Genomic DNA, 52453 nt, shown 5'->3' with positions numbered 1-52453 from the left:
GGCCGGCTGACTCCGCCACCGGCGTCCCGGCCCGGGCGCCGTGCCCGGACGCCCCGGCCGTGACCACCGGGCCCGCGACCGGGCGGGCCAGGAGCACCCGGGGCGACGGGCCGCTGGCCGAGCTGGGCCGGTCGGCCGGCTGACTCCGCCACCGGCGTCCCGGCCCGGGCGCCGTGCCCGGACGCCCCGGCCGTGACCACCGGGCCCGCGACCGGGCGGGCCAGGAGCATCCGGGGCGTATCGCATCCCATGTGCAGGCTTGCCGTCCTTGCCGTCCTTGCCGCCGGACGAGTGCCTCATGGCTCCAGCACGACCTTTCCGATCGTGCCGCGGTTCTCCAGCGCCCGGTGCGCGGCGGCCGCCTCGGCGAGCGGGAAGCGGGTGACGGCCGGACGCAGGCGGCCCAGGCCGGCCTCGGCCAGGGCGCGCAGTTCGAGCGCGCGCAGGCCGCCCGCCTTCCGGAGCATCTCCGGGCCCAGCACCGACTCGGAGAGGCCGTCGACGACGTACCCCTGGTGTCCGTCCCCGATGCCCTGGGCCGACCAGCCGAAGACGAGATGCCGGCCGCCGGACCCGAGCAGCGCCACGGCCTCCCGGGCGACCGCGCCCCCGACGCCGTCGTAGACGATCGTGGCGGGCCGCCCGCCGAGATGGGCACGGACCTCGGCCGGCCAGCCGGGGTCGATGTAGTCGACGGCGAGATCGGCGCCACCGGCCCGCACCCGGGCGGTCTTCTCCGGCCCGCCCGCCAGACCGATCACCGTCGCTCCGGCGTTCTTGGCGTACTGCACCAGTAGTGTGCCGATGCCGCCCGCGGCCGCCGGTACGACGACCACGTCGTCCGGCCCCGGCTCGGCGAACCCCGCGATCCCCAGCGCCGTACGCCCCGTGCCGATCATGGCGACGGCCTCGGCGAAGCACAGCCCGTCCGGTATCTCGTGCAGGCGCTCGGCGCCGGTGACGGCGAGTTCGGCATAACCGCCGGGCGCGAACCCCAGGTGGGCGACCACCCGCTTGCCGTGCCAGGCCTCCGCCACGCCGTCGCCGAGAGTGTCCACCACCCCCGCCACCTCACGGCCCGGGACGGTCGGCAGGGCGGGCGGTCCGGGCAGCGGGCCCTGCCGGCCCTCGCGCAGGGCCGTGTCGAGGAGGTGCACCCCGGCCGCGGCGACGGCGATCCGCACCTCACCCGGTCCGGGGACCGGGTTCTCGGTCTCCTCGTAGGTCAGGTTCTCGGCCGGCCCGAAGGCGTGCAGGCGCACGGCGTGCATGGGATCCCCCAGTGATCGTGTCGCTGTCTCCGGAGCCCCACTGTTCAACCTCAAGCATGCTTGAGGTCAAGGGCGGTCCGGCCGAGGATCAGCGACACCGCGGTGACCGCGCTGTTGAACGACACCTCCGACAGCACGCCCGGCGCCGCCACCTGGTCGCCGGCGAGGTAGACGCCGTCGCCGCGGTCCACGGCGGGCCGGTCCCGCCAGCTGCTCCCCGGCAGGTCCACGGCCCCCGTACGGCCGTCCGCCACGGCCTCCCGCCGCCAGGTGACCCGCTCCCGCCACCCCTCGAAGGCCAGGTCGAGCAGCGTCTCGGCGCGGGCGAGGCCGTCGCCGCGCGCCTCGCCGGGCCCGATCGGGAACTGCCCCTGGACCAGCTGCTCGCCGGCCGGTGCGAGGGTCCGGTCCTGCGCGGTGAACCGTTCGATCCAGCCGGGTGCGTCGAGGTCGGAGACGGCGAAGGCGTCCCCGCGCCGGGTGCGCAGCGCGAGGTCGAGCAGGACGGTACGGCCACCGGGCCAGGTCAGTGAGTCGTCGCCGAGCAGCCGGCGGGCGGCGGGCAGGGAGGTGGCGACGATCACGGGCGTGTCCGTCGGCAGGGTGTCGACCCGCGACAGGGTCTCCATCCGCACCCCGAGGTTCCAGGCGCGTGCGGCCATCCGGTCGATGACACTCGCCCAGCCGCCGCGCGGATGGTGCGCCTCCGGCGGCAGCCTGGTGGCCCGGCGCAGGCGCTCCTGCACGAAGGCGGCGGACAGTGCGCCCGGGTCGTGGTGGAAGAGAGCGACGGCCGAGTAGCTGGCGGCCGCGCGGGCACCCTCCTCGCCGGCGATGGCGGTCGCCCAGCCGAGGAAGTCGGTGTCCACGGGGGCCCGGCGGATGCCGGGGCGCAGCAGTTTGAGCATCGCGAAGGGCGGGGTGCGGCGCAGGGCGCCGTGGTGGCGCAGCCGCAGCCGGGCCGCCTCCAGGGGCGGGATCGGGGCGAGCGGCCCGATCAGGTCCCGCTGGGTGAGCCAGGTCCAGTGCGGGCCGCCGCTGTAGAGGGCGTGCGGGCCCTCGTTCGTCCGGTACGGCCCCTCGGCGGTGCGGGCCCGGCCGCCCAGGGTGTGGTGGGCCTCGTACACGGTGACCTTGGCGCCTGCCTCGGCGGCGGTGATCGCGGCGGTGAGTCCGGCGAAGCCGCCGCCGACGACGGTGATGCGGTGCATGGGGTGCATGGGGCGCGGTCTCCCTAGGGTCGGTTCACCTTGTCCGTGAGTACGACCGCACAGACCCCCTGACATGTGACATCGGCCCGCTGCGGACCCGGTTTCCGCAGGTCGGGCCGATTGTCGGTGGCGGGGTGCAGCATGGGGGCATGGCGAGGAGAGCGACGGGTACGGGCCGGGCAGGGACGAAGGGCGCACAGCGGCCGGAGGTGCGGCTGCCGCCCCTGGTGCCCTGGACGGACGGGGAGTTGGCGCCGGACGGCGACTACGACGGGCTGGAGTTCCGGGATGCGGACCTGGCCCGGCAGGACGGCCAGGGCGCCCGCTTCATGGACTGCGCGCTGACGGGCTGCGCGGTGGACGAGACGGCCCTGGGCCGGGCCCGGGTGCTGGACTCGGTCCTCACCGGCCTGCGGGGCGTCGGCACCTATCTGGCCGAGTCCACGTTCCGTGACGTCGAGCTGATCGACCCCCGCCTCGGCGGCACCCAGCTCCACGGCGCCGTCCTGGAGCGGGTCGTGGTCCGCGGCGGCAAGATCGACTTTCTCAACCTCCGCGAGGCCCGCCTCAAGGACGTCGTCTTCGACTCCTGCGTCCTGGTCGAACCGGACTTCGCGGGTGCGCACCTGGAGCGGGTCGAGTTCGTCGACTGCGCCCTGAAGGAAGCCGACTTCAAGGGCGCGACCCTGAAGGACGTGGACCTGCGCGGTGCCGCTCCCCTGGAGATCGTGCGCGGCCTGGACCGGCTGTCGGGCGCGGTGATCAGCACGGGGCAACTGCTCGATCTGGCGCCGGTGCTGGCGGCGGAGCTGGGAATCCGGGTGCAGGACTGAGATCTCAGGCCATGCGGGGAAAGCGTGCCTGAAGCGTCCAGATCGCCGGGTTCTCCGCCAGGTCGTCGTGCAGGTCGGTCAGGTCGGCGATCAGGTCCTGCAGGAAGTCGCGGGCCTCACGGCGCAGTTCGGCGTGGGAGAAGGTGAGCGGCGACTCCTCGGCCGGCATCCAGTCGGCCTCGACGTCCACCCAGCCGAAGCGGCGCTCGAACAGCATCCGGTCGGTGGACTCGGTGAAGTCCAGCTCCGCCTGCTGCGGCCGGGAGGCGCGGGAGCCCAGGGGATCCCGGTCCAGCCGCTCCACGATGTCGCACAGCGCCCAGGCGAAGTCCAGCACCGGCACCCATCCCCAGGCTGTGGACAGCTCGCGGTCCGTCTCGGTGTCCGCGAGATAGACGTCTCCGCAGAACAGGTCGTGCCGCAGCGCGTGGACGTCCGCGCGGCGGTAGTCGGTCTGCGGCGGGTCCGGGAAGCGGTTGGAGAGGGCATAGCCGATGTCGAGCACGGGAGAGATGGTGTCACGCCCACCGTCCCGGCCCTGCTGCGGTGGCCTCCGCCCGCCTAAGATCACTGACATGTCCAGATCCGCGCGCCTTGTCCCGGCTGCTGCCGGCCTTCTCGCCCTCGCCCTGACCGGCACCGCGTGCGGCGGCGGCGTCCATGGCACCCCGGGCGGCTCCGGCGTGCGCGACCCGTACTTCCCGAAGGCGGGCAACGGCGGCTACGACGTCACCCACTACGCCCTGACCCTCGACTACACCCCCGGCAGCCGCCACCTCACCGGCAAGGCGGTCATCACCGCCCGCGCCACGAAGGATCTGACCGCCTTCGACCTCGACCTCGCCGGACTGGACGTCGACTCCGTCACCGTCGAGGGCAAGGACGCCCGCTGGAACCGCACCGGCCAGGAACTGACCGTCCGCCCCCACGACGACCTCGGCAAGGGCGAGACGTTCCGCACGACCGTGCGCTACTCGGGCACCCCGCAGACCCTCACCGACCCCGACGGCTCCGAGGAGGGCTGGCTGCGCACCGCCGACGGCGCACTCGGCCTCGGCGAGCCGGTCGGCTCCATGGCCTGGTTCCCGGGCAACCACCACCCCTCGGACAAGGCGACGTACGACATCACGGTCACCGTCCCGAAGGACCTCCAGGCCGTCTCCAACGGCGAGTTGACCAGCCGGCACACCCAGGGCGGCCGCACCTCCTACGCCTGGCACAGCGCCCAGCCCATGGCGAGCTACCTCGCCACCGTCGCCATCGGCCACTACGACATCACCTCCACCACGGGCCCGCACGGCCTGCCCGTCCTCACCGCCGTCGACCCCACCCAGGCCAAGGCGAGCGCGAAGGTGCTCGCGAAGATCCCCGGGATCCTCGCCTGGGAGGAGCTCAACTTCGGGCCGTACCCGTTCACCTCCAGCGGTGTGATCGTCGACCGCCCGGACGATGTCGACTACGCCCTGGAGACCCAGACCCGGCCCGTCTTCCCCGGCGCCCCCGAAACCGGCACCCTCGTGCACGAGCTCGCCCACCAGTGGTACGGCGACTCGGTCACCCCGAAGAGCTGGCAGGACATGTGGCTCAACGAGGGCTTCGCGACGTACGCGGAATGGCTGTACGAGGAGGACCACGGCGGCAAGAGCGCCCAGCAGACCTTCACGGACCTGTACGAGGACGACGACGAGGCCGTGTGGGCCTTCCCGCCGGCCAAGCCCTCCGGCGCCGCGCACATCTCCGACAGCCCGGTCTACGAGCGCGGCGCGATGGTCCTGCACAAGATCCGCCAGAAGGTCGGCGACGACACCTTCTACGACATCATCCAGGGCTGGGCCGCCGCCCACCGCCACGGCACCGCGAGCACCGCCGACTTCACCGCGTACGTCGAGAAGAAGGTCCCGGACAAGGACTTCGCCGGAATCTGGAAGGACTGGCTGTACGGGGACGGCAGGCCGGACCACCCCTGACAGCACCCCGCTTCCCGGCGCGCACCCGCCGGTGTCACGTCCCCCGGGCCGGCTCCGCCCGCATCGCCGCCCGCGCCGCCCACACGGCCCGCGCGTGCCAGAGCCGGCGCTCCTGGAACTCCTGGGTCCCCAGCGGCGGGTCACCCGCGGCGAACACCTCCAGCAGCTCGGGCAGGGAGGCGTAGACGTCCTCGATGACGGCCGCCATCTCCTCCGGGGCACAGATCAGCACGGTCTCCCGGACCTCGTCGCAGCCCGAGGCGCGGAACGCGTCCCGTACGGCCATCTCCCGCTGCGCCGGCCCGTCCCGGTGGGCGGTGGCGGCCGTGTGCATGTCCTCGTACGCCGGCCGGTACTTGGTCAGGCAGGTCACATGGGCGTCCCGGCGTTCGCGCCGGGCCCGCTCGTCCGTCTCGCGGCGCCGGCGCACCCGGTCGGCGAGCAGGGTCGAGCCGACCCCGACCACCGCGCCGAGTCCCGTGCCGGCCAGTGTCGTCCATTCCACCGCCGGCTCAGTCCTCCCATGCGTCCAGCAGCCGTGCCAGGTCCGGCGGCCACACCGGCTCGGCCTCCTCGGCCAGCTCCTGTCGGCTCCACCAGCGCCAGGTGAGGATGGAGTCGGCGGCATGCGCGGCGGCCAGACCGGGGCCGGCCGGTTCGCGGTGCGGGCCGTGAGTGACGTAGATGTGCTCGTGCTGGTGGACGGGGGTCCCGGTGTGCGTGAAGTCATGTTCCCAGGTGCACAGCAGGGGGCCCGGCTCCAGGTCGGTCCAGCCGGTCTCCTCGGCCAGCTCCCGCAGGGCGCCCTCGCGCGGGGTCTCGTCCGCTTCCAGGCCGCCGCCGGGCAGGGCCCAGTGGATGCCGACCTCGTCGTTGTCGTACCGGAAGAGGAGCACCGCGCCGTCGGGGTCGACGACGGCGACCCGGGCCGCCCGCCGGGGTGTCCGCAGCACCTTGCGCAGGACGGCGCAGGGCCGGCCGAGGGCGCGGTCGGGGCGGTGGTCGACGACCTCGTAGCCGAGGGCCGTCCAGAAGGCCAGTCCCGTGGGGTTGTTCGCGAGGACCGCGAGCCGTACGGCCCGTCGCCCGGCGGCGCGGAAGCGCTCCTCGACCAGCGTGGCGATCCGCCGGCCGTACCCCTTGCCCTGCTCGGCCGCGTCGACCATCAGCAGCCCGATCCATGGATCGGGGTCGGCCGGATCGGGGTGGCGGGCCAGCGTCGTCACGATCGCGACCAGCCGCCCCTCGGCACGGGCCAGCAGCACCTCGGCATCCGGGTGCGCCAGCTCGTCGGCCAGCGTGGCGGCCACCTGCTCGGGGCGGATGTCGTCCGGATCCGGGAAGTCGCCGCTGAGGGCGAAGAACTCACGGTTGGCGGCGTAGAGCGAGGTGAGTTCGGTGAGCAGCTCACCCGGGAGGGAGCCGTCCGCCACCGAGAGCTGTTCGAGAATCATGGCACGACAGTATTTCCCCAAGAGCCACACCACGATCGGGAGACGGAACGATGACGACTCAGCCACCGCCGTACGGCAACCAGCTCCCGCACGTCCAACAGCCACCACCTCCACCGACGACCGTCCCGACGGGCTTCGGCCCACCGCCACCCCACTACGCCGACGCCTACGCGCCGGTCCCGTCACAACCATCCTCCAGCGGACCCGAGTTCATGGCGGTCGACCGCCACAACTCGATCGTGGTCGACACCGCAGGCGTGGCCTTCGAGGACCGCGGTCTGTCCATCGACATGTCCTGGCAGGAGATCCGCAGCGTCCACTACAAGGCGGCCCCGTCCGGCAAGGACCTGATGGTGGCGGTGGTCCTCCTGGACGGCAGGGTCTACGAGTGTGTGGTCGAGGCGAAGCCGCGAGCGCGGCTGGGGGAGTGGTTCGCCCAACTGGCCGCTGTGCTGGGCTTTTACCGGCCGGCGGGCTGGTAGGGCTCGGGCTCGTCTCCTCGGGCGATGTGGGCTCGGCCCGAAGCGGCGTGGTTCAAGAGCAGCTACAGCGGCGGCAACGACGGCGACTCCTGCGTCGAAACAGCGGCAACCCCCGGCACTGTCCACGTCCGCGACGCCAAGAACACCACCGGCCCTCGCCCGGCCTTCGCCCCGGCCGCCCGGGCGGCCTTCGTGCCGTACGCGTCCGGGAACTGACCGAAAGGCCGGAGCCCCCGGCCACGGCGCACCGCAGCCAGGGGCTCCCGCACAGCGCAGAGCGTGTCAGACGTTCACACCGAAGTCCTGGGCGATGCCGACCAGGCCCGAGGCGTAGCCCTGGCCCACCGCGCGGAACTTCCACTCCGCGCCGTTGCGGTACAGCTCACCGAAGACCATGGCCGTCTCGGTGGCGGCGTCCTCGGAGAGGTCGTAGCGGGCGATCTCGGCGCCGCCGGCCTGGTTGACGATGCGGATGTAGGCGTTGCGGACCTGGCCGAAGTTCTGGCCGCGGTTCTCGGCGTCGTAGATGGAGACGGGGAAGACGATCTTGTCGATGTCGGCCGGGAGGGCCGCGAGGCTGACGTTGATCGCCTCGTCGTCGCCGGCACCCTCACCCGTGCGGTTGTCGCCCGTGTGGACGATGGTGCTGTCCGGGGTCTGCTTGTTGTTGAAGAACACGAAGTGGGCGTCGGAGTAGACCTTGCCCTGCGTGTTGACCGCGATGGCCGAGGCGTCCAGGTCGAAGTCCGTGCCGGTGGTGGTGCGGACGTCCCAGCCGAGGCCCACGGTGACGGCGGTCAGGCCCGGAGCCTCCTTGGTGAGCGAGACGTTGCCACCCTTGGACAGGCTTACAGCCATGATTGGGAGTCCCTTCCCTTTTAGGTTTCTGTGCCGACGAAGCTACCGTCACCCCGAAGAACGTCGAGGGGGGTCCCGGTGGTTCCGGATGCCTTTACCTTTTTTACCGACGGCGAAAACAGGGTGACGTGAGGCGGGCCGGGCGGGGAACATGGGACGCATGTCCGGGCCCTACATCATCCGTGGTTCGGTCTCGCTTCCCGAGGCCGAGCTGACGTGGCGTTTCTCCAGGTCCTCGGGGCCCGGCGGGCAGCACGTGAACACCAGTGACTCGCAGGTGGAGCTTCGTTTCGACCTCGCACGCACCGAGGCGCTCCCCCCGGTGTGGAAGGAGCGGGCGCTGGAGCGGCTGGCCGGGCGGCTGGTCGACGGGGTCGTCGTCGTACGGTCCTCCGAGCACCGCTCCCAGTGGCGCAACCGCGAGACCGCCGCCGTGCGCCTCGCGGCCCTCCTCGCCGAGGCCACCGCACCCCCGCCCAAGCCCCGCAGACCGACCCGCATCCCGCGCGGCATCAACGAGCGCCGGCTGCGGGAGAAGAAGGCACGCTCGGACACGAAGCGGGGCCGCACGGGCCGGGACTGGGGGTAGTCGCCCGGCTGTCACATTCCCGCCCTCCGATCCGTCATCCCCATGACCGCATACGGAACGGGACGGAGAGGGCTGCCCGCCCATGACTGACAACGACTTTCTCGCCGAGCGCTTCGAGGCGCACCGGGGCCGCCTGCGTGCCGTCGCCCACCGCATGCTCGGGTCCACCGCCGAGGCCGAGGACGCCGTGCAGGAGGCGTGGTTCCGGCTCAGCCGGTCCGACGACCGGCAGGTGGAGAACCTCGGGGGCTGGCTCACCACGGTGGTCGGCCGGGTCTGCCTGGACATGCTCCGCTCCCGCCGCTCCCGTGCCGAGCAGCCACTGGACACCTGGCATCCGGCGCCGTCCGCCGCACCCGACCCCGCGCAGGACGCCCTGCTCGCCGACTCGGTCGGGGCGGCCCTGCTGGTCGTCCTCGACACGCTCACGCCGGCCGAGCGGCTCGCGTTCGTGCTGCACGACCTGTTCGCGGTGCCGTTCGAGGAGGTGGCCGGCGTCCTCGGCCGCAGTCCGGCGGCCACCCGGCAGCTGGCCAGCCGGGCCCGGCGGCGGGTGCGCGGCGCCGAGGCACCGGACGCCGGCCTGACCCGCCGGCGGGATGTCGTCGACGCGTTCCTGGCCGCCGCGCGGGACGGCGACTTCGACGGGCTGCTGGCCGTGCTCGACCCGGATGTGGTGGCCCGCAGCGAGGCCGGTGTGACCACCGGCGCGGCGGCGGTCGCCGCCGGTGCGACGCACTTCGCCCACCTGGCCGGGGTCGCCCGCCCCGCGCTGATCGACGGCTCGACCGGCCTGGTGGTGCCGGACGCCGACGGACGCCCCGAGCGGGCACTGGCCTTCACCTTCGTACGCGACCGGATCGCCGTGATCGAGATCGTGGCCGATCCGGTGCGGCTGGCCGCGCTGGCCGTCGAGCCCCTCTAGGTCCCTCCAGGGCATGATCCGCCGGACATGCCGGGGCCCTGTGGTCGAACTCCCGCCCGCCCTGCGCTCGTCTCCCCGTTCGCGCGCGAGCCGTTCGTCTGCGAGCCCCGGCGGAGGCGGAACTTCTCGGGGGCCGTCCGGGCCGGGTGCCAGGTGACGTACATCTTCCTGGTGCCCGGCGGCGGATTTCCGCGGCGGCGGAGTGGACGACCGGCCTGGCCGCGTGTTCCCGGCCGGGGCGGATACGGATGGCGAGAGCGGCTTCCTGATTCCCGGGTTTTATCTCTTCCGGACGCGAAGTCATCCGCGTGCATTAAGTGCCGCGTTCACGGCACGGCCACGGAATTCCGGAGCGCCGATTACCCCAACTGCCGGTATCGGCCCTGGAAATGGAGCAGCGGCCCGCCCTCGGCGCTCGGCACCCGCGCGGTCAGCACCCGGCCGATGACGAGCGTGTGGTCTCCGGCCGTCACCCGCTGCTCGGTGCGGCACTCCAGGGTGGCCAGCGCACCGCCCATGAGCGGGGCGCCGGTGGCCTCACCGCGGACGTAGGGGAGGTCCTCGAAGAGCAGGCGGTCGCTGATGCGGCCCTTCATGGCGAAGCGGCCGGCGATGTGACGCTGGCTCTCGGTGAGCACCGAGACGGCCCACAGCGGCTGCTCGTCGAGCAGGTCGTCCATGCGGGAGCCCTCGCGCAGGCTGACCAGGACCAGCGGCGGGTCCAGCGAGACGGACATGAAGGCGGTGGCGGTCATGCCGACGTCCTCGACGCCCGGCGCTGTCGGGTCGTCCGGGTCCAGCGGCGGCTCCTGCGCGGTCACCAGGACCACGCCCGCGGCCAGCCGGGACATCGCGGCCCGGAACTCGTCGTTGCTCACTCCCTCAGCATGCCTGGAAGCGGCTGGGGCGATGGGCGAGGAGATGTTCAGCACGCCGGAAACGCTAATCTCCGCACCATGGGCGCCACATCGGGCTATGGCCCGAGGCGGGTCCTAGGACCGGGGGACGACAGGGGGTCACGATGTGTGCATCATGTGCGCACACGACAAAGTCTGCGTTCGGTAAACGCACAGGGAAAACGCAGAAACTCCACTCAATTGTTCACGTTCCCCTGTGACTTGAGTCACAAGGGGCAGGAATTGTTGACCCTGTGTACCGAGTGGGCAGCGCGCTGTGATTCAGTGGCGGGGAACCTGAGAGCACCACAAGAAGCACCAGCGTAAGGAAGCGCCGAAGACAACCCTTGATTCGCTGCGAGGTCTCGGGGGGAGGGCGAGCATGGAGACCGAGTCGGAGCCGTATGTCCGCCTTGCGTCCCTGCGGCAGCTGCACCAGGTCATGGCCGACATGAACACGGCACGCAGCCTGGCGGACACACTGCAGACCGTCGCCGACGGCGTGGTGAACGCCCTCGGATACGAGATGGCGTGCGTCAACCTCGTGCGCCCCGACGGCGACCTCGTGGTCGCCGCGTTCTCCGGCAACTCCGCCGCCGAGGCCCTGATCACCGGCAGGGTCGGCTCCCGCGAGTCCTGGCTGCGGCGGCTGAGCATGGGCGAGCAGTGGGGCGACCTGGTGTTCATACCGCACACCGAGGGCTGGGTGCTGGACGACGACGACGTCCCCCAGTGGTACACCGACGGACCGGCGCCCCGCTTCGAGGACGAGTGGCACCCCTCCGACCGGCTCTTCGCGCCCATGTACACGCCCGGCGTGCAGGGCGGCTCCTCCGGCGAACTGCTCGGCGTCGTATCCGTCGACCGGCCGCGCAACGGCCGCCACCCCGGCGCCTGGGGCCGCGAGGCCCTGCAGATGTATGCCTTCCAGGCCGCCATCGCGATCAGCAACGCGCGTCTACGTGCAAATATGCAGCGCGCTCTGGTCCGCCTGGAGCGGGAGCAGCAGGCCCTGCGGGCCAGTGAGGAAAGCTTCAGGCAGGCCTTCGAGTACGCCCCCTCCGGCATGGCGATCGCCGAGATGGGCGGCGACCAGCACGGCCGGATCCTGCGCACCAACGACGCTCTGTGCCGCTTGCTGGGGCGCCCCGCCTCCGCGATGCGGCGCTACTCCTTCTCCGACCTCGTCCACCCCGAGGACATCGGCACGCTGCTCAGAACCTCCGCCGAGGGGGGCCGCGCGGAACTCCGCCTCGGCCGTCGCGACGGCAGCTACGTCTGGGCCAGCCTGCGCAACTCCGTCGTCGCCGACGCCGCCGACGGCCCCCGCTTCCTGCTTACCCACGTCGAGGAGATCGAGGAGCGCAAGCGCCGTGAGCTGCAGCTCGCCCACCGCGCCTCCCACGACTCCCTCACCGGCCTGCCGAACTCGGCCGAGCTGCGCTCCCGCCTGTCGGCCCGCATCTGCCAGCGCCCGGCTCACGCCGGGGCCGTGGAGTCCCTGGACGCGGCCTACGGGCACCCCGCCTTCGACGCCCCCACCGGCCACGGCTTCGACTTCCCGCCGGGCGCGGAGGGGTACGAGGGCTACGACCACCATGTGCACACCGTCGCCCCCGAGGAAGGCCGGGACGACGGCACCAAGGGCCTCGCGGTCCTCTTCTGCGACCTGGACGGCTTCAAGTCGATCAACGACCGCTTCGGTCACAACGCGGGTGACACCGTCCTCATCGAGGTCGCCCGCAGGCTCAGCAGGGGCGTGCGGGACGGGGACACGGTCGCCCGGCTCGGTGGCGACGAGTTCGTGATCCTCGCCGACGGCCTCGGCAAGGCCGACGCCCAGGACCTCGCCGTACGCCTGCGCAACGAGATCATCCAGCCGATCCGCGCCGAGGGCCGGGCCGTGCGGGTGGGCGCCAGTTTCGGCATCGGCTGGGCACACTGCGGCATGACGGCGGACGAAGTGTTGAAGTCCGCCGACGAGCGGATGTACGTAGAGAAACGATCTCGTCCCAAACAACACCGGCGCGCCGGATGATTCGCAGGTCAGTGAGTTGATGCGGTCTGAGTCACCCGTTTGGGGCAGCCAGAGCGGGTAGGCTCGCCATTCCAACCCGTACCGGATCCGCCCGCACCTGTTGAGGAGTACCAAGGGATGACGCCCGGCGACAACGGCGCGAGCACGCCCGAGGACGACGACCCGTTCGGCTACCTGTACGCCGACGGCCAGGCCAGAGGAGCCCAGCCGCCGTCCGGCGGTTACGGCTACCCGAACTCGGTCAACAGGGTGCGTACGGTCGGCGAGCGCCAGTACGGTCAGCAACAGCCCGGCTACGGCCAGCAGCCGACCGTCCCGCAGCAGCAGGGCACCTACGGCCAGCCCAGCGCCCACTACCAGGCCCCGGAGACGCTGCCCGGCGGCGCCCCGACCGGCCGGCAGCCCATGCCGCCTGCCACCGACCGCCGCGGCCCGAACACCAAGGGCCTGCTGATCGGAGCGATCGCGGTGGTCGCTGCGGTCGTCATCGGCATCAGCGTCGCGATCATCAACGGCAACTCGGACGACGACAAGTCCGGCAACCAGGCGGGCTCGACACCGACCCAGTCCCAGAGCCACGAACCGAGCCCGTCGGGCGGCAGTTCGGCGGACTCGGGGGAGCTGCCGAAGGCCGACGTCACGGACAGCTCCGTGCAGCTGTCGGGCGGTGTCTCGGCAGCCTCGGACGTCAAGGGTGCCAAGTCCTCGGACGGCAAGTACGTGACGGGGCTGAATCAGGTCGGCGCCTCGATCACCTGGAGTGTTGACGGCATTCCGACGGACGGCAAGTACAGCCTCTACGTCGGCTACAGCGTGCCGGGCAAGGACGGCACCGCCTCCCTCACGGTCAACGGCACGCCTTCCACGAATCCGGTCAAGTTGAAGAACTGGTCGCATGCCGACGCCGGCAACTACGAGAGGGGCTGGACGAAGACGTACAACTACATCCAGCTCAAGAAGGGCCACAACACCCTCTCCATCTCCTGCGGGCAGGGAGACCAGTGCGACGCCCTCGTCGACCGGCTGTGGCTGGTGAAGGGCTGGGTCGGCAGCTGATCGACTGAACGCCAACACCGCCGCCTCCCAGGAGACGGCGGTATGTAATCCGCTGGCTTGTCAGTGCCAGTCGGTGCAGGAATTCAGGAGGCCGGCGCCCTCAGATCTGAGAGCTGGTCACGCAGCGGTTTGGTCACCGGTCACCGCGACCCGCCCCACCAGCTCCTCGTAAGCCGCCCGGTCGAACTCCCCCGCCACAGGCGCCCGTACCGTCGCCGTCGACAGGGCGACCGCGTGGGCCAGGCGGTCCGGCCATGGGAGCCGCTCCACCAGTCCCGACAGCAGGCCCGCGACCGCCGAGTCGCCCGCACCCGTCGGGTTGCCGTGGACGCGGGCGGGAGGGGTGGCGTGCCAGCGGCCCTCGGGGGTCGCGGCGAGCAGGCCCTCCGCGCCGAGGGAGGCGATCACCGCGTGGGCGCCACGGCGGCGGGCGTCCTGCGTGGCGCGCAATGGATCGTGCGAGCCGGTGAGTTCGGCCAGTTCGTCGGCGTTCGGCTTGATGATGTCGGGGCGGGCCGCGACCCCACGGCGCAGGGGCTCGCCGCTGGTGTCCAGGAGGACGGGGACGCCGAGAGCGCGGGCCGTTCGGATCAGGCCCGCGTACGCGCCGACCGGTACGCCCGGCGGGAGGCTGCCGGAGAGGGCCACCGCCGCGGCAGCGGGCAGGAGTTCTTCGTACCGGTCCAGGAAGTCGCCCCATTCGGCGGGGGAGATCTGCGGGCCCGGTTCGTTCAGCTGGGTCGTGTCGCCGGAGAGTTCGTCCACGACCGCGATCGTGCGCCGGGTGGCTCCGGCGACCGGGACCAGCGCATCCGTCATCCCCGGGGCGTCCGCGAGGCGTTCGTGCAGCACCCGTCCGGTCGCGCCTCCCGCGAACCCCGTGACCGTCACCGCGTGCCCGAGGGCGGCCAGCACCCGGGCCACGTTCACACCCTTGCCGCCCGGTCGCTCGATGACGTCCGAGACGCGGTGCGAGGTGTGCGGCCGCAGGGTCCGTACGCGGTAGGTGATGTCGAGAGCGGTGTTCAGTGTGACCGTGAGGATCACCCGGGCCGACCTCCCTCGAAGTCTCTGTGCCATCGGTTTCCGGGGCCCCGATCATGCCAAAGAGACGGCGGCCGGCCCAGTGCGAGGACCGGCCGCCGTCCGGCGAAGGGGGGTACGGATCAGGGCAGTTGGGGCGTGACCACCCATTCGCCCCGCCGCATCACGCCCTTGAGGTCGAAGTTCGCGTCCAGCAGGACCAGGTCGGCGTCCTTGCCGGGCTCCAAGGAGCCGATGCGGTCGAAGAGGCCGAGCAGGCGGGCCGGGTTCGCCGACAACGCCGTCACGGCGTCCTCCACCGACAGCTTGTCGATGGTCACCGCCCGCTTGAACGCGCGGTCCAGGGTGAGTGTGGAGCCCGCGATCGAGCCGCCCTCCACCAGACGGGCCACGCCCTCGCTGACCTCGACCTCCAGCGGGCCGAGCATGTAGCGGCCGTCGCCGATGCCGGCCGCGTCCATCGCGTCGGTGATGAACGCGACCCGGGAGGCGCCCGCGTGGTGGAACGCCAGCTCGAGGGCGGCGGGGTGCAGGTGCGTGCCGTCGTTGATCAGCTCGACCGTGACCCGCTCGTCCTCCAGCAGGGCGGCGATCGGGCCGGGGGAGCGATGGCCGAGAGCGGGCATGGCGTTGAAGAGGTGGGTGGCGACCGTGGCGCCCGCGTCGATGGCCTCGACCGTCTGCTCGTAGGTGGCGTCCGTGTGCCCGATCGCCGCGATCACGCCGTTTTCGGCGAGCAGCCGTACGGAGTCGATGCCGCCCGGCAGCTCGGCGGCGAGGGTGACCATCGTGGCCCTGCCGCGCCCCGCGTCGATCAGCTTGCGGACCTCGGCCGGGTCCGGATCGCGCAGCAGCTCCTCGGAGTGCGCGCCCTTGCGGCACGGGGAGATGAACGGCCCCTCGAAGTGGATACCGGCGATGTCGCCCTGCTCGGCCAGCTCGCTCAGCAGCCCCGCCTGCCGCACCAGCAGGTCCATCTCGTCGGTGACGGTGGAGGCGACCAGCGTGGTGGTGCCGTGCAGCCGGTGGGTGCGGATGGCCTTCAGCACGTCTGCCGGCGTTCCCGAGAAGGAGGCTCCGCCACCGCCGTGGTTGTGGATGTCCACGAAGCCGGGGACCACCCAGTGATCGCGTACGTCGATGACCTCGGCGTCCGCGGGAGCGACGCCCGTGACCGAGGTGGCCTCGGTGTCCGCCGCGGCGGCCGCCGTGATCTTCGTGCCCTCCACGACCACGCGCCCGTCGTCCACCGCCCCGGTGGGCAGCACCACCCGAGCACCTGCGAGAACCAAGCTGGGAGCCATCAGGCGGTTACCTCCGTAGGGTCGGTGGAGTCGAGGAGATCCCGGGCGAGGAGTCCCGCGCCCAGGCAGCCGGCGGTGTCGCCGAGAGCGGCGGGGACGATGGACGGCAGTTTCTGGAAGGTGACCCGCCGGCGGACGGCGTCCCGCAGCGGTTGGAACAACACTTCCCCCGCCTCGGCCAGGCCGCCACCGATGATCAGCGTGCGCGGGTCCAGCAGGGTGAGTGCGGTGACCAGCCCGTCGGCGAGCGCGTCCATCGCCTCCTGCCAGACCCGGACGGCGTTCGGGTCACCGGACGCGACGGCTTTCGCACAGTCGGCCGCGTCCGCGTCCGGGTCCCCGCAGGCCGCCGCCCACGCCTCGCTGACGGCGGCCGCGGAGGCGTACCGCTCCAGGCAGCCGCGCTGCCCGCACGGGCACGGCGTCCCTCCGGGCCGTACGACGACATGGCCGATCTCGCCGGCGAAACCGTGCGCACCCGCCTCCACCCGCCCGTCCACGCCGATGGCTCCGGCGATACCGGTGCCCAGCGGCACGAACAGGAACCGGTCGGCGCCGCGGCCCGCGCCGATCCGGCCCTCGGCGAGCCCGCCGGTGCGCACGTCGTGGCCGAGCGCCACGGGTACCCCGAGCCGGTCGGCGAGCAGGGCGCGCAGGGGTACGTCCCGCCAGCCGAGATTGGCCGCGTAGACGGCGATGCCGTGCTCCTCGTCGACGATGCCGGGGACCGCGAGGCCGGCCGCGGCGGCCGGTTCGCCGTAGCGCTCCGTGCCGTACGCGCGCAATTCGTCGGCGAAGCCGAGGATGGTCTCGACGACCGCCTCGGGTCCGCGCTCGCGGCCGGTGGCCCGGCGGGCACGGTGCAGCAGCGCGCCGTCGTCGCCGACGAGCGCGGCCTTCATCCCGGTACCGCCCACGTCCAGGGCGATGACATGTCTCACGGGGGACAGTGTGACCCCCGGACCCACAAGAGGTCTAGTCCACTCACGTGGTGTAGACCTTATGTGTCCACATATTGAACGGTCAGACAGCAGGGTTGGGGCTTTGACGGTGCGTCGGCGTACGGCAGGAACGATCGCGGTGGTGTCCGCACTGGGCATGACGGCGGTCCTCGGCGGCTGCGGGAGCACGGGGTCCTCCGATGTGACCCTCAGACTGGTTGCCGCCGACTACGGCGATTCCACGTCCAACAGCTCGAAGAAGTACTGGGACAAGCTGGCCGACGCGTACGAGTCCAAGCACTCCGGCGTGAAGGTCGAGGTCAGCGTCTACTCCTGGAACGACGTGGACCGCAAGGTCAAGGAGATGGTCGACGCCGGACACGCCCCCGACCTGGCCCAGATCGGCGCCTACGCCGACTACGCGGCCGCGGGCAAGCTGTACCAGGCCTCCGACCTGCTCTCGATACGCACCCAGGCCGACTTCCTCTCCCAGCTCGCCGACGCGGGCCAGTGGAAGCACGTGCAGTACGGCATCCCGTTCGCCGGCTCCACCCGGGTGCTCTTCTACAACAAGACCCTCTTCGCCAAGGCCGGCATCACCCCGCCCACCACCTGGACCGAGCTGGCCGCCGACGCCAAGGCGCTCAAGGACAAGGGTGTGAAGTACCCCTACGCCCTGCCGCTCGGCCCCGAGGAGGCCCAGGCCGAGACGATGCAGTGGCTGCTGAGCGGCGGCAACGGCACCGGCTACACCGACGACATCGGCACCTACACGATCGACTCGGCGCAGAACGTACAGACCTTCACCTGGCTCAAGGACGAGCTGGTCGGCAAGGGCCTGACCGGGCCCGTCGCGCCCGGCAGGCTCAACCGCGCGGACGCCTTCGCCGCCTTCGCCGACGGCCAGGTCGGCATGCTCAACGGGCATCCCACGCTGATCCAGCAGGCCAGGAAGAAGGGCGTGGAGTTCGGGATGATCCCGATGCCGGGCCGCACCGGCAAGGCCAAGGCCTCGATGGGCGTCGCCGACTGGATGATGGGCTTCCGGCAAAGCGGGCACGCCCGGCAGATCGGAGACTTCCTCGACTTCGTCTACCAGGAGAAGAACGTCCTCGCCTTCTCCCGCGAGTACGGGCTGCTCCCGGTCACCGGCTCCGCGTCCAACGCCATGACGGAGTCGGGCTCGGCCCCGGACAAGGACCTGCACCCCTTCCTCGACCAGCTCCCGACCTCCGAGCTGTACCCCGTCGGCAAGACCTCCTGGGCGGCGGTCAGCGTGGCCGTGAAGAAGGACATCGGCCAGGCGGTCGCGCCCAGCGGCAGCCCCGCCGGCGTCCTGACCCGCCTCCAGGCGACGGCGACGGCGGCGGACAGCAGCGATGTGAACTGAGCCGGTTGTCGGTGCCCGGCGTTACGGTTGCGCCCATGGAACTGGGCAGCCGCGAAAAGGCCATTCTCGCGCTGGAGCGCCGGGGCTTTCCCGGCCCCGGCGCGAAGGAACGGGCGATACGCGAGGAACTGGGCCTGGCCCCGGTGCGCTACTACCACCTGCTCAACGCGCTGCTGGACGACGAGAGGGCGCTCGCGCTGGATCCGGTCACGGTGAATCGCCTGCGCCGGGTGCGGGAGGCGCGCAGGGCGGAGCGCTGAGGCCGGCCGAATCGGGCGCTGGGCGCACGAGACGGCGGGGCCCGGGAGCGGAACTCCAGGAGTGACCAGGGCCCGCGCTGGATAGTGTCGCTGTATGGACCTTCTGCCGACCCCGCTGACCCAGCCCGGCCGGGACGGACTGGCGGCGCTGCTGGCGAAACCCCGCACCGCTGTCATCGGCCTCGACTTCGACGGCACGCTGGCCCCGATAGTCGCCGACCCCGAGCAGGCCCGCGCCCACCCCGACGCCGTACCCGCGCTCGCCCGGCTCGCCCCCGAGGTGGCCTCCGTCGCCGTGATCACCGGCAGGCCCGCCGGGGTCGCCGTACGGCACGGCGGCTTCGCGGGCGTGTCCGGCCTGGAGCACCTCGTCGTCCTCGGCCACTACGGCGCCGAGCGCTGGGACGCCGCGACCGGCACCGTCACCGCGCCCCCACCCCATCCCGGCGTGGCCGCGGTCCGCGCCGAACTGCCGGGCCTGCTGGACCGCGTCGGCGCCTGGCACGGCACGTGGATCGAGGAGAAGGGGCGTGCCGTCGCCGTCCACACCCGCCGTGCCGACGACCCCCAGGCCGCCTTCGAGGCCCTGCGCGAACCCCTCGCCGACCTCGCCACCCGGCACGGCCTGATCGTCGAGCCCGGCCGGCTGGTTCTCGAACTCCGCCCGCCCGGTATGGACAAGGGCGTCGTCCTGCTCGACCACGTCCGCTCCGTCGGAGCCGAGTCCGTCCTCTACGCGGGCGACGACCTCGGCGACCTCCCCGCCTACGCGGCCGTCGACAAACTCCGCTCCGACGGCATCCCCGGCCTCCTGGTCTGCAGCGGCAGCGCCGAGGTCACGGAACTGGCGGAACGAGCGGATGTGGTGGTCGACGGCCCGGAGGGAGTCGTGGCGCTGCTCCGCGCGCTGGCAGCACACATGTCCTGAGCACGGCCGGGCCGGGTGCCCGGCCGTCACCCGTCCAGTGCGCCCAGCTGATCCAGGAACCACTGAGCGGGCGGCAGCGCGGTGGCGGCGGCGGCCAGCCTCTTGGACCGCTCCGCCCGCTCGCCCGCCGGCCGACTCAGTGCCTCGTGCAACGCCCCGGCCGTCCCGCCGATGTCGTACGGGTTCACCACGATCGCGTCCTCGCCCAGCTCCTCGTACGCCCCGGCCTCCCGCGACAGCACCAGCGCGCAGCCCTCGTCGGAGACGACCGGCACCTCCTTGGCGACCAGGTTCATGCCGTCCCGGATCGGGTTGACCAGCGCCACGTCCGCGAGCCGGTACGCGGCGAGCGAGCGGGCGAAGTCGTCCTTGACGTGCAGTACGACGGGGGTCCAGCCCGGTGTGGCGTAGGCGGAGTTGATCTCGTCCGCCACCCGCTGCACCTCGGCCGTGTAGGCGCGGTAGACGGCGAGATCCTGCCGGGACGGGTAGGCGAAGGCCACGTGGACGACCCGTTCGCGCCATTCGGGGTGGTCCTCCAGCAGCTGCCGGTAGGCCAGCAGGCCGCGCACGATGTTCTTGGACAGCTCGGTACGGTCCACCCGGACGATCGCCCGGCGCCCCTCGCCGATCTCCGCCCGCAGCGCGGCCATCCGTTCGTCCACGTCCGGCCGGTGCGCCCGCTCCCGCAGGAAGTCCGCGTCGGCCCCCAGCCCGTGCACCCCGATCCGGGTCCCGGAGGGAATGCCGGGGCCCAGCACCGCGTGACAGCAGTCGACGAACGCGTCCGCCCACCGCTGGGTCAGGAACGCCGCCCGGTCCGCGCCCAGGATGCCGGTCAGCAACTCGGCCGCGATGTCGTCGGGCAGCAGGCGGAAGTAGTCCGGCGGGGCCCACGGGGTGTGCGAGAAGTGGCCGATGCGCAGGTCGGGGCGGAGCTGCCGGAGCATCCGGGGCGCGAGCGCCAGGTGGTAGTCCTGGATCAGCACCGCAGCGCCCTCGGCCGCCTCCTGGGCCAGCGCCTTGGCGAAGGCGCGGTTGTACGCCTCGTACGACGCCCACTGACGCCGGAACTCCGCGTCGAACACCGGCTCCAGCGGGGTCTGGTAGAGCATGTGGTGGACGAACCACAGCACCGAGTTGGCGATGCCGTTGTACGCGTCGGCGTGCACGTCGGCGTCGATGCCGAGCATCCGCACCCGCTGCCCGCCGGTCTCCTCGGCCGGCAGCAGCCCCTCGCCCGCGCGCCGCACCGCCTCCCGGTCGCCCTCGCCCAGCGCGGCGCACACCCACACCGCGTTGCTGTCCGGCCCGATGGCCGACAGACCCGAGACCAGCCCGCCGCCGCCCCGTTTGGCGAACAGCGAGCCGTTCTCGCGCACCTCGTACGAAACCGGGCCGCGATTGGACGCGACCAGCACCTCAGCACCGTGGGTGGAAGCCATACGCCTCAACCTAGCCCGGCCCGGAAACGCTCAAACGTACGGTCTGCCCCGGAAGGGGGCTGTATACAGCCGTTCTCGTGCGCCCCTCACGCCACCCGGCGCGCCGCGTACTCCGCGATCTCCGCCATCGGCGGCCGCTCCTCGGTGTCCACCGAGTAGGTGCGCGGCTCGAACCCTTCCGCGCCCCGCTCGAACTGGGTCAGGGAGGGCCGTACGAGGTGTCCGCGGGCGAGCCGGAGCTGCGCCGTGCGGTAGATCGCCGCGGCCATGCGGCCCAGCGCCTGCCCGTCCTGGTGGCGGTGCTTGCGCACCCCCACGTCCACCTGGGCCAGCGCGTCCAGGCCGACGAGGTGCAGGGAGTCGACCAGCATGCCCAGCTCGACGCCGTAACCGACCGGGAACGGAAGCTGCTCCAGCAGCGAGCGGCGGGCCGCGTACTCGCCGCCCAGCGGCTGTACGAATCCGGCCAGCTGCGGCCAGTGCATGTTCAGCAGCGGGCGGGCCATGAGTTCCGTGACCCGGCCGCCCTGTCCCGCCGCGCCGGCGAGCGGACGGTCGTACATCGCCTTGACCAGATCGACGCCCGGTTCGGTGAGCAGCGGGCCGACGATCCCGGAGACGAAGTCGGAGGAGAAGTCCTTCAGGTCGGCGTCGATGAAACAGACGACGTCCCCGCTGGTCACCAGCAGGGAGCGCCACAGCACCTCGCCCTTGCCGGGGACGGCCGGGAGGCGCGGGAGGATGTCGTCGCGGTGGACGACCCGGGCGCCCGCGGCGCCGGCGACCTGCGCGGTGCGGTCGGTGGAACCGGAGTCGACGACGACGATCTCGTCGACCAGCGGGACCTGCTGCATGAGGTCGTGACGGATGACCGCGACGATGTCGCCGACCGTCTCCTCCTCGTTCAGCGCGGGCAGGACGACGGAGACGGACTGGCCCGTGCGCTGCTTGGCGGCCAGTATCCGGTGCAGGGGACGATCGGCCACGGACCAGGAGCGGGTGGCCAGCCAGCGCTCGACTTCTTCCAGCACGGTCTGCGGCTCCTCACTGTCGTGATCACTCGGTGTGACCTTGTGATCCATCTCGCGGTTCGGACGACTATCTCAACTGTCCTGGCCTTCGGTTACAGTCTTGAACAACGCCGATGACCATCGCATGTCGTGACTCAAGAGCGTTTACAACCACATACAGCTCATCCAGAGGGGCAGAGGGACACGGCCCGATGAAGCCCCGGCAACCCTCCAGTCGGTTCTCGTTCTCCAGCGAGGCTCCCGGCTAGGGAAGGTGCCAAATCCGTCTCACGGCGAGATGCGTCGTGAGGAAGATGAGGAGAAAGGGCCTCGCCTCCATGGCTGTGCAGACAGTTGCAAGCACCAGCAATCCCACCGTAGACCTCGGTCCTGCCGCCGCCCTCAGCTGTCGCGAATGCGGTCACCGGGTACCCCTCGGACCCGTGTTCGCCTGCGAGGAGTGTTTCGGCCCGCTGGAGATCGCCTACGACTTCTCCGCGTACGAAACCGAAGAGCTGCGTAAGCGCATCGAGGACGGCCCGGCGAACATCTGGCGGTACGCGCCGCTGCTGCCCGTCCCCGCCGACGTGGCCGACAAGCCGAACATCAACCCGGGCTGGACCAAGCTCGTCAAGGCCGACAACCTGGCGCGCGAGCTGGGCGTCACCGGCGGGCTGTACGTGAAGGACGACTCCGGCAACCCGACGCACTCCTTCAAGGACCGGGTGGTGGCCCAGGCGCTGGAGGCCGCGCGCGCCTTCGGCTTCACCACGCTCTCCTGCTCCTCGACCGGCAACCTGGCCGGAGCCGTCGGCGCCGCCGCGGCCCGTGCCGGCTTCCGCTCCTGCGTGTTCATCCCGCACGACCTGGAGCAGGGCAAGGTCGTCATGGCCGCGGTCTACGGCGGCGAGCTGATCGGCATCGAGGGCAACTACGACGACGTGAACCGTTTCTGCTCCGAGCTGATCGGTGACCCGGCCGGCGAGGGCTGGGGCTTCGTCAACGTCAACCTGCGGCCGTACTACGCGGAGGGCTCGAAGACCCTCGCGTACGAGATCTGCGAGCAGCTCGGCTGGCGGCTCCCGGACCAGATCGTGGTCCCGATCGCCTCCGGCTCCCAGCTCACGAAGATCGACAAGGGTCTGCAGGAGCTGATCAAGCTCGGTCTGGTCGAGGACCGGCCGTACAAGATCTTCGGCGCGCAGGCCGAGGGCTGCTCGCCGGTGTCCACCGCCTTCAAGGCCGGACACGAGGTGGTCCGCCCGCAGAAGCCGAACACGATCGCCAAGTCCCTCGCCATCGGCAACCCGGCAGACGGGCCCTACGTCCTGGACATCGCGCGCCGCACCGGCGGTGCGGTGGAGGACGTGACCGACGAGCAGGTGGTGGACGCGATCAAGCTGCTGGCCCGCACCGAGGGCATCTTCGCCGAGACGGCGGGCGGGGTGACCGTCGGCGTGACGAAGAAGCTGGTCGAGAACGGCGTCCTGGACCCGTCGCTCACCACGGTCGTCCTCAACACCGGCGACGGCCTCAAGACCCTCGACGCGGTGGCCGGCACCGGCCTCACCGCCACCATCCGCCCGACCCTGGACTCCTTCCGAGAGGCTGGCCTCGCATGAGCGTGACCGTTCGCATCCCCACCATCCTGCGCACCTACACCGGCGGCCGGGCCGAGGTCGCCGCCGAGGGCGCGACCCTTTCCGAGGTCATCGAGGACCTGGAGAAGAAGCACACCGGGATCGCCGCCCGGGTGCTGGACGACCAGGGCAAGCTGCGCCGCTTCGTCAACGTGTACGTCAACGACGACGACGTCCGCTTCGAGCAGGGCCTGGAAACCGCGACCCCGGACGGTGCCGGTGTCTCCATCATTCCTGCCGTCGCCGGCGGATGACCGAATGACCGATCATTACCTTCGGTAACCCCGGTTACCGATTGTTCATCGGATTGCCCCCTCCGTGAGAGAAGCGGAGGGGGCAATTCAGTGTGATTGAGCGCGGTACAGTTGGGGAACGCGTTCCGGATCTGCGGGTCGCAGGCCCCGGAATCATGCCGTACGCCCCGACAAGAAGTAGCCAAAGTGGGCGGGTCATATGCGGCCTATGCTCCCTTTATGGGGCCCGACTTGCCCTGAATTCGGACGAATTCTCGCCAGATTCCGGACCGGGCTCGTCCAGAATTCTCGTCCGATTGACCTGTTGCAGACGGCAGTTGGACAGATACATTCAGCCGCGGTCGACGCGTTCCGGCGCACGCCCCCGACCAATGGGGGGTGAGGTCTGACCCGGGTCCGCGAAGTGTGGATCTGTGCAAGGGCCAGTAATAGGGGAGTTAGGCATGGCTCAGGGCACCGTCAAGTGGTTCAACGCGGAGAAGGGGTACGGCTTCATCGCGGTCGACGGTGGTGCGGATGTTTTCGTCCACTACAGCGCGATCCAGATGGACGGTTACCGCACCCTGGAAGAGGGGCAGCGGGTCGATTTCGAGATCTCGCAGGGCCAGAAGGGTCCGCAGGCGGACATGGTCCGACTGGCGACCAGCTGACGCACGCGTCGACTGACAGCGACGTTCTTCTGTTCATCTTCGAAGGGCCCGTGCCTCCCGGGGTACGGGCCCTTCGGTCTGCCCCGGTACGGGGAGCGCCGCCCACCTGCGGATCCTCCCGAGGCGCTTGCGCCCGCCCGTCGCCCGACCGCCACCCCTCAAGGGGTCCGCTTCGCGGGTGCTTCTTGCACTCGGACGGGGCGAGTGCTAATCATTGGCGTTAGCACTCTGAAGGTGAGAGTGACAAAGAAGGACCGGGTCGGTGAGGCCCGCAGGCCAGGTGGGGCAAGGAACCACAGGTCGGCGAGCCGTCCGTCGCGGGCGCGGGCGCGGTCCGAAGGAATCACCCCCAGTCCTGGAGGGACCACTTCACATGGCCAAGATCATCGCGTTCGACGAGGAGGCGCGGCGCGGCCTCGAGCGCGGCATGAACCAGCTCGCGGACGCCGTGAAGGTGACGCTCGGCCCCAAGGGCCGCAACGTCGTCCTCGAGAAGAAGTGGGGCGCCCCCACGATCACCAACGACGGTGTCTCCATCGCCAAGGAGATCGAGCTCGAGGACCCGTACGAGAAGATCGGCGCCGAGCTGGTCAAGGAAGTCGCCAAGAAGACGGACGACGTCGCCGGTGACGGTACGACCACCGCGACCGTGCTCGCCCAGGCCCTGGTCAAGGAGGGTCTGCGCAACGTCGCCGCGGGTGCCAACCCGATGGCTCTGAAGCGCGGTATCGAGAAGGCCGTCGAGGCCGTCTCCGCCGCCCTGCTGGAGCAGGCCAAGGACGTCGAGACCAAGGAGCAGATCGCTTCCACGGCCTCCATCTCCGCCGCCGACACCCAGATCGGCGAGCTGATCGCCGAGGCCATGGACAAGGTCGGCAAGGAAGGCGTCATCACCGTCGAGGAGAGCAACACCTTCGGTCTGGAGCTCGAGCTCACCGAGGGCATGCGCTTCGACAAGGGCTACATCTCCGCCTACTTCGCGACCGACATGGAGCGCATGGAGGCGTCGCTCGAGGACCCGTACATCCTCATCGCCAACTCCAAGATCGGCTCCGTCAAGGACCTGCTCCCGCTCCTGGAGAAGGTCATGCAGTCGGGCAAGCCGCTGCTGATCATCGCCGAGGACGTCGAGGGCGAGGCCCTGTCGACCCTGGTCGTCAACAAGATCCGCGGCACCTTCAAGTCCGTCGCCGTCAAGGCCCCGGGCTTCGGCGACCGCCGCAAGGCCATGCTCGGCGACATCGCCATCCTCACGGGCGGCGAGGTCATCTCCGAGGAGGTCGGCCTCAAGCTGGAGAACGCGACCCTGGACCTCCTGGGCCGCGCCCGCAAGGTCGTCATCACCAAGGACGAGACCACCATCGTCGACGGTGCCGGCTCCTCGGAGCAGGTGGGCGGCCGGGTCAACCAGATCCGCGCCGAGATCGAGAACAGCGACTCGGACTACGACCGCGAGAAGCTGCAGGAGCGCCTGGCGAAGCTCGCCGGCGGTGTCGCGGTCATCAAGGCCGGTGCCGCCACCGAGGTGGAGCTCAAGGAGCGCAAGCACCGCATCGAGGACGCCGTCCGCAACGCGAAGGCCGCCGTCGAGGAGGGCATCGTCGCCGGTGGTGGCGTGGCTCTGCTGCAGGCTTCCTCGGTCTTCGAGAAGCTGGACCTGCAGGGTGACGAGGCGACCGGCGCCAACGCCGTGAAGCTCGCGCTGGAGGCCCCGCTGAAGCAGATCGCCGTCAACGGTGGTCTCGAGGGCGGCGTCGTCGTGGAGAAGGTGCGCAACCTGGCCGTCGGTCACGGTCTGAACGCCGCCACCGGCGAGTACGTCGACATGATCGCCGAGGGCATCATCGACCCGGCGAAGGTGACCCGCTCTGCCCTGCAGAACGCCGCCTCCATCGCCGCGCTGTTCCTCACCACCGAGGCCGTCATCGCCGACAAGCCGGAGAAGGCCGCCGCGGCCGCTCCGGGCGGCATGCCGGGCGGTGACATGGACTTCTGATCGACCTGACGGTTGATCGCCTGTCCTACGGACCGAGGGCGGTGCTTCCAGCTTCTGGCTGGGGGTGCCGCCCTCGGGCGTGTTCAGTCGGCGTACTCCTTGAGCTCCGAAGTGTCGAGGGTGAGGCCGACGGGGTCGGGGACCTCCACAGGGGAACCCCAGGAGTGAGAGACGATGCCGTCTTTGGGCTCGCTGTAGACAACGACGGTGCTGTTGTCGCGGGTTGGTCAGGCGCGGAGCGCTTGCCGTAACCCGGATTGGCCATCGGGTGCGGGGTCGCGTGCGCGGGCAGGGGGGCAGCACCAAGCTTGGCATCAGCCATGGGATCGACTGCTTTCGATCTCGTTGGTCAAGCCCCCGCAGGTGTTGGTAGCGCCTGGTGGGGGCTGTTCGTTATGCGGGCACGCTAGGCGATCGTAACTGTGCGTGGCAAACCGAATGCGTCACGTCAACTCGCCGGGTGGGAGGGTGGGTTGAGGCCCTCCACCCATTCCTTGAAAACAGGTCTCGGGGCTCGACGCCCGAGGCTCAAGCGCCGAGGCGTCTGAGGTTTTCGATGAAGGCCGACCAGGCGTCCGGCCGGAACACGAGCTTCGGGCCGTGAGGGGCCTTGGAGTCGCGGACAGGGACGAGGGTGGAGTGGCCGTCGGCTACTTCGAGGCAGTTTCCTCCTTCGCCGCCGCTGTAGCTGGACTTGCGCCAGGTGGTTGTGTCCAGGACGTGCTCAGAGCTGATCTTCATGGGCGTAATCCTCTGCCGCTGACTCGATCAGGGCCAGGGATTCCCGAGGTGAGAGGGCGCTGGCCCGGAGTAAATCGTAGGTCAGTTCGTGGCGCGCGACGGTGGGCGGGTCGTCCTCAAGCCGCCCCATGCTCGGGCCTTCGATGAAGGCGAGTGGTGGGGCGCCGTCGAAGGCCATGAGCGTCAGGGCGCCCGTCATGGCCGCGTGCGCCCCCGCGCTGAAGGGCAGCACCTGCACGATGATCCGGTGTTGCCGGACCAGCGTCGTCACATGCCGCAGGGCCTCCGCCATAACTGCCGTCCCACCTGTCGCGCGACGCACGACGGCCTCGTCAAGCACTGCCCACAACAGGGGCTTTGTTGGATCGTCGAGGATGCGGGCTCGCTCCAGCCGGGCCCCCAACAGCTCGTCGATGACGTCCTCGGTTGCCGTTGGCCGATACGCGCGGAAGACGGCCCGTGCGTATTCGCGCGTCTGAAGCAATCCCGGAATCAGCAAGGGGGCGTACTCCTTGATGGCCGATGCGACTGCCTCAGCCTCCGCCGCCTCCGCGAAGTGGTCCGGATACTTCGACCTGGCTACCGCCTTGCAGTTCCGCGCGAAGAAGTCCTCCGTCCCCAGGACTTCGTCCAGTGTCCGCGCGTACTCCATCTGCATCCGCCGCGTCCCCGCCTCCAGCTGCCCGATGAACGACCCGCTCACGAACAACCGATGGCCCAGCTCCTCCTGGCTCATCCCGGCCTTCTCGCGTGCGTGTCGCAGCTCCGCACCCAGCAGGGCCCTGGGCGATGACGACGGGTCGAGGTCCTTAGGTCCTGCCATGGCAACTCCCGATCTGACAGCAGGGGTTGTTGGGACGCCGTGACTAGCCAGGTTAGGGCGCCGATGCCCACGCTGTGTAGCGAACGCGAACACCCACCGTGAAGGGACTGGCGCAATGGAGACGAAGGAATCGGCGGCGGACGAGCGGCCCGCCCGGTCCGCGGAGGAGGCCGTCGAGCGGCTGCGTGCGGCCCTGCATGACGTAGGGATCGTCCTGCCCTCGCTGCGGATCGACCCGGTGACCGGCGCCCACGGCCACCCGTACGCCCTGGTCGATCTGGGCCGCTGCAACCTGGGCGTGGCCTCGCGGCTGGCGGCGGCGCTGCGGCGGTCGGGCGGGGGCGTGTGAACGGGGAGATCGGGACGTACGCGGTGGACGTGCGGACCGGGCGTATCGGTGAGGTCATGGCGCGCGTAGGGGGTTATGTGCAGCTACGGCCCATCGGCGGTGGGCGGGAATGGGACTGCCCGCCGGACGGGCTGGGGGAGGTGGAGGTGGCGCCGGACGAGGTGTTGCGGGAAGGGGGCGGCGCCTGAACCGGGACGCCTGCTCGCGCCCAACGGCCGAGCTGCCCTGATGTCCCGGGTGTGTCCGGGATCACTGGACGGTGCGTCCCCGGTCGGAATGAGGAGAGGGGGTGGGTCGTTGCTTGAGGAGGTGCAACAATGCGCGTGCACATACCAGCCGGTCAACCGAGTCACCCACCAGGAGCCCCCACGTGACCGTCACGACGCCCCCCGCCTCCCGCGCGGCCCAGATCCTCTCCCGTCCGATCTCCATCAACGGGCTCACCGTGCCCAACCGGATCGCGATGGCGCCGATGACCCGGATGTTCTCCCCGGGCGGCGTCCCGGGCGAGGACGTGCTGTCGTACTACGCGCGCCGCGCCGCCGCCGGTGTCGGTCTCATCGTCACCGAGGGGACGTACGTCGGGCACGACTCGGCCGGGCAGAGCGACCGTGTGCCCCGGTTCCACGGCGAGGAGCAGCTGGCGGGCTGGGCGAAGGTCGCCGCGGCGGTGCACGAGGCGGGCGGCACGATCGTGCCCCAGCTGTGGCACATAGGCATGGTCCGCAAGCAGGGCGAGCCGCCGTTCGCGGACGCTCCCGCGGTCGGCCCGTCCGGCGTGGTCACCGAGGGCGCCGAGCCCACCGGCAAGGCCATGACCCAGCAGGACCTGGACGACGTCATCGAGGCGTTCGCCCAGGCCGCGGCCGACGCCGAGCGCATCGGCTTCGACGGTGTCGAGCTGCACGGCGCCCACGGCTACCTGCTCGACCAGTTCCTGTGGGCGGGCACCAACCGCCGCGCGGACGTGTACGGCGGCGACCCGGTGGCCCGCACCAAGTTCTCGGCGGAGATCGTCGCGGCGGTCCGCGAGCGCGTGTCCCCCGACTTCCCGGTCCTCTTCCGCTACTCGCAGTGGAAGCAGCAGGACTACAGTGCCCGGCTCGCCGAGACCCCCGAGGAGCTGGAGGCGATCCTCGCCCCGCTGGCCGCCGCCGGCGTCGACGCCTTCCACGCCTCCACCCGCCGCTACTGGCTGCCCGAGTTCGAGGGCTCCGACCTGAACCTCGCGGGCTGGACGAAGAAGTTCACCGGAAAGCCGGTCATCAGCGTCGGCTCGGTCGGCCTCGACGGAGACTTCATCGGCGCCTTCCAGGGCGAGGGCTCCCCGGTCAAGGGCATCGACAACCTGCTGGACCGGCTGGAGGCCGAGGAGTTCGACATGGTCGCCGTAGGCCGCGCGCTGCTCCAGGACCCGGAGTGGGCGGCGAAGGTGCTCGGCGACCGCTTCGACGAGCTGAAGCCGTACGACGCGGCCGCGCTGAAGACCCTCAGCTGAGCCGGTCCCTTTTCCCGGCCGCCGGGCACTCGTGATCGTTCCCGTCCGTTCCCCTGATGACCAGTGAGGAGCGAGCATGACGACGAGCGAGTCGCGGGCCCGGGGGACGGGGACCGCCCCACCCGTGGTGCGCACCGCCTCCGGCGCGGTGCGCGGCCGCCACGAGGACGGTCTGGCGGTCTTCCGCGGGATCCCCTTCGCCGAACCACCGGTCGGCGAGGCCCGGTTCCAGGCCCCGCGCCCGGCCCGGCCCTGGGACGGCACCCGGGAGGCGTACGCCTTCGGGCCGCCGCCCCCGCAGGACATCGGCGTCCAGGGCCGTGCGGGTGAGGTGAGCGGCCCCACGGGTGACGACTGGCTGACCGTGAACGTGTGGACGCCCGAGGCCGACCCCTCCGCCGGCCGCCCGGTCATGGTGTGGATCTACGGCGGCGCGTACAAACTCGGCCACGCCGGCCAGCCGGCCTACGACGCGCGGCGCATCGCCCGGGACGGCGACGTCCTCGTGGTCACCTTCAACTACCGGATGGGTATAGAGGGTTTCGCCCGTCTGGACGGCGCGCCGGCCAACCGTGGCCTGCTGGACCAGGTGGCGGCCCTGGAGTGGGTGCGGGCGAACATCACGGCGTTCGGCGGCGACCCCGACCAGGTCACCGTCTTCGGGGAGTCGGCCGGAGCGGGCTCGGTGGCCTCGCTGCTGGCGATGCCGAGGACGCGCGGCCTCTTCCGCCGCGCGGTGGCACAGAGCGTGCCGGGCACGTTCTTCTCCGACGAGCTGGCCCGTGACATGGCGGCGGCCCTGGCGGCCGAGGCGGGCCGACGACCCACCGCGGCGGATCTGGCCGCCGTCGACCCGCGTCGACTGACGGACGCCGGGCAGTCGTTGAGCGCCAAGATGCTCCAGTACAGGGACCGATGGGGCCAGGCGGCACCGACCGTCACACCCTTCGCCCCGGTCGTCGACGGCGACGTACTGCCCACCACCCCCTGGCGGGCCCTGGCGGCGGGAGCGGCCAGGGAAGTGGACCTCCTGGTCGGCCACAACCGCGACGAGTTCCGTCTCTTCCTTGCCATGGGCGGCATGCTGGGCAAGATCACGGACGAGCAGGTGACGGCGGCCCTGCGCCTGCTGGCCCCGGGCGGCGCGGCGGGCGAGCGGGCCTATCGCACGGCCTTCCCGGACGCCTCCCCGTCCGAGCTGTACGAACGGGTCCAGACGGACTGGCTGTTCGCGATGCCGACCGTGCACCTCGCCCAGGCCCAGCTGGCCGGCGGCGGCCGGGCCCACGTCTACGAACTGACCTGGCCGGCGCCCGGCAGCGGCGGCGTGCTGGGCGCCTGCCACACCCTGGACGTCACCCTGCTCTTCGGCGGCTTCGACGCCGACCTGGGAAGACTGCTGTTCGCCGGGACGGACACACCGGCCGAGGCGGAGGAGCTGTCGTCCCGCTTCCGCCGCGCGTGGACGTCGTTCGCGCGCACGGGAGACCCGGGCTGGCCGGCCTACGGCACCGAGGACCGTCTGGTGCAGATCCTGGACACGGAGCCGCAGGTCACGGCCTACCCGGAGGAGCGCAGCAGGCGCCTGTGGGAGGGCTACGACTTCCTCCCTCTGCCGCTCCTCGGCTAGAGGTTGCCCATGGGCTCGATGTCCACCTGCACCGGTGTCCCCCAGATCCGCAGCACCTCGTAGTCGGTGAACTCGTGCACGAGCCGGTACGCCATGGCGGGCCGGGATCCGTGCCGCTGGGCGGCCAGATACGCCTCGGCCTCCCTCCGGTCCCGCCGTGGCGTCCCGCACAACTGCCACTCGCGCCCGTTCCACGCCTCCGGCAGCCACCGCTGCTGGGGCTGGGGCCGGTCGGCACGGACGCCGTACCGGGAGGGAGCCTTGGCGGCGGGCTCGGCCGGCTGCGGCCTGCCGCTCTGGAACTCCGACCGCCGCGCCGCCCGGCGCCGGGTCTCGCAGAGCAGACACAGATCGGGCGCGCCCTCGTCGACGGGCCCGTGCGGATGCTCCGGGCAGCGGGTGGTGGGCGCGCCCGCGCCGACGGTCTCCTCCAGCAGGTCGAGGGCCCGCCGCAGATCGGCCTTGACCTCGTGCAGACGGGCGTCCGGAGTGTCGGCGGTGAGCGCTTCCCCCTGCTCCCCGAGGAGCCGAAGCGCACGGCCGAGAGCGGTGAGCTGGGCGTGGTTCATGCCTTCCAGCTTGCCACCCGCGCCCCGTGGCTCGGTCGCCGTACCGCTCAACGCGGCCATGAGGTGGGCGAAGAACCGGGGACGGGCCGCAGCCCGGCCCGTCTCCATGACCGCCCGGACCCGGGATCCCTGAGCCGGCGGCACCAGATCTGACGGTATGTCACATCGAGGCGGCCGTGCGGGAGCGGCGGGTGAAGCCGAAGAGGTAGGTGGCCGCGAACCCCACCGCGTATCCGGTGAGCAGGCCGCCGCCGTAGACGGCCGCGGCCATCCCCGGGCCCCTGTTCCCCGCCAGCAGGGGGAACAGGGCCCAGCCCGAGGGGCCGATGGCCGTCGCCCCGACCTTGTCCCCGAGCATCGCGAAGAATCCGACGAAGGCCCCGCCGGCCGCCCCGCCCGCGCACGCCGTCACGAAGGGCCGGCCCAGCGGCAGGGACACCCCGTAGATCAGCGGCTCGCCCACGCCCAGCAGCCCCGCCGGGAGCGCGGACCTGATCGTCGTCCGCAGCGAGGTGTCGTGGCGCAGGCGGACGTACACCGCCAGCGCCGCGCCCACCTGGCCCGCGCCCGCCATGGCCAGCAGCGGGAGCAGGACCGTGTAGCCCTGCTGTTCGATGAGGGTGGTGTGGATGGGGATCAGGGCCTGGTGCAGGCCCAGCATGACGAGGGGGAGGAACAGGCCGCCGAGGACCAGTCCGGCCGCGGCTCCGGTCGTGGCCAGCAGCCAGTTCGCCGCCGTCCCGATCGCCGTGGCGACCACGCCGGCCGCGTACATCAGCCCGTACAGCGTGACCAGGCCGGAGACGAGGACGGTGACGGTCGGGGTGAGCAGGACGTCCAGCGCTCCGGGCACCCGGCCCCGGCACCACTTCTCCACCCGCACCGCCAGCAGGGCCGCCGCGAGCGCGCCGAGCACCCCGCCCTGGCCGGGGGTCAGCTGCGTCCCGAACACCGTCACCTTGGCCACGCCCGGGTAGACGACCACGGCCGCCACCGCACCGCCCAGCACGGGCGTGCCGCCGAACTCCTTCGCCGTGTTGTGTCCGACGAACACCGCGATCAGCGCCATGAAGGCGGAGGCGACGGCGGCCAGGGCCGGGGTCAGGCCGGGCAGCAGGCCGGCGTTCGCCAGCAGCCCGCCCAGCCCGGCGAGGATGCCGCAGCCGATCAGCGCGGGGATGAGCGGCACGAAGACGGCGGCGATGCGGCGCAGGGCGCTCTTGAAGGGGGTGGCGTTGCGCTGCCGGAGCCGCTCCTTGAACCTGTTGCCCGGCTCGCCGGGCTGGTCGGCCGCGTCGCCGGGGTGCCCGCCCGCGTCGCCGGGTCGCCCGGAGGGGGCGGCCCCCAGCGCGGCCGTGTCCTCGGCCGCCTGGGCTCGTACAGCGGGCGTGCCCTCCGCGAGCCGGGCCTGCACCGCGGCCGTGACCGCGACGACCACCCCCGGTCCCAGCACGACCTGCAGGGACGACTCCCCGTCCACCACCACCCCGAGCACCCCGGGCAGCCCCCGCAGTCCCTCCTCGTCCACCGCCGCGGGATCCGCGACGCCCAGCCGGAGCCGGGTCATGCAGTGGGCGACGGACATGACGTTCGCGGGGCCGCCGACCCGGGAGAGGACGGCGGCTGCGGTGGAGGCGGGGTCATTGCGCACGCCCCGAGCGTGCGGGTCAGGGGCCCGCGATCGCCAGCGCGGCACGCAGACGGCCGCCGGACTCCTCCAGAAGGCGGGCGGCCGTCGGGCCGTCGACGCCGGCCAGGATGGCCAGGATGGCGTTCTTCACCTCGCCGCCCGACTCGGTGAGCGCCCGCTCGATCTCCTCCTCGGAGGCTCCCGTGGCCAGCGCGACGATACGCCGCGAGCGGGCCCGGAGCTTGTCGTTGGAGGCGCGGACGTCGACCATCAGGTTTCCGTAGGTCTTGCCCAGGCGGATCATCGTGATCGTCGACAGCATGTTGAGCACCAGCTTCTGGGCCGTGCCCGCCTTCAGCCGTGTCGAGCCGGTGATCAGCTCGGGGCCGACGACGACCTCGATGCCGTGCTCGGCGGCGGCCGCGAGCGTGCTGTGCTCGTTGCAGGCCAGGCCGATGGTCAGGGCGCCGAGCGCGCGGGCGTGCTGGACCGCGCCGATGGCGTACGGGGTGCGGCCGGACGCCGAGATGCCCACGACGGTGTCGTCAGGGCCGAGCTTCAGCGCGTCCAGGTCCGCTCGGGCCAGCTCCTCGGAGTCCTCCGCTCCCTCGACGGAGGTGACCATGGCCTCGGGGCCGCCCGCGATCAGGCCGACGACCTGGGCCGGGTCGGTGTTGAAGGTGGGCGGGCACTCGGAGGCGTCGAGGACGCCGAGCCGGCCCGCGGTGCCGGCACCGGCGTAGATCAGACGTCCGCCGCGGGCCATGCGGTCGGCCACGGCGTCGACGGCGGCGGCGATCTGCGGCAGCCGCGCGGCGACGGCGGCGGCCACCCCCGCGTCCTCGCCGTTCATGAGGCGGGCGATGTCGAGGGTGGGAAGGCGGTCGATCTCGGAGAGTTCCGGCCGGAAGGCTTCGGTGGTCAGCGAGGCGAGTTCACTTTGAAGACGACGAGGCGTGGAAGTCATGAAGAACGGCTCTTTCCAGTGGGGGGTGATGCAGTTCCCTGAAGGGGCGCGGGGCTCTGCTCCATGTGCGGCTTCGCCGCGGGGCGCGTCCGGCCACGACGGGCGCGCAGATCCCCACAACAAGTCAGTCCTACGGTCTATCGCGGAGCGCTCCGGTGCCGATGGGCCAACGCTTCGTACGACGCCGCCAGAGCCGGAGCCGCACTCTCGTAGGTCCGCTGGGCGACCCCGACGAACAGACAGTCCACCACCAGCAGCTGACTCGTCCGGGAGGACATCGCCGCGGGCCGCAGCTCCGTCTCGCGGGAGGTCGACGTGGTCAGCACATGGTCGGCGTACTGCGTCACCGGCGAGTCGGGCCGCCCGGTGATGGCGACGGTGGTCGCTCCGTGCTCGAAGGCGACCCGCAGCGGCTCTATGACGTCGCCCGTCGAACCGGAGTGCGTGATCGCGATCGCCACATCGCCCGGCCGCAGCTGCACCGCGTTGGTCACCGCGAGATGCGGATCGCTGTGCGCGTGGGCTATGAGCCCGATCCGCAGCAGCTTCTGCGTGAGGTCCTGGGCGACCAGACCGGACGCACCTATGCCGTACACGTCGGTGCGGCGGGCGCCGGCGAGCGCGACGACGGCCGCGCCCAGCTGGGCGGTGTCGAGTCCGGCGGCCGTGTCGGCGAGGGTCTGCTGCTCCTCGAAGGCGAGCTTGGCCACGACGTCGGCGATGGGGTCGTCCACCGCGATGTCCGTCGTGATGGCCGGCGCGCGGCCGGACTGCTGCTGCGCGGCCAGCCCGGCGAGGGCGAGGCGCAGGTCGCGGTAGCCGGGGTAGCCGAGCAGGCGGGCGGTGCGTACCACCGTCGCCTCGCTCGTACCGGTCAGTTCGGCGAGGCCGGTGACCGTGAGAGCGGCGCAGCCGGCCGGGTCGTTCGCGACCGCCTCGGCGACGCGCTGCATGGACCGCGTCATGGAAGGGGCGAGGGTGCGCACCTTGGCGGCGAGCGAGCCGCCGGGGCCGCCGAAAATTTCCTTCACATTCTGGGTCACCACTGAAAGATATTTTCGGTTCGGTCTCGCGGTCAAGAGTGCGCACAATGGGACCATGGAGTCCCCAACCCCGCTTGAGCAGGCGCTGCACGCCGCGCGTGCGCTGGTGCTCGCCGACCTGGTCGCGGGCGATGTCGCCGAGGCCGATGTGGTCTCCCTGGTCGAGGACTCCGTGGCGCAGCGGCGCTGGTGGGTCGAGCAGTGGCCGGACGGCGTCGAGTTCGTGGCCGGGCTGATCGCGCAGGACGTACAGGACGCGCTGCTGGAGCGGTACGGCCGCTGGCCACTGTGCCCGGTGTGCGGCTCGGGCGACCCGCACGCGCTGGACGTGGAGCCGGAACTGGGACCCGACCCGCACTGGGTGTGCCACAAGGCGGGCGTGAAGGTGGCCTCGGTGGGTTCGCTGGGGCGGGCGACGGGCGGGACGAAGTCCTCGTGAGGCGCCCGTGACGGTGTACATCGACCCGCCGGCCTGGCCCGGCCACGGACGGATGTGGTCGCACCTGGTCAGCGATGTCTCGTACGACGAACTGCATCTGTTCGCCGCGGAGTTGGGCGTACCGTTCCGGGCCTTCGAGCGCGACCACTACGACCTCCCGTCGCACCGGTACGCGGACGCCGTGGCCGCCGGGGCGGTGGAGATCGGCTCCAAGGAACTGGTCCGCAGACTCACCCGAGCGGGGTTGCGGCGCCCCAAGGGGCGGCCGGCTCCGTCGGGGCGCGACTGAGGGAGGCGAGCGGCTCCGCGGCTCGGCCGGGCGGGACCGTGAGGGACGTCGGGCCTCTCCTCGGCCGGAACGGGCTCAGCTCCGGCGGATGTGGAGCTGCAGCTCGCTGTCCATGCCGTGCTCCTCGTGCGCGGTCCGCTCCTCCTCCACGGTCGCCCGGGTGAATCCCGCCCGGGACACCACGCGCTGCGAGGGGAGGTTGTCGCCCTCGATGGTCGCGAAGACCGTGTCGACGTCGTCCCGGGCCCGGGCCCACTCCGTCAGCGTGCGCAGGGCCTCGGTCGCGTAGCCCTGGCCGCGGGCACCCTCGACGAGGTCGTAACCGATCTCCACGCGGCCCTCCTCGTCCGGGACACCGTGGAAGCCGATGCCGCCGATGGCGCGGCCGTCCTCGTGGCGTACGAGGACGAAGACACCGAACTCGGCCCGGTGCACGCCCGCTTCGTACGCCTTCACCAGGAAGCCGGAGGCCTCCCGGGTGCCCTCGTACGGACCGCCGTCGATCCACTCGAAGCCGCCGTCACCGCCGAGGCGGAGATCGCGGGCGGCGGCCGGGCGGACCCCGACCAGGGTGAGGCGTTCGGCGGGGATGACGAGGTTGTTCCGCCAGCGCCATTCGGTGACCGGCGCGCGGCCGGGCAGCTCGCCGCGGCCGGTCGCCCACAGCAGGGTGGGCCAGGGCGCGGGGCCGGGCTGTACGTGCGGGAAGAGCCAGGTCAGGACGGATTCGGCGAGGTTCTCGGACGGCTCGTAGGCGATGCCGAGGCCCCGGGCGATGTCATGGGTGTGCAGCAGTACCTCGGCGACGCCCATGGCGGCGAAGCCCTCGCGGTCGGCGCTGCCGAAGGGGTACGGGTGGAAGGCGCGCAGCCCGCGCGGGGCGGCGCGGACCGTGGTGGCGAGCAGGGCGGCGGTCGACCGGATCACGTCCAGCACGCCGGCGTTGCCCGCGTCCTCCGTGACCGTGACGCCGTAGGGGAGGCGGCCCTGGGCGCCGATGGCCAGCCGGCCGGCGTAGCCGATCATGTCGTCGGCGATGTGCTCGGCCGTCCTGCGGCAACTCCACTCCAGCCCACCGGCCCTGACGCCCTTCCAGTCCCGGTCCACCGCAGTGCCCAGTGCGGTCACGCAGCCTTCGACGGCCGCGATCACATCGTCCCCGCTTATCGGTCGCATGGGCGAACCCTAGGGCGCGGGTCCCTTCGGGGCGACAGCATTTCCGGCTCGGTGGCGAGGGCATCGACTGCTCCGCCGGCGCAGGGAGTTGTGGAGCGCTCGGGGGCGCGTCAGGCCGACAGCATGTCCAGCTCCGCCGCGAGGTTGTAGCGGGCGGTGGGCTCCCAGTGCTCCTGCCCGTACGGCGTGCGGAACAGACGGTCCAGGCCGAGGAGTTGGCGCAGGATCGATGCGCGGCCCTCGCGGAAGGCGTCGGAGGGTACGAAGTGGTACTCCTCGCGGACCTCGGCCGTGTAGACGGCGTACGCCGACGGGGGCGCGGCCAGGATCGCCAGGTCGGCGTCGCACAGGACCTGGCCGTCGCGGTCGTCGGCGGCGGGGTCGTGGGTGACGGTGAGGCGGACCAGGCGGGCGACCTCGGCCGTCCTCTCCGCCGGCACGCCGGCCTCCGGCAGGGCCCGTTCGGCGAGGTGCGCGGAGCGCTCCTCGTTCTCGGAGCGGTCCGGCAGATAGACCGCGTCGTGGAACCAGGCGGCCAGGCGTACGACGTCCGGGTCGGCCGCGTACTTCTCCAGCTCGTCGACGTGGTCGAGGACCGCGGTGAGGTGGGTCAGGGTGTGATAGCGGCGCTGCGGTTCCTGCCAGCGGGTGAGCAGGGCGTCGGCGTAGGGAGCGGGATCGGGTCCGGTGCCGGGGGCGCGGGCTCCCTCCAGGGCGCGGGCGAAGCGGAGGCGCAGGGCGTCGAGGTCGGCCATGGCCTCATTCTTCCGTTCTTGTGCGACCGGCGGCGAATTCCTTTCCGACGGGTGCCGGCCCGGGCCTCTCGCGTGGCCCCATGGTTCACGCAGGGGAAGGACGTGACCCCCGATTCCCCGGACGGCTGCAGTCGGGGCGGCCGCCGGACGGGGCCGCAGGCGGGCGCGGCGGAGGGGAAATGAACATCTTCGGGTGAGGAGGGGTGGACGGGGTCGTCGCGGGGCAGGCGTAGTCTTGAATTGGACTAGACCTGTAGTCGGCCGATGAATGGGGTGCCATGAGCAAGCGTGCAGTCCTGGAGGTGATCGCCCTCGGCGTCGAGGACGCGGTCGCCGCCCAGGCCGGAGGCGCGGACCGTCTGGAGCTGGTCACCGAGATGGCCGCCGACGGGCTCACCCCGTCGGCCGCCACCGTCGCCGCGATCCGGGCCGCCGTCGACATCGACCTGCGCGTGATGCTGCGACCGGCGGACGGGTTCGCCGCGGGAGACCCCGAGGACCTGGACCGCCTGGTCGGCGTGGCCGGTGAGCTGCGCAAGGCCGGTGCCGACCAGTTCGTGCTCGGGTTCCTCGATGCCGGCGGAGGCGTCGATCTGGCCGCGGTGGAGCGGGTCGTGGCCGCGCTCGACGGCTGCAGCTGGACCTTCCACCGGGCGATCGACCGGGCCGCCGACCGCGACTCCCTGCGCAAGCAGCTCGCCGACCTGCCCGGCCTGGACACCTACCTCACCGCAGGCTCCGCCGCCGGCGTCGACGAGGGCCTGCCGACCCTGGTGGCCGAGGTGGCCCGACGGGGCGAGCCCGGCTACGACCAGACGATCCTCGTCGGCGGCGGCCTCCGGCTGGACCATGTCGCAGCTCTCCGCCACGCCGGCATCGACGCCTTCCACATCGGGGGCGCGGCCCGGCCGGCGGGCTGGGAGGGGCCGGTCTCGGCGGAAGCGGTCGCCCAGTGGCGCGCGGTGCTGGACGGCGAGGCCGACTAGGAGTTCCTCACCCGAGAGAGTGCAGACAGAGCGAGAGGCCGCCGCTCTTGCCGTACTCGGGGTGGGCCGTGCGATCGCCGGAGGCACGCTCATCGCCCGGCGGGCCGGTGACGCGGAACTGTGCCTCGGCGGAGCCGCAGTCCGCGGGCTCGAGATCCTCATCGGGCCGGTCGACGCCCAGTGCCCTACTCGGTGAGTTGCGTGGGCAGCGGTGCCGAATGGGTCACGATCAGGCCCGACACCGCGCGGGTCAGGGCCACGTACAGGCGCCGCAGGCCAGTGCGTTCGTCGGGTTCGCCGTCCACCACCGCCCGAGGCTCGTCCAGGACCACGTAGTCGTACTCCAGGCCCTTGGCGAGGGAGGCCGGTACCAGGGTCAGACGGGTCTCGCGGGTGGTCTCCTCGCCCGGGGCCAGGTAGGCGATCCCGGCCGCCGTCAGGGCCTCGGCGAGCGCGGGGACACGGGCGTCGGCCGCGATCAGGCCGGTCGAGCCCTCGTTGCGGAGCAACTCCTCGCAGGCGGCGACCGCTTCGGCCGTCTCCGTGACCGTACGGACCTCGAAGAAGCCGGGGTTCTCACGGACCGAGGCGACCGGGGTGAGGCCGGGCGCGATGTGGGGGAGAAGACGGGAGGCGTACGTGATGACGTCCGTGGGGACGCGGAAGCCGGCCGTCAGCTCCTCGATGTGTCCTTCGCTCTTGCCGAGGTGGGCGAGCGCCTCGTCCCAACTCCTGGTCGCCCAGGGGGTCGTGCCCTGCGCCAGGTCGCCGAGGACGGTCGCGCTGCCGGTGGTGCAGCGGCGGCCGACGGCCCGGTACTGCATGGGGGAGAGGTCCTGCGCCTCGTCCAGGACCACATGGCCGAGCGAGTGCGTGCGCCGGGTCAGGTCGCTCGCCTCGTCGATCAGCACCGCGTCCGCCGGCGACCACTTCGCCGCCTTCACGCTGCGCACCGGCCTGGTCCACAGGATCGTCTTCTGCTCGTCCTCGTCCAGGATCCCCTCGGCGTGCTCGGCGAGGAACTCGGCGTCCGTCAGCAGACGCAGGACGAGTTTCGCCGGGTCCACGGCCGGCCAGCTCACCTTCACGGCCGCCTTCACCGCGCTGTTGCGGGCGACCGCGTCCTGCACCCGGTCGTCCGGCGCCTCCCCGGCCCGCTCCATCTGGACCAGCACCGCGTGCGCGATCCGCTGCGGCAGGGCCTCGCGGGCGGCCCCGTAGCGGATGTCCCGGTCCAGCAACTCGCGGACCAGTTCCTCCAGTTCGTACGCCGGAACCCGCCAGCGCCGCGAACCGCGCACGACGACGGCCGGCTCGGTCGGCATGGTCACATGGGAGTAGAGGGCCCGCCGCAGCACCTCGGCCATCCGGGCGTCTCCCTTGACGACCGCGGCGGCCGCGTCGTCCGTGCCCCGCACCTCCACATGCGCGACCAGGTCGTCCACGGTCGCCTGCTGCACGGTCAGCTCGCCGAGTGCCGGGAGGACTTGCTCGATGTAGTGGAGGAAGGACCTGTTCGGGCCGATGACGAGCGTGCCGGTGCGGGCGAGCCGCTCCCGGTGGGCGTACAGCAGGTAGGCGACGCGGTGCAGGCCGACGGCCGTCTTCCCGGTGCCCGGCCCTCCCTGCACACAGACGGTCCCGCCCAGTCCGCTGCGGACGATCTCGTCCTGCTCCGGCTGGATGGTCGCCACGATGTCCCGCATCGGGCCGACGCGCGGCCGCTCGATCTCCTGCTGGAGCAGCTTGCTGGTGGCGGCGGGCCCCGATGAATCAGCCGGGTCGGACAGGTGCTCGTCCTCGTACGCGGTCAGGTCGCCGCCGGTGTAGCCGAAGCGGCGGCGCAGCGCGACGTCCATCGGGTCCTTCTTGGACGCGCGGTAGAACGGCTGCGAGACCGGGGCGCGCCAGTCGATGACCATCGGGTCGCCGCCGGCGTCGTGCACATGCCGCCGCCCGATGTAGAACTGCTCGCCCTCGGCTCCCTCGGCCTGCTGCGCGCCCGGCGCGTGCAGGTAGTCGAGCCGCCCGAAGAAGAGGGGGGTGTCGCTGAGGTCGGCCAGCGCCTTGATGCGCTCGTCGATCTGGCGGGCGAGCACCTCGGCGTTGACCCAGTTCGCGGTGACGTCGCTGATGTCCAGCGCCTCGACGTCCTCGCGCATGGCGCGCAGGGCGGACCGGGACGACGCGAGGTGGGTGCGCTCCCGGGCGAGTGGGCCGTCGAGCGGTTCGTGGGCGGGCGTGGACAAGGCAGTGCCTCCGGTGGGCCTGATACGTGCGATACGTGGGATACCTGGCTACAACGCGTGCCGTCCGGTTTCCGGCCGGGCGGCGGCACTCCGTGCGGAGGCGGGCAAGAGCGGAGATTCTAGGCCGGGTGGCCTGTTCCGGGCCAATGGTTTTCCGTCCCCTAGGGGACACGGCCCACCCGGCGTAGGGGTGGGGGTCCACCGGGAGGGCTACCCGAACGGCTCCGGGATTGGACCCGGAGACCGATGCCGGACGGGCCCCCGAAGTTCCACCATGGAGGCATGAGCGCAGCAACCATCTCTCCGGCCCCTGTCCGACCCCCGTCCGGTGCCACGGCCGTGGACGGCCCCCATCACCACCCCCTCGGCAACGCCCTGCGCGCCGTCAAGGTGTTCGTGGAGGCCGCGTTCAGCGTCGTGATCCTCGGCGAGTACGGCGAGGAAGCGGGCATACACCACAAGTAACGGCATAGGGTCACCTCCGTGCGGAAACGGACGGTGAAGCCCTTCCTCCCTGCCCTGTTCCCCCCGCGGTTCGCACAGCGGACCTCCCTGCGGATCTCCCTGCTTCTCCTGGCGGTCTCCCTCTGCTCCTTCACCGCCCTGTGCGTCCTGCAGCGGGCCCCGATGGCCGACCTGCTGGTCTACCGGGCCGAGGGCGCGGCCGTGTCCCACGGCGGCGATCTGTACGGCTTCACGGTCACCGAGTGGCGGCTCCCGGCGACCTACCCGCCCTTCGCGGCGATCCTGTTCGTCCCGGCCACCTGGCTCCCCCTCCCGGCCCTGAAGGCGGCCTTCCTGGCGGGCAACGCGCTCCTGCTCGCCGTCCTCGTCGCCCTCTCGGCCCGCCTGGCCTCCCGCCCTCTGCCCCTGCCCCTGCTCTGCCCCTGCACGGCCCTCGCCCTCTGGCTCGAACCGGTCTTCCAGACGCTCCTGTTCGGCCAGATCAACCTCGCCCTGGCCTGCCTGGTCCTGTGGGACCTCACCCGCCCGCCCGGCACCCGCACCAAGGGCCTGGCCCTCGGCCTCGCGACGGGGATCAAGCTCACACCGGCGGTGTTCGTCGTCCATCTGCTGCTGAGGGGAGACAGACGGGAGGCGGCCACCGCGGCCGCCGGCTTCACCGCCACGGTCCTCCTCGGCGCCCTGCTGCTCCCCTCCGCGAGCGCCGAGTTCTGGACCGGGCGCCTCTACGAGACCGGAAGGGTGGGCAAGGCATGGATCGTGGACAACCAGTCCCTCCAGGGCCTGATCGCACGCGCCCTGCACGACCCGGCACCGGGGTTCGCCTGGCTCCTTCCGGCGGTGGCGGTGGCCGCGGCGGGCCTGTGCCTGGCGGCCCGCGCCCGCCAGGACAGCCACGGCATCCTTCTGACCGCCTTCACCGCCCTGCTGATCTCACCGATCAGCTGGTCCCACCACTGGGTGTGGTGCGTACCGCTCCTCGCGGTGCTGCTGGCCGAGGGCCGCATCCGCCTCGCGGCCCTGACAGCGGCCCTCTTCACCGCCCGCACCCTGTGGCTGCTCCCCCACGAGGGCGCACGCGACCTGCACCTGCCCTGGTGGCAGCAGCCACTCGCCTCGCCCTACCCGCTGCTGGGGCTGGCGCTGCTGGCAGGGGCGGCCCTGTTCCCGGCTCAGCCGGTGCCCTCGGCCAGGATCTCGTCCGCGTCCACGATCCGGTAGGAATAGCCCTGCTCGGCCAGGAAGCGCTGGCGGTGGGCGGCGAAGTCCTGGTCGATGGTGTCGCGGGCGACGACCGAGTAGAAGTGGGCCTGGTGGCCGTCGGCCTTCGGCCGCAGGACCCGGCCGAGGCGCTGGGCCTCCTCCTGCCGGGAGCCGAAGGTGCCGGACACCTGGACGGCGACCGTGGCCTCGGGCAGGTCGATGGAGAAGTTGGCGACCTTCGACACCACCAGCACGCTGATCTCTCCCTCGCGGAACGCGTCGAAGAGCTTCTCGCGCTGCGCGTTGGACGTCTCACCCTTGATCACCGGGGCGTTCAGGTGCTCACCCAGCTCGTCCAGCTGGTCGATGTACTGCCCGATGACGAGGATCTGCTGCCCGGCGAACCGGCGGACGATCGCCTCCGTGACCTTCCGCTTGGTCTCGGTGGTGGCACAGAAGCGGTACTTCTCCTCGGTCTCGGCCGTCGCGTACGCCAGCCGCTCGGAGTCGGTGAGATTCACCCGGACCTCGACGCAGTCGGCGGGCGCGATGTAGCCCTGCGCCTCGATCTCCTTCCAGGGCGCGTCGAACCGCTTGGGCCCGATGAGCGAGAAGACGTCGGACTCGCGGCCGTCCTCGCGGACCAGCGTCGCGGTCAGGCCGAGCCGGCGGCGCGCCTGCAGATCGGCGGTGAACTTGAAGACCGGCGCGGGCAGCAGGTGCACCTCGTCGTAGACGATGAGCCCCCAGTCCCGGGAGTCGAAGAGTTCGAGGTGCGGGTAGACGCCCTTCCGCTTGGTCGTCAGCACCTGGTAGGTGGCGATGGTGACCGGGCGGATCTCCTTCCGCGTCCCGCTGTACTCGCCGATCTCGTCCTCGGTCAGCGAGGTCCGCTTCACCAGCTCGTGCTTCCACTGCCGGGCCGAGACGGTGTTGGTGACGAGGATGAGGGTGGTGGACTTCGCCTGCGCCATGGACCCGGCGCCGACCAGCGTCTTTCCGGCACCACAGGGCAGCACGACCACGCCGCTGCCACCGTGCCAGAAGTTCTCCACGGCCTGCTTCTGGTACGGCCTGAGCGCCCAGCCCTCCTCCAGCAGCTCGATCGGATGCGCCTCGCCGTCCACATACCCGGCGAGGTCCTCGGCCGGCCAGCCCAGCTTCAGCAGCGTCTGCTTGATCTGCCCGCGCTCGGAGGCGTGCACGATGACGCTGTCGGGGTCGATCCGCGCCCCGACCAGCGGGGCGATCCGCTTGGACTTCAGCACCTCCTCCAGCACCGGCCGGTCGGTGGTGGTGAGGACGAGCCCGTGCGCGGGGTGCTTGCTGAGGGTGAGCCGCCCGTACCGGTCCATCGTCTCGGCGATGTCCACGAGCAGCGCGTGCGGCACGGGGTAGCGGCTGTACTGCACCAGCGCGTCCACGACCTGCTCGGCGTCGTGCCCGGCGGCCCGCGCGTTCCACAGGCCGAGCGGGGTGACCCGGTAGGTGTGGATGTGCTCCGGCGCCCGCTCCAGCTCGGCGAAGGGCGCGATGGCCCGACGGCAGTCGCCGGCCTGCTCGTGGTCGACTTCGAGCAGCAGGGTCTTGTCCGACTGGACGATCAGCGGTCCGTTCACCTACGTACTTCCCTTCCGCACGGCCAAACCTCCAGTGTGCCCTACCAGCGGATGATCAGGGCGGGGCGCGCAACCGTGTGCCCTCGACGCGGGTCTTGATACCGCAGAGGCGGCGCGGGGGCGCGTCCGGGGAGGAGCTCGGGGCGATGTCGGTACGCAGGTGGCTGACCGGCCTGGGAGCCACGGCGGTGCTGGTGGCGACCGGGGCGTGGGCGGTGTGGCCGGTGGGCGTCGACGAGCACCTGTGGAGCGAGGTGCGGCCGGTGATCGAGGCCCGGCTGGTGGCCGACTCGAAGGGCAGCGGGTACGGGGAGACGGAGCCCGCCCTGCGGGCCCGCTGGTTCTGCCGGGCGCAGGCACGGGACCTCGACGAGCGGGACGGCGTCGTACGGGCGGGCGTGACCACGCTGTGCATGGAGTACGGGGTGCGGGCGGGCGCTCTCATGGAGTGCAGCGGCGCCGACGTCCCGCAGGTGGTGCGCCTGCAGCGGGACGCGGGTGCGCACGGCGGCTATCGCGTGGTGTCGCGGGAGAAGGCCCCGGACGGGGAGGGGAACGCGACGTGGGTGGAGGGCCACTTCAGCTTCTTCGCCGATCCCGGCCCCGAGGACACGGCGGCGTCCACCGGCCTGGAGGCCGCCGCCCGCGACCACTTCGGTCTGCCCGCGGGCGCTCCCGTCAAGAACTGCTGACCGGGCCCGGCCCTATTCCTCCGCCAGCTCGGCGACCCCTGTGACCCGGTGCAGCGGATAGGTCCGTACCTCGTCGGCCGTGTGGTCGTACGCCGTCACGAAGCCGCCCTCGACGCGGACCGGGGCGATGACGCGCTGACTGGCGGTGCCCTCGGCGTTGACGTAGCCGATCCACAGGGACTCGCCGGTCAGGACGGCGGCCTGCATGGTGGCCAGGGTCTCGGCGGAGCCGGTGCGGGGCAGCTCGCCGCCCGCGAGAGCCGTCCCGGAGGACTTGCGCGGCGTGGTGGCGGCCAGATCGCCCGCCCGGATCGCCCGGATCGCGGCCGCCAGGAGTGTGGCGTCGGGCGGCGGCGGGCCGTCCGGCACCGGCTCGGGCGCGGTGCGCGGCGGGGTCCGGTGGGCGTCGGCCCGGGTGATCAGGACATCGCCCTCGGCGGACTCGGCGGCGGGTGCGTACCCCATCGCGCGCAGGCCCTCCAGCAGCGCGGCCGGGTCCGACGGGGACGCGAGCACGGTCGGGGCCAGGCGGCGCAGCCGCAGGCCGGCCGCCCGCTTGTCGGCGAGGATCTCGTTCAGCAGGGCGTCGTCGTCGCAGCGGACGTACGCCGAGGCCGCGCCCACCCGCAGATGGCCGTGCCTGCGGGCCACGTCGTCGATCAGATAGGCCAGCGGCTGCGGGACCGGGGTGCGGGAGTGCGCGGTGAGGAAGGCGTGCAGGTCGGCCGCGGTCCGGCCGGCGTCCAGGGCGCGGCGGACCGAGGCCGGGGTGAAGCGGTAGACGGTCGCCCCGCCCTTGGACTCGACGTCCGCGAGGACCCCGAGCATGTCGGCGAGCGGACGCTGGAGCGGGCCGGGCGCCACCGCCGTCAGGTCCGCCTGGAGGAGGACGTGGTCCAGGGGTTCGGGCAGCAGGGGCGCGAGGAGCCGGGCCGCGGCAGCGGTGGCGACGGCCTGCTCGGCGCGGGACAGGGGCTCGACGGGTGCGGCCGGACGGTGGTGGACGGGGAGCTTGTCGCCGGGTCCGGAGGGCTCAGCGGAGCCGGCGGCCGGTGCGGCCGCGGGTACGCCGAGCAGGGCCCGCCCCTGTGCGGACAGTGCCCCGCGTCCGGTGACGCCGAGCTGTTCCGCCTCCGAGAGGGTCCAGCGGGCGAGCCGTGAGCGCAGGTCGTCCTCGCCGTCGCGCTGGGGACCGCGCAGCGGCCGTTCCCAGCGCAGCCGGGCCAGCACCGACTCGGTGGTGGGGGCGGCGCCCTGCGGGAGTGCGGCCAGCAGGGTCAGCACCCGGTGCCGTACCTCGGGCGCGGCGGACCGGTCGAGTCCCGGGCCGAGCGCGGACAACGCATGGTCCTTCGCGTCCCGGCCGCCGACCAGGCCCGGGGTCCGGGTGGCGGCCAGCCAGGCCTCGGCGAGCCGGGCCCAGCGCTCGGGGGCGGGCCGCTCCAGCCACTCGTCGTAGGCGGGGGTGGCCGCGTACCGCTCGTCGGCGTCGCCGTCGGAGGCGAGCAGGCCCGCCGCGTAGGCCAGTTCGACCCAGAAGGCGGCGACCGGCTCCGGCAGGTCGAGGGCGACGGCCGTCCGCTTCAGGTCCCGCACGCTCAGCCCGCCGGACCGCAGCACGGCCGGACCGCCCTCGTCCCAGTCCTTCAGCAGCTCCTCGACGGTGGCCAGCGCGGTGTACGCCTGCCCGGCCGCGGTGGCGTCCACGATCTGCGGACTGTGGGACGCGGCCGGCTCGACGGCGGGCGGCAGCGGCTCGGGCGCCCGGTGGGCGCGGCCCTCACGCAGGTGCAGGGCGACCTCGCGGGGCAGGACGACCGTGCCGGGCGCGGTGGGCAGCAGCAGGCCGCGGTCGAGCAACCAGCGCAGATGGGCGGCCGGTTCGGCGGTGACCTGCCCGTACGGCGGCCCCCACACCAGCCGGGACAGCACCTCGCGGGCGGCCTCCGGTGCCTCGGCGAGCAGCGCGGCCATCTTCTTCCGGTGGGCGAACAGGGCGGTGAGCGCGGCCACGGCGGAGACCGAGTCGTGCGTCGAGTCGAGCCCCGCGGCGGCGACGATCTCCTGGATCCGCCCCGGGGACATGCCCGCGGTGGCCTCCTGCGCGGCCGGGCCGAGACCGGTGGGGGAGGGGTGCTGCGCGGACGGCGCGAGCAGTTCCCGTGCGGTCCGCACCAGCCGCAGCCGTTCGTCGCCGCCCCACACCAGGGCCTGTTCGCGCAGGGTGGCGACCGCGCGGGGCAGCGCGGCGGCGACGGTCTCGTCCCGGGCGTCCCCGGCCATCAGGCCGAGCAGGGTGTCGTACGACGCCGGGTCCGGGGCCACGGCCAGTGCCTCGGCGGTCTGCAGCGCGAACCGGTCCAGCCGTTCCAGCGCGCGCAGGACCGAGGCACGGGTGCCGGCCCGGGTGGCCAGCTGGGTGAGGTCGGTGGGAACGGGGGTGATGAGATCGGGCCGGCTGCGCAGCAGCGCGGCGAGCGAGGCATCGTCCCTCGCGCGGAGCGCTTCCGCCAGGGACCGGGGGGCTGAGTGGGCCTCGGGGCTCATCCGGCCAACGGTAGCCGACACCGCATCCGCCGGGGCGGGCACAGCGGGTCCGGGCAACAGGGAAGAAGCGGTACCTTCGTCCAACGGGGTTTCATCGCTTCCGCCCCGGAGGGGTTCCGTGGGGATCGAGAGCGACCAGGTCGTCTACGAGTATCTGAGCCGCGTCGGGGACGTCGCTCAGCAGCGGCAGCTGCCGTCGGGCACACGGATGCGGCTGGTGTCGGAGCTGCGGAACGAGATCGACCGGCGCCGGGCCAAGGTGACGGTGGACAGTCCCGCCGCCGTGCGCCGCATCCTGGACCGGCTGGGCACCCCGGACGAGGTGGTCGAGGCGGCAGGCGGTACCGAGGCCGGGCCGCGGCCGTCGGCCTCCTCCGTGCCGGTGCAGCGGGAGCCGGAGCCGGAGGAGCGGCCCAAGGGGCTGCGCAGGGTCGTACCCCGGCCACGCCCCGCCGAGCCGGAGGCGGCCGCCCCGCGCGGTGTACCGTCCCCGCCGCATCTCGCCCCCGCGCACGAACTCGGGGACAGCGCGATGCGGCCCGACTGGTGGCGGGTGGAGGGAAGCCCGTTCGGATCCGCGGCCGGTGACGCCGTGCCGGGGTTCGTCGGCGGGGTGGAGATCCCCGACCTGCTCAAACGGCCCCAGAAGGAAACGGGGGAGACAAAGGAGAAGGAGCCGGAGCCCCGGCCGGAAGAGCCGGTCGACGTGACGGAGCAGACGGCCCGGCCCGCCCTGCGCCGCCGCCTTTTCGCACGCAAGGCACCCGCCCCCGCACAGACTGCCCGCCGTCTCCTCCCGGGCCCGGCCGCAGGCTGGACCAACCCGCTGCTGCTGCTGGCCGCCGCCGCGCTGGTCGCCGGCGCCGTGCTCGGCAACTGGTTCGCGCTGCTCCTGGGCTGGCTGATCGCCTACGGTTCCCGGCGGCTGACCCAGGCGGAGACCAAGGTGGCCGTACTCGGTGTGCCGGGCCTGGCGCTCGCCTCCGGTCTGCTCTGGCTGTGGGGCCGCGACAACGGCCGCTGGGGTGCCCCCATCGCACACGGCCACATGAAGGACGCCCTGGCCGAAACCTGGCCGTGGATGGTCCGCGGCGCGGCGATCGCCTCGGCCCTGTTCCTGGTGTGGCGCTCCCAGCGGAAGCGCTAGGTGTTCTGTCCGGGGTGGCTGAGGACGGGTGAGCCAGGTCTCGGGTCCCCTTGCCCCGGGCCCTTGCCCCCGGGCCCTTGCCCCCGGGCCCTTGCCCCCGGGCCCTTGCCCCCGGGCCCCGGTGTCACGGGCGCCCGGCACAATGTCCCCCATGACCCCCACCCCCGTCCTCACCATCGGCTTCGATCTCGACATGACCCTCATCGACTCCCGGCCGGGCATCCATGCCTGCTATCTGGCGCTGGCGGAGCGGACCGGGACATACATCGACGCCGATCTGGCGGTGACCCGGCTCGGGCCGCCGCTGGCGGAGGAGCTGGTGAACTGGTTCCCGGCTCAGGAGGTCCCCGCGATCGCCGATCTGTACCGGGGGATGTACCCGTCGATCGCGATCGCCGCGACGCCCGCCATGGCAGGCGCGTGGGAGGCGGTCGAGGCGGTGCGGGCGGCCGGAGGCCGGACGATGGTGGTCACGGCGAAGTACGAGCCGAACGCCCGGCTGCACCTGGACCACCTCGGCATAGCCCCCGACGTGGTGGTGGGCGGCCTGTGGGCCGAGCAGAAGGCGGACGCCCTGCGCGCGCACGGCGCGGGCGTGTACGTCGGTGACCACGTCGGCGACGTGCGCGGGGCCCGTACGGCGGGCGCGCTGTCGGTCGCCGTGGCCACCGGGCCGTGCGACGGCGCCGAACTGCGTGCCGCGGGGGCGGATGTCGTGCTCGACGACCTCTCCGCCTTCCCGGCCTGGCTGTCCGGCTACCGCACGGCGCCCCGCGCCTGACGGCGGCCGGCGGCCACCGACCGCAGCACACCGGCCCCGGCGACGAGGAAGCCGACAGCCATGAGCATGCTCAGGCCGAACATGTAGGTCGGAAAAGGCTTCGCGCCCAGGAAGAGCGGGGCCACCGTGACGAGGGTGGCCACGGCACCGATGAAGAACACGATGGCACCGGCGCGGATCAGTCGGTCGCCGGGCACGGCGGAATTCGATTGGGTTTTGTCAGGCACCGGACCAGGGTAGTTCCCAGCGCGAGAGAACAACCGGGGGACGTCTTGTCACCCGCTCGAAGAGCATTAGCCTTGGTAGCGCTTGGTATCGGCGGGTCATGGTCGACCCGCCACCGTGCTATCAAGAGCCGTTTCCGAAGTAGTTTTCCGACGAGTACGAGGACGAGGACAGACGTGCCTACCGGCAAGGTCAAGTGGTTCAACAGCGAGAAGGGCTTCGGCTTTCTCTCCCGCGACGACGGCGGTGACGTCTTCGTCCATTCCTCGGTTCTCCCCGCCGGAGTCGATGTGCTCAAGCCGGGACAGCGCGTGGAGTTCGGCGTCGTCGCCGGTCAGCGCGGTGACCAGGCCCTCTCCGTGACCGTGCTCGACCCGACGCCGTCCGTCGCGGCCGCCCAGCGCAAGAAGCCGGACGAGCTGGCCTCGATCGTGCAGGATCTGACGACCCTTCTCGAGAACATCACGCCGATGCTCGAAAAGGGCCGATACCCGGAGAAGACCTCCGGCAAGAAGATCGCGGGCCTGCTGCGCGCGGTCGCCGACCAGTTGGACGTCTGAGCCGGCCGAGGCGTCGAGGACGTCTGCCCCGGACTAGGGGAAAGCGAGCGCATCCGGGCCGAGGGGCGGAAGCAGCCCCTCGGCCGCCGCACGTGTGAGCAGCCCGCGCACGGCCGCGTAGCCGTCCTCGCCGAGGTCGGCGGTGAACTCGTTGACGTACAGCCCGATGTGCTGGTCGGCGACGGCCGGGTCCATCTCCTGGGCGTGCTCCATGACGTACGGCCGGGAGGCCTCGGGGTCGTCCCAGGCGGCCCGTACGGACGTCCGGATGGCGTCGGCGAGCCGGCCCAGGGTCTCGGCGCCCAGCGAGCGCTTGGCGATGATCGCGCCCAGCGGGATCGGCAGCCCGGTGCTGCGCTCCCAGTGCTCGCCCATGTCCGCGACCTTGTGCAGCCCGTAGTTCTGGTACGTGAAGCGGGCCTCGTGGATCACGAGTCCGGCGTCCACCTTGCCGTCCCGCACGGCCGGCATGATCTCGTCGAACGGCATGACGACGATCTCGCCGACCCCGCCGGGCAGCGTGTCCGCGGCCCACAGCCGGAACAGCAGGTACGCGGTCGACGTCTCGCTCGGCACGGCGACCGTACGCCCCGTCGCTCCCCCGCTGCCGAGAGCGTGGGAGGCGTCCCCGGCACCGGCTTCCCGGGTCAGCACCAGCGGCCCGCAGCCACGCCCCAGCGCGCCACCGCAGGGCAGCAGCGCGTACTCGTCCAGGACGTACGGCAGCACGGCGTACGACACCTTCAGCACGTCGAACTCACCGCGCTCGGCCATGCCGTTGGTGATGTCGATGTCGGCGAAGGTCACGTCCAGCGCGGGGGCGCCGGGGACGCGGCCGTGGGCGAGGGCGTCGAAGACGAACGTGTCGTTCGGGCAGGGCGAGTACGCCGTCTGCAGCGGTCGGCTCTCAGGGCTCATGTGGGTTCCAACTCTCCAATGCGGGCGCGAGCTTCCCGAAACCCTCGGTGAGGGCGGCGAGCGCGTCGCCGATGCGCCAGGCGGCGCGGTCGCGCGGGCCGACCGGGTTGGACACCGCGCGGATCTCCAGCACGGGCACCCCGTGCGCGGCGGCCGCCTCGGCCACGCCGAACCCCTCCATGCCCTCGGCGAGGGCATGCGGGTGGCGGGCGCGCAGGTCGGCGGCGCGGGCGGCGGTTCCGGTGACGGTGGAGACGGTGAGGACGGTGCCGGGGCGTGCGCCGATGGCCTCGGAAACACCTCGTACGAGTGAATTCGGCGGCCGATGGGTGACGGTTCCGAAGCCGAGTTCGGTGACCGGGAGGAAGCCGTCGGCGGTCTCGGCACCCAGATCGGCCACGGTGATCGCGTCGGCGACGACGAGCGAGCCGATCGGCGCCCCGGGCTGGAAACCGCCGCCGATCCCGGCCGAGACGACGAGATCGTAGGGGCTGCCGTCGAGGGCGGCCGTGGTGAGCGCGGTGGCGGTGGAGGCGGCGGCGAGGGCGGGCCCGACACCGGCGGCCAGGAGGTCGTGTCCGGGAGCCGTCCGGACCACCGAGAGCCCCGGGCACCCGGGCAGCCGCATCTGCGCACCCGGCTCGGGGAACGCCCGTGCCACCGCGTCCCGTTCGGCCGGGACCGCGGTGGCTACGAGGACGCGTACGGAG

Annotated in this window: 54 protein-coding genes and 1 riboswitch (1 of these 55 only partly in view); of the genes, 28 read left to right on the top strand and 26 right to left on the bottom strand. The window is 72.1% G+C overall.

Translation table 11 applies throughout. The annotated features are described in order from the left end of the window. Positions 1-296 precede the first annotated feature (296 nt). Complete coding sequence (locus ACIRU3_RS16395) at positions 297-1271, bottom strand: zinc-binding dehydrogenase (protein WP_404056687.1); 975 nt, start codon at positions 1269-1271, stop codon at positions 297-299. Positions 1272-1321: 50 nt separating this feature from the next. After that, positions 1322-2482 carry an NAD(P)-binding protein gene (locus tag ACIRU3_RS16390; protein WP_404056926.1) on the bottom strand — a complete coding sequence of 387 codons (1161 nt, stop codon included), beginning with the start codon at positions 2480-2482 and terminating at the stop codon, positions 1322-1324. Positions 2483-2631: 149 nt separating this feature from the next. On the opposite strand from ACIRU3_RS16390, the gene ACIRU3_RS16385 reads away from it, so the two are divergent. Next, on the top strand, positions 2632-3315 hold the full coding sequence (locus tag ACIRU3_RS16385; protein ID WP_404056685.1) for a pentapeptide repeat-containing protein: 684 nt from the start codon (positions 2632-2634) through the stop codon (positions 3313-3315). A gap of 4 nt (positions 3316-3319) precedes the next feature. Here the strand turns inward: ACIRU3_RS16385 and ACIRU3_RS16380 are convergent, their stop codons facing one another. Next, positions 3320-3820, bottom strand: coding sequence for a hypothetical protein (locus ACIRU3_RS16380; RefSeq protein ID WP_404056683.1), 501 nt, complete (start codon positions 3818-3820; stop codon positions 3320-3322). Positions 3821-3890: 70 nt separating this feature from the next. On the opposite strand from ACIRU3_RS16380, the gene ACIRU3_RS16375 reads away from it, so the two are divergent. Beyond that, positions 3891-5282, top strand: a complete 1392-nt coding sequence (locus ACIRU3_RS16375) for a M1 family metallopeptidase (RefSeq protein WP_404056681.1) — start codon at positions 3891-3893, stop codon at positions 5280-5282. Positions 5283-5316: 34 nt separating this feature from the next. On the opposite strand, the gene ACIRU3_RS16370 is transcribed toward ACIRU3_RS16375, so the two are convergent. Further along, positions 5317-5787, bottom strand: a complete 471-nt coding sequence (locus ACIRU3_RS16370; RefSeq protein ID WP_404056679.1) for a hypothetical protein — start codon at positions 5785-5787, stop codon at positions 5317-5319. A 7-nt stretch (positions 5788-5794) separates the two neighbouring features. Next, positions 5795-6736: a GNAT family N-acetyltransferase gene (locus ACIRU3_RS16365; protein ID WP_404056677.1), complete on the bottom strand. Its 942-nt coding sequence runs from the start codon at positions 6734-6736 to the stop codon at positions 5795-5797. 50 nt (positions 6737-6786) lie between these two features. On the opposite strand from ACIRU3_RS16365, the gene ACIRU3_RS16360 reads away from it, so the two are divergent. Both ACIRU3_RS16360 and ACIRU3_RS16355 read left to right on the top strand, forming a co-directional pair. Continuing rightward, a complete protein-coding gene (locus tag ACIRU3_RS16360; protein WP_404056675.1) occupies positions 6787-7218 on the top strand; it encodes a hypothetical protein in 432 nt (143 codons plus the stop codon). A gap of 24 nt (positions 7219-7242) precedes the next feature. Continuing rightward, positions 7243-7434, top strand: a complete 192-nt coding sequence (locus ACIRU3_RS16355; protein ID WP_404056673.1) for a DUF397 domain-containing protein — start codon at positions 7243-7245, stop codon at positions 7432-7434. Between the two features lie 66 nt (positions 7435-7500). Here ACIRU3_RS16355 and ACIRU3_RS16350 read toward each other — a convergent pair whose 3' ends face one another. Next, positions 7501-8076, bottom strand: a complete 576-nt coding sequence (locus ACIRU3_RS16350; RefSeq protein ID WP_404056671.1) for a TerD family protein — start codon at positions 8074-8076, stop codon at positions 7501-7503. A 160-nt stretch (positions 8077-8236) separates the two neighbouring features. Here ACIRU3_RS16350 and arfB point away from each other — a divergent pair, with 160 nt between their 5' ends. Together arfB and ACIRU3_RS16340 are read left to right on the top strand one after the other, a co-directional pair. Beyond that, entirely contained in the window at positions 8237-8665 is a 429-nt protein-coding gene (gene arfB / locus ACIRU3_RS16345; protein ID WP_404056669.1) for an alternative ribosome rescue aminoacyl-tRNA hydrolase ArfB, read from the top strand. Positions 8666-8747: 82 nt separating this feature from the next. Further along, a complete protein-coding gene (locus tag ACIRU3_RS16340; RefSeq protein WP_404056667.1) occupies positions 8748-9590 on the top strand; it encodes a sigma-70 family RNA polymerase sigma factor in 843 nt (280 codons plus the stop codon). Positions 9591-9949: 359 nt separating this feature from the next. Here ACIRU3_RS16340 and ACIRU3_RS16335 read toward each other — a convergent pair whose 3' ends face one another. Further along, positions 9950-10468 (bottom strand): flavin reductase family protein, encoded by a 519-nt coding sequence (locus ACIRU3_RS16335; RefSeq protein WP_404056665.1) that lies wholly within the window; start codon positions 10466-10468, stop codon positions 9950-9952. Between the two features lie 400 nt (positions 10469-10868). On the opposite strand from ACIRU3_RS16335, the gene cdgB reads away from it, so the two are divergent. Together cdgB and ACIRU3_RS16325 are read left to right on the top strand one after the other, a co-directional pair. Beyond that, a complete protein-coding gene (gene cdgB, locus ACIRU3_RS16330) occupies positions 10869-12524 on the top strand; it encodes a diguanylate cyclase CdgB (RefSeq protein ID WP_404056663.1) in 1656 nt (551 codons plus the stop codon). 117 nt (positions 12525-12641) lie between these two features. Then, positions 12642-13580: a carbohydrate-binding protein gene (locus ACIRU3_RS16325; RefSeq protein ID WP_404056661.1), complete on the top strand. Its 939-nt coding sequence runs from the start codon at positions 12642-12644 to the stop codon at positions 13578-13580. 117 nt (positions 13581-13697) lie between these two features. On the opposite strand, the gene ACIRU3_RS16320 is transcribed toward ACIRU3_RS16325, so the two are convergent. The 3 genes from ACIRU3_RS16320 to ACIRU3_RS16310 form a co-directional block, all read right to left on the bottom strand. Next, complete coding sequence (locus tag ACIRU3_RS16320) at positions 13698-14627, bottom strand: 1-phosphofructokinase family hexose kinase (RefSeq protein WP_404056659.1); 930 nt, start codon at positions 14625-14627, stop codon at positions 13698-13700. Between the two features lie 119 nt (positions 14628-14746). Then, the gene (gene nagA, locus ACIRU3_RS16315; protein ID WP_404056657.1) at positions 14747-15928 is read right to left on the bottom strand and encodes an N-acetylglucosamine-6-phosphate deacetylase; all 1182 of its coding nucleotides are present in this window, start codon (positions 15926-15928) and stop codon (positions 14747-14749) included. Continuing rightward, positions 15928-16869 (bottom strand): ROK family protein, encoded by a 942-nt coding sequence (locus ACIRU3_RS16310; RefSeq protein ID WP_404056655.1) that lies wholly within the window; start codon positions 16867-16869, stop codon positions 15928-15930. Before ACIRU3_RS16310 ends, nagA begins: the two co-directional genes overlap by 1 nt. Positions 16870-17008: 139 nt before the next feature. On the opposite strand from ACIRU3_RS16310, the gene ACIRU3_RS16305 reads away from it, so the two are divergent. The 3 genes from ACIRU3_RS16305 (at position 17009) to otsB (ending at position 19447) form a co-directional block, all read left to right on the top strand. After that, on the top strand, positions 17009-18259 hold the full coding sequence (locus ACIRU3_RS16305) for an extracellular solute-binding protein (RefSeq protein WP_404056653.1): 1251 nt from the start codon (positions 17009-17011) through the stop codon (positions 18257-18259). A 35-nt stretch (positions 18260-18294) separates the two neighbouring features. Continuing rightward, positions 18295-18519, top strand: coding sequence for a DUF3263 domain-containing protein (locus tag ACIRU3_RS16300; RefSeq protein WP_404056651.1), 225 nt, complete (start codon positions 18295-18297; stop codon positions 18517-18519). Positions 18520-18613: 94 nt separating this feature from the next. Next, positions 18614-19447: a trehalose-phosphatase gene (gene otsB / locus ACIRU3_RS16295; RefSeq protein ID WP_404056649.1), complete on the top strand. Its 834-nt coding sequence runs from the start codon at positions 18614-18616 to the stop codon at positions 19445-19447. Between the two features lie 26 nt (positions 19448-19473). On the opposite strand, the gene ACIRU3_RS16290 is transcribed toward otsB, so the two are convergent. Beyond that, positions 19474-20892, bottom strand: coding sequence for a trehalose-6-phosphate synthase (locus ACIRU3_RS16290; RefSeq protein ID WP_404056647.1), 1419 nt, complete (start codon positions 20890-20892; stop codon positions 19474-19476). A gap of 86 nt (positions 20893-20978) precedes the next feature. Next, positions 20979-21923 (bottom strand): glucosyl-3-phosphoglycerate synthase, encoded by a 945-nt coding sequence (locus ACIRU3_RS16285; RefSeq protein WP_404056924.1) that lies wholly within the window; start codon positions 21921-21923, stop codon positions 20979-20981. Between the two features lie 158 nt (positions 21924-22081). Then, positions 22082-22223: riboswitch (SAM riboswitch) on the top strand. 17 nt (positions 22224-22240) lie between these two features. On the opposite strand from ACIRU3_RS16285, the gene thrC reads away from it, so the two are divergent. The 4 genes from thrC to groL all read left to right on the top strand — a co-directional run bounded on the left by thrC (position 22241) and on the right by groL (position 26442). Next, a complete protein-coding gene (thrC, locus tag ACIRU3_RS16280; protein WP_404056645.1) occupies positions 22241-23524 on the top strand; it encodes a threonine synthase in 1284 nt (427 codons plus the stop codon). After that, complete coding sequence (locus ACIRU3_RS16275; protein WP_404056643.1) at positions 23521-23796, top strand: ubiquitin-like small modifier protein 1; 276 nt, start codon at positions 23521-23523, stop codon at positions 23794-23796. Before thrC ends, ACIRU3_RS16275 begins: the two co-directional genes overlap by 4 nt. Positions 23797-24239: 443 nt before the next feature. Then, positions 24240-24446, top strand: coding sequence for a cold-shock protein (locus ACIRU3_RS16270; RefSeq protein WP_019057200.1), 207 nt, complete (start codon positions 24240-24242; stop codon positions 24444-24446). 373 nt (positions 24447-24819) lie between these two features. Next, positions 24820-26442, top strand: a complete 1623-nt coding sequence (gene groL / locus ACIRU3_RS16265) for a chaperonin GroEL (RefSeq protein WP_404056641.1) — start codon at positions 24820-24822, stop codon at positions 26440-26442. 528 nt (positions 26443-26970) lie between these two features. Here groL and ACIRU3_RS16260 read toward each other — a convergent pair. Then, positions 26971-27183 carry a DUF397 domain-containing protein gene (locus ACIRU3_RS16260; RefSeq protein WP_404056639.1) on the bottom strand — a complete coding sequence of 71 codons (213 nt, stop codon included), beginning with the start codon at positions 27181-27183 and terminating at the stop codon, positions 26971-26973. Then, positions 27167-28006: a Scr1 family TA system antitoxin-like transcriptional regulator gene (locus ACIRU3_RS16255; protein ID WP_404056637.1), complete on the bottom strand. Its 840-nt coding sequence runs from the start codon at positions 28004-28006 to the stop codon at positions 27167-27169. Before ACIRU3_RS16255 ends, ACIRU3_RS16260 begins: the two co-directional genes overlap by 17 nt. A 115-nt stretch (positions 28007-28121) precedes the next feature. Here ACIRU3_RS16255 and ACIRU3_RS16250 point away from each other — a divergent pair, with 115 nt between their 5' ends. The 4 genes from ACIRU3_RS16250 to ACIRU3_RS16235 all read left to right on the top strand — a co-directional run bounded on the left by ACIRU3_RS16250 (position 28122) and on the right by ACIRU3_RS16235 (position 31483). After that, positions 28122-28355, top strand: coding sequence for a hypothetical protein (locus ACIRU3_RS16250; protein ID WP_404056635.1), 234 nt, complete (start codon positions 28122-28124; stop codon positions 28353-28355). Further along, positions 28352-28543 carry a hypothetical protein gene (locus ACIRU3_RS16245; protein ID WP_404056942.1) on the top strand — a complete coding sequence of 64 codons (192 nt, stop codon included), beginning with the start codon at positions 28352-28354 and terminating at the stop codon, positions 28541-28543. The genes ACIRU3_RS16250 and ACIRU3_RS16245 overlap by 4 nt, the downstream gene beginning before the upstream one ends. A gap of 182 nt (positions 28544-28725) precedes the next feature. Then, complete coding sequence (locus ACIRU3_RS16240) at positions 28726-29853, top strand: NADH:flavin oxidoreductase (protein ID WP_404056633.1); 1128 nt, start codon at positions 28726-28728, stop codon at positions 29851-29853. A gap of 76 nt (positions 29854-29929) precedes the next feature. Continuing rightward, a complete protein-coding gene (locus tag ACIRU3_RS16235; protein ID WP_404056631.1) occupies positions 29930-31483 on the top strand; it encodes a carboxylesterase/lipase family protein in 1554 nt (517 codons plus the stop codon). Here ACIRU3_RS16235 and ACIRU3_RS16230 read toward each other — a convergent pair. The 4 genes from ACIRU3_RS16230 to ACIRU3_RS16215 form a co-directional block, all read right to left on the bottom strand. After that, positions 31480-32052 carry a hypothetical protein gene (locus ACIRU3_RS16230; RefSeq protein ID WP_404056922.1) on the bottom strand — a complete coding sequence of 191 codons (573 nt, stop codon included), beginning with the start codon at positions 32050-32052 and terminating at the stop codon, positions 31480-31482. The genes ACIRU3_RS16235 and ACIRU3_RS16230 overlap by 4 nt on opposite strands. A 160-nt stretch (positions 32053-32212) precedes the next feature. Further along, entirely contained in the window at positions 32213-33703 is a 1491-nt protein-coding gene (locus ACIRU3_RS16225) for a PTS transporter subunit EIIC (protein WP_404056629.1), read from the bottom strand. A gap of 16 nt (positions 33704-33719) precedes the next feature. Further along, positions 33720-34649 carry an N-acetylmuramic acid 6-phosphate etherase gene (gene murQ, locus ACIRU3_RS16220; protein WP_404056627.1) on the bottom strand — a complete coding sequence of 310 codons (930 nt, stop codon included), beginning with the start codon at positions 34647-34649 and terminating at the stop codon, positions 33720-33722. Positions 34650-34786: 137 nt separating this feature from the next. Then, entirely contained in the window at positions 34787-35692 is a 906-nt protein-coding gene (locus ACIRU3_RS16215) for a MurR/RpiR family transcriptional regulator (RefSeq protein WP_404056625.1), read from the bottom strand. A gap of 55 nt (positions 35693-35747) precedes the next feature. Between ACIRU3_RS16215 and ACIRU3_RS16210 the strand changes: the two genes are divergently transcribed. After that, on the top strand, positions 35748-36131 hold the full coding sequence (locus ACIRU3_RS16210) for a hypothetical protein (RefSeq protein WP_404056623.1): 384 nt from the start codon (positions 35748-35750) through the stop codon (positions 36129-36131). A 7-nt stretch (positions 36132-36138) separates the two neighbouring features. Beyond that, entirely contained in the window at positions 36139-36420 is a 282-nt protein-coding gene (locus tag ACIRU3_RS16205; protein WP_404056621.1) for a DUF4031 domain-containing protein, read from the top strand. Between the two features lie 75 nt (positions 36421-36495). Here the strand turns inward: ACIRU3_RS16205 and ACIRU3_RS16200 are convergent, their stop codons facing one another. Both ACIRU3_RS16200 and ACIRU3_RS16195 read right to left on the bottom strand, forming a co-directional pair. After that, entirely contained in the window at positions 36496-37596 is a 1101-nt protein-coding gene (locus ACIRU3_RS16200; RefSeq protein ID WP_404056619.1) for a GNAT family N-acetyltransferase, read from the bottom strand. Between the two features lie 110 nt (positions 37597-37706). Further along, complete coding sequence (locus ACIRU3_RS16195) at positions 37707-38351, bottom strand: hypothetical protein (protein WP_404056617.1); 645 nt, start codon at positions 38349-38351, stop codon at positions 37707-37709. 278 nt (positions 38352-38629) lie between these two features. Here ACIRU3_RS16195 and ACIRU3_RS16190 point away from each other — a divergent pair, with 278 nt between their 5' ends. Beyond that, complete coding sequence (locus ACIRU3_RS16190) at positions 38630-39337, top strand: copper homeostasis protein CutC (RefSeq protein ID WP_404056615.1); 708 nt, start codon at positions 38630-38632, stop codon at positions 39335-39337. A gap of 185 nt (positions 39338-39522) precedes the next feature. Here ACIRU3_RS16190 and ACIRU3_RS16185 read toward each other — a convergent pair whose 3' ends face one another. Continuing rightward, positions 39523-41586: a HelD family protein gene (locus ACIRU3_RS16185; RefSeq protein WP_404056613.1), complete on the bottom strand. Its 2064-nt coding sequence runs from the start codon at positions 41584-41586 to the stop codon at positions 39523-39525. A 282-nt stretch (positions 41587-41868) separates the two neighbouring features. Here ACIRU3_RS16185 and ACIRU3_RS16180 point away from each other — a divergent pair, with 282 nt between their 5' ends. Together ACIRU3_RS16180 and ACIRU3_RS16175 are read left to right on the top strand one after the other, a co-directional pair. Next, positions 41869-42051 carry a hypothetical protein gene (locus tag ACIRU3_RS16180; RefSeq protein WP_404056611.1) on the top strand — a complete coding sequence of 61 codons (183 nt, stop codon included), beginning with the start codon at positions 41869-41871 and terminating at the stop codon, positions 42049-42051. 162 nt (positions 42052-42213) lie between these two features. Then, the gene (locus ACIRU3_RS16175; RefSeq protein ID WP_404056920.1) at positions 42214-43272 is read left to right on the top strand and encodes a glycosyltransferase 87 family protein; all 1059 of its coding nucleotides are present in this window, start codon (positions 42214-42216) and stop codon (positions 43270-43272) included. On the opposite strand, the gene ACIRU3_RS16170 is transcribed toward ACIRU3_RS16175, so the two are convergent. After that, positions 43224-44873, bottom strand: a complete 1650-nt coding sequence (locus ACIRU3_RS16170) for a DNA repair helicase XPB (protein WP_404056609.1) — start codon at positions 44871-44873, stop codon at positions 43224-43226. The two genes, ACIRU3_RS16175 and ACIRU3_RS16170, sit on opposite strands and share 49 nt — an antisense overlap. 146 nt (positions 44874-45019) lie before the next feature. On the opposite strand from ACIRU3_RS16170, the gene ACIRU3_RS16165 reads away from it, so the two are divergent. Further along, positions 45020-45565 (top strand): hypothetical protein, encoded by a 546-nt coding sequence (locus ACIRU3_RS16165; protein ID WP_404056607.1) that lies wholly within the window; start codon positions 45020-45022, stop codon positions 45563-45565. A gap of 12 nt (positions 45566-45577) precedes the next feature. Here the strand turns inward: ACIRU3_RS16165 and ACIRU3_RS16160 are convergent, their stop codons facing one another. After that, entirely contained in the window at positions 45578-48112 is a 2535-nt protein-coding gene (locus ACIRU3_RS16160; RefSeq protein WP_404056605.1) for a helicase-associated domain-containing protein, read from the bottom strand. 118 nt (positions 48113-48230) lie between these two features. Here ACIRU3_RS16160 and ACIRU3_RS16155 point away from each other — a divergent pair, with 118 nt between their 5' ends. Together ACIRU3_RS16155 and ACIRU3_RS16150 are read left to right on the top strand one after the other, a co-directional pair. Further along, positions 48231-49259 (top strand): hypothetical protein, encoded by a 1029-nt coding sequence (locus ACIRU3_RS16155; protein WP_404056603.1) that lies wholly within the window; start codon positions 48231-48233, stop codon positions 49257-49259. A 142-nt stretch (positions 49260-49401) separates the two neighbouring features. Beyond that, positions 49402-50040, top strand: a complete 639-nt coding sequence (locus tag ACIRU3_RS16150; protein ID WP_404056601.1) for an HAD family hydrolase — start codon at positions 49402-49404, stop codon at positions 50038-50040. On the opposite strand, the gene ACIRU3_RS16145 is transcribed toward ACIRU3_RS16150, so the two are convergent. Next, positions 50016-50267, bottom strand: coding sequence for a hypothetical protein (locus tag ACIRU3_RS16145; RefSeq protein WP_404056599.1), 252 nt, complete (start codon positions 50265-50267; stop codon positions 50016-50018). The genes ACIRU3_RS16150 and ACIRU3_RS16145 overlap by 25 nt on opposite strands. 174 nt (positions 50268-50441) lie before the next feature. Between ACIRU3_RS16145 and ACIRU3_RS16140 the strand changes: the two genes are divergently transcribed. Next, positions 50442-50825: a cold-shock protein gene (locus tag ACIRU3_RS16140; RefSeq protein ID WP_404056597.1), complete on the top strand. Its 384-nt coding sequence runs from the start codon at positions 50442-50444 to the stop codon at positions 50823-50825. Positions 50826-50858: 33 nt separating this feature from the next. On the opposite strand, the gene ACIRU3_RS16135 is transcribed toward ACIRU3_RS16140, so the two are convergent. Together ACIRU3_RS16135 and ACIRU3_RS16130 are read right to left on the bottom strand one after the other, a co-directional pair. Beyond that, complete coding sequence (locus ACIRU3_RS16135) at positions 50859-51743, bottom strand: 1,4-dihydroxy-6-naphthoate synthase (RefSeq protein WP_404056595.1); 885 nt, start codon at positions 51741-51743, stop codon at positions 50859-50861. After that, positions 51733-52453, bottom strand: the 3' portion of a protein-coding gene (locus ACIRU3_RS16130) for a futalosine hydrolase (protein ID WP_404056593.1). It continues 35 nt past the right edge of the window; the window shows 721 of its 756 coding nt (coding positions 36-756); its start codon lies off the right edge, out of view — the gene reads right to left on this strand; the stop codon is at positions 51733-51735. The genes ACIRU3_RS16135 and ACIRU3_RS16130 overlap by 11 nt, the downstream gene beginning before the upstream one ends.

This window comes from Streptomyces sp. NPDC101151, from assembly GCF_044768335.1.
Lineage (GTDB): Bacteria > Actinomycetota > Actinomycetes > Streptomycetales > Streptomycetaceae > Streptomyces.
This window is presented reverse-complemented; position numbering and strand designations above follow the sequence as displayed.

What these genes read in the sequence shown, in the direction of transcription:
- ACIRU3_RS16255 (WP_404056637.1), bottom strand. Translation starts at nt 28,006, where the DNA reads ATGGCAGGACCTAAGGACCTCGACCCGTCGTCATCGCCCAGGGCCCTG.
- ACIRU3_RS16260 (WP_404056639.1), bottom strand. Translation starts at nt 27,183, where the DNA reads ATGAAGATCAGCTCTGAGCACGTCCTGGACACAACCACCTGGCGCAAG.
- ACIRU3_RS16270 (WP_019057200.1), top strand. Translation starts at nt 24,240, where the DNA reads ATGGCTCAGGGCACCGTCAAGTGGTTCAACGCGGAGAAGGGGTACGGC.
- ACIRU3_RS16340 (WP_404056667.1), top strand. Translation starts at nt 8,748, where the DNA reads ATGACTGACAACGACTTTCTCGCCGAGCGCTTCGAGGCGCACCGGGGC.
- ACIRU3_RS16180 (WP_404056611.1), top strand. Translation starts at nt 41,869, where the DNA reads ATGAGCGCAGCAACCATCTCTCCGGCCCCTGTCCGACCCCCGTCCGGT.
- ACIRU3_RS16355 (WP_404056673.1), top strand. Translation starts at nt 7,243, where the DNA reads ATGTGGGCTCGGCCCGAAGCGGCGTGGTTCAAGAGCAGCTACAGCGGC.
- ACIRU3_RS16160 (WP_404056605.1), bottom strand. Translation starts at nt 48,112, where the DNA reads ATGAGCCCCGAGGCCCACTCAGCCCCCCGGTCCCTGGCGGAAGCGCTC.
- ACIRU3_RS16135 (WP_404056595.1), bottom strand. Translation starts at nt 51,743, where the DNA reads ATGAGCCCTGAGAGCCGACCGCTGCAGACGGCGTACTCGCCCTGCCCG.
- ACIRU3_RS16365 (WP_404056677.1), bottom strand. Translation starts at nt 6,736, where the DNA reads ATGATTCTCGAACAGCTCTCGGTGGCGGACGGCTCCCTCCCGGGTGAG.
- ACIRU3_RS16210 (WP_404056623.1), top strand. Translation starts at nt 35,748, where the DNA reads ATGGAGTCCCCAACCCCGCTTGAGCAGGCGCTGCACGCCGCGCGTGCG.
- ACIRU3_RS16165 (WP_404056607.1), top strand. Translation starts at nt 45,020, where the DNA reads ATGTCGGTACGCAGGTGGCTGACCGGCCTGGGAGCCACGGCGGTGCTG.
- ACIRU3_RS16325 (WP_404056661.1), top strand. Translation starts at nt 12,642, where the DNA reads ATGACGCCCGGCGACAACGGCGCGAGCACGCCCGAGGACGACGACCCG.
- thrC (WP_404056645.1), top strand. Translation starts at nt 22,241, where the DNA reads ATGGCTGTGCAGACAGTTGCAAGCACCAGCAATCCCACCGTAGACCTC.
- ACIRU3_RS16190 (WP_404056615.1), top strand. Translation starts at nt 38,630, where the DNA reads ATGAGCAAGCGTGCAGTCCTGGAGGTGATCGCCCTCGGCGTCGAGGAC.
- ACIRU3_RS16375 (WP_404056681.1), top strand. Translation starts at nt 3,891, where the DNA reads ATGTCCAGATCCGCGCGCCTTGTCCCGGCTGCTGCCGGCCTTCTCGCC.
- ACIRU3_RS16300 (WP_404056651.1), top strand. Translation starts at nt 18,295, where the DNA reads ATGGAACTGGGCAGCCGCGAAAAGGCCATTCTCGCGCTGGAGCGCCGG.
- ACIRU3_RS16390 (WP_404056926.1), bottom strand. Translation starts at nt 2,482, where the DNA reads ATGCACCGCATCACCGTCGTCGGCGGCGGCTTCGCCGGACTCACCGCC.
- ACIRU3_RS16200 (WP_404056619.1), bottom strand. Translation starts at nt 37,596, where the DNA reads ATGCGACCGATAAGCGGGGACGATGTGATCGCGGCCGTCGAAGGCTGC.
- ACIRU3_RS16175 (WP_404056920.1), top strand. Translation starts at nt 42,214, where the DNA reads ATGGCCGACCTGCTGGTCTACCGGGCCGAGGGCGCGGCCGTGTCCCAC.
- nagA (WP_404056657.1), bottom strand. Translation starts at nt 15,928, where the DNA reads ATGGCTCCCAGCTTGGTTCTCGCAGGTGCTCGGGTGGTGCTGCCCACC.
- ACIRU3_RS16195 (WP_404056617.1), bottom strand. Translation starts at nt 38,351, where the DNA reads ATGGCCGACCTCGACGCCCTGCGCCTCCGCTTCGCCCGCGCCCTGGAG.
- ACIRU3_RS16385 (WP_404056685.1), top strand. Translation starts at nt 2,632, where the DNA reads ATGGCGAGGAGAGCGACGGGTACGGGCCGGGCAGGGACGAAGGGCGCA.
- arfB (WP_404056669.1), top strand. Translation starts at nt 8,237, where the DNA reads ATGTCCGGGCCCTACATCATCCGTGGTTCGGTCTCGCTTCCCGAGGCC.
- ACIRU3_RS16230 (WP_404056922.1), bottom strand. Translation starts at nt 32,052, where the DNA reads ATGAACCACGCCCAGCTCACCGCTCTCGGCCGTGCGCTTCGGCTCCTC.
- ACIRU3_RS16235 (WP_404056631.1), top strand. Translation starts at nt 29,930, where the DNA reads ATGACGACGAGCGAGTCGCGGGCCCGGGGGACGGGGACCGCCCCACCC.
- ACIRU3_RS16395 (WP_404056687.1), bottom strand. Translation starts at nt 1,271, where the DNA reads ATGCACGCCGTGCGCCTGCACGCCTTCGGGCCGGCCGAGAACCTGACC.
- murQ (WP_404056627.1), bottom strand. Translation starts at nt 34,649, where the DNA reads ATGACTTCCACGCCTCGTCGTCTTCAAAGTGAACTCGCCTCGCTGACC.
- otsB (WP_404056649.1), top strand. Translation starts at nt 18,614, where the DNA reads ATGGACCTTCTGCCGACCCCGCTGACCCAGCCCGGCCGGGACGGACTG.
- ACIRU3_RS16290 (WP_404056647.1), bottom strand. Translation starts at nt 20,892, where the DNA reads ATGGCTTCCACCCACGGTGCTGAGGTGCTGGTCGCGTCCAATCGCGGC.
- ACIRU3_RS16275 (WP_404056643.1), top strand. Translation starts at nt 23,521, where the DNA reads ATGAGCGTGACCGTTCGCATCCCCACCATCCTGCGCACCTACACCGGC.
- ACIRU3_RS16360 (WP_404056675.1), top strand. Translation starts at nt 6,787, where the DNA reads ATGACGACTCAGCCACCGCCGTACGGCAACCAGCTCCCGCACGTCCAA.
- ACIRU3_RS16150 (WP_404056601.1), top strand. Translation starts at nt 49,402, where the DNA reads ATGTCCCCCATGACCCCCACCCCCGTCCTCACCATCGGCTTCGATCTC.
- cdgB (WP_404056663.1), top strand. Translation starts at nt 10,869, where the DNA reads ATGGAGACCGAGTCGGAGCCGTATGTCCGCCTTGCGTCCCTGCGGCAG.
- ACIRU3_RS16250 (WP_404056635.1), top strand. Translation starts at nt 28,122, where the DNA reads ATGGAGACGAAGGAATCGGCGGCGGACGAGCGGCCCGCCCGGTCCGCG.
- groL (WP_404056641.1), top strand. Translation starts at nt 24,820, where the DNA reads ATGGCCAAGATCATCGCGTTCGACGAGGAGGCGCGGCGCGGCCTCGAG.
- ACIRU3_RS16350 (WP_404056671.1), bottom strand. Translation starts at nt 8,076, where the DNA reads ATGGCTGTAAGCCTGTCCAAGGGTGGCAACGTCTCGCTCACCAAGGAG.